Annotated in this window: 39 protein-coding genes, 1 rRNA gene and 1 other RNA gene; 6 read left to right on the top strand and 35 right to left on the bottom strand. The window is 40.6% G+C overall.

Annotated features, from left to right (window positions below):
• From O3626_RS09270 to O3626_RS09255, 4 genes are all read right to left on the bottom strand, one after another.
• Positions 1–230 (bottom strand): 16S ribosomal RNA (locus O3626_RS09270); the annotation flags it as partial.
• 310 nt (positions 231–540) lie between these two features.
• Positions 541–1,083: a ribosome hibernation-promoting factor, HPF/YfiA family gene (gene hpf, locus O3626_RS09265; protein WP_003010301.1), complete on the bottom strand. Its 543-nt coding sequence runs from the start codon at positions 1,081–1,083 to the stop codon at positions 541–543.
• Positions 1,084–1,164: 81 nt separating this feature from the next.
• Positions 1,165–1,830, bottom strand: a complete 666-nt coding sequence (locus O3626_RS09260) for a ComF family protein (RefSeq protein ID WP_371496531.1) — start codon at positions 1,828–1,830, stop codon at positions 1,165–1,167.
• On the bottom strand, positions 1,827–3,125 hold the full coding sequence (locus tag O3626_RS09255) for a DEAD/DEAH box helicase (protein ID WP_371496533.1): 1,299 nt from the start codon (positions 3,123–3,125) through the stop codon (positions 1,827–1,829). The genes O3626_RS09260 and O3626_RS09255 overlap by 4 nt, the downstream gene beginning before the upstream one ends.
• A gap of 55 nt (positions 3,126–3,180) precedes the next feature.
• Between O3626_RS09255 and O3626_RS09250 the strand changes: the two genes are divergently transcribed.
• Positions 3,181–3,822 carry a YigZ family protein gene (locus O3626_RS09250; RefSeq protein WP_371496529.1) on the top strand — a complete coding sequence of 214 codons (642 nt, stop codon included), beginning with the start codon at positions 3,181–3,183 and terminating at the stop codon, positions 3,820–3,822.
• 123 nt (positions 3,823–3,945) lie between these two features.
• Complete coding sequence (gene cysK, locus O3626_RS09245) at positions 3,946–4,869, top strand: cysteine synthase A (protein ID WP_223141298.1); 924 nt, start codon at positions 3,946–3,948, stop codon at positions 4,867–4,869.
• Between the two features lie 49 nt (positions 4,870–4,918).
• Here cysK and O3626_RS09240 read toward each other — a convergent pair whose 3' ends face one another.
• From O3626_RS09240 to O3626_RS09180, 13 genes are all read right to left on the bottom strand, one after another.
• On the bottom strand, positions 4,919–5,284 hold the full coding sequence (locus tag O3626_RS09240) for a S1 RNA-binding domain-containing protein (protein WP_049496180.1): 366 nt from the start codon (positions 5,282–5,284) through the stop codon (positions 4,919–4,921).
• Between the two features lies 1 nt (position 5,285).
• Positions 5,286–6,686 carry a bifunctional Cof-type HAD-IIB family hydrolase/peptidylprolyl isomerase gene (locus O3626_RS09235; protein WP_371496526.1) on the bottom strand — a complete coding sequence of 467 codons (1,401 nt, stop codon included), beginning with the start codon at positions 6,684–6,686 and terminating at the stop codon, positions 5,286–5,288.
• A gap of 44 nt (positions 6,687–6,730) precedes the next feature.
• Positions 6,731–7,363 (bottom strand): response regulator transcription factor, encoded by a 633-nt coding sequence (locus tag O3626_RS09230; protein ID WP_315376962.1) that lies wholly within the window; start codon positions 7,361–7,363, stop codon positions 6,731–6,733.
• Positions 7,360–8,376, bottom strand: coding sequence for a sensor histidine kinase (locus O3626_RS09225; RefSeq protein WP_371496525.1), 1,017 nt, complete (start codon positions 8,374–8,376; stop codon positions 7,360–7,362). The genes O3626_RS09230 and O3626_RS09225 overlap by 4 nt, the downstream gene beginning before the upstream one ends.
• Positions 8,373–9,068 carry a cell wall-active antibiotics response protein LiaF gene (gene liaF, locus O3626_RS09220; RefSeq protein ID WP_156671998.1) on the bottom strand — a complete coding sequence of 232 codons (696 nt, stop codon included), beginning with the start codon at positions 9,066–9,068 and terminating at the stop codon, positions 8,373–8,375. The genes O3626_RS09225 and liaF overlap by 4 nt, the downstream gene beginning before the upstream one ends.
• A gap of 119 nt (positions 9,069–9,187) precedes the next feature.
• Entirely contained in the window at positions 9,188–11,056 is a 1,869-nt protein-coding gene (pknB, locus tag O3626_RS09215; RefSeq protein WP_371496523.1) for a Stk1 family PASTA domain-containing Ser/Thr kinase, read from the bottom strand.
• Complete coding sequence (locus O3626_RS09210; RefSeq protein ID WP_371496521.1) at positions 11,053–11,793, bottom strand: Stp1/IreP family PP2C-type Ser/Thr phosphatase; 741 nt, start codon at positions 11,791–11,793, stop codon at positions 11,053–11,055. The genes pknB and O3626_RS09210 overlap by 4 nt, the downstream gene beginning before the upstream one ends.
• A 21-nt stretch (positions 11,794–11,814) precedes the next feature.
• On the bottom strand, positions 11,815–13,128 hold the full coding sequence (gene rsmB, locus O3626_RS09205; RefSeq protein WP_371496519.1) for a 16S rRNA (cytosine(967)-C(5))-methyltransferase RsmB: 1,314 nt from the start codon (positions 13,126–13,128) through the stop codon (positions 11,815–11,817).
• The gene (gene fmt / locus O3626_RS09200) at positions 13,118–14,053 is read right to left on the bottom strand and encodes a methionyl-tRNA formyltransferase (RefSeq protein WP_371496517.1); all 936 of its coding nucleotides are present in this window, start codon (positions 14,051–14,053) and stop codon (positions 13,118–13,120) included. Before fmt ends, rsmB begins: the two co-directional genes overlap by 11 nt.
• A gap of 9 nt (positions 14,054–14,062) precedes the next feature.
• Positions 14,063–16,471 (bottom strand): primosomal protein N', encoded by a 2,409-nt coding sequence (locus O3626_RS09195; protein WP_371496515.1) that lies wholly within the window; start codon positions 16,469–16,471, stop codon positions 14,063–14,065.
• Between the two features lie 64 nt (positions 16,472–16,535).
• A complete protein-coding gene (rpoZ, locus tag O3626_RS09190) occupies positions 16,536–16,850 on the bottom strand; it encodes a DNA-directed RNA polymerase subunit omega (protein WP_003010339.1) in 315 nt (104 codons plus the stop codon).
• Between the two features lie 25 nt (positions 16,851–16,875).
• Positions 16,876–17,508, bottom strand: a complete 633-nt coding sequence (gene gmk / locus O3626_RS09185; protein ID WP_003003905.1) for a guanylate kinase — start codon at positions 17,506–17,508, stop codon at positions 16,876–16,878.
• Between the two features lie 107 nt (positions 17,509–17,615).
• Positions 17,616–19,226 carry a ribonuclease Y gene (locus O3626_RS09180; protein ID WP_049496148.1) on the bottom strand — a complete coding sequence of 537 codons (1,611 nt, stop codon included), beginning with the start codon at positions 19,224–19,226 and terminating at the stop codon, positions 17,616–17,618.
• A gap of 233 nt (positions 19,227–19,459) precedes the next feature.
• On the opposite strand from O3626_RS09180, the gene O3626_RS09175 reads away from it, so the two are divergent.
• The gene (locus tag O3626_RS09175) at positions 19,460–19,942 is read left to right on the top strand and encodes an S-ribosylhomocysteine lyase (protein WP_021154551.1); all 483 of its coding nucleotides are present in this window, start codon (positions 19,460–19,462) and stop codon (positions 19,940–19,942) included.
• Positions 19,943–20,019: 77 nt separating this feature from the next.
• On the opposite strand, the gene O3626_RS09170 is transcribed toward O3626_RS09175, so the two are convergent.
• The 5 genes from O3626_RS09170 to O3626_RS09150 all read right to left on the bottom strand — a co-directional run bounded on the left by O3626_RS09170 (position 20,020) and on the right by O3626_RS09150 (position 24,000).
• On the bottom strand, positions 20,020–21,444 hold the full coding sequence (locus O3626_RS09170) for a cell division site-positioning protein MapZ family protein (protein ID WP_371496512.1): 1,425 nt from the start codon (positions 21,442–21,444) through the stop codon (positions 20,020–20,022).
• Between the two features lie 11 nt (positions 21,445–21,455).
• On the bottom strand, positions 21,456–22,613 hold the full coding sequence (locus O3626_RS09165; protein WP_371496510.1) for a class I SAM-dependent RNA methyltransferase: 1,158 nt from the start codon (positions 22,611–22,613) through the stop codon (positions 21,456–21,458).
• A gap of 66 nt (positions 22,614–22,679) precedes the next feature.
• An RNA gene (gene rnpB, locus O3626_RS09160) (RNase P RNA component class B) lies at positions 22,680–23,045 on the bottom strand.
• Between the two features lie 16 nt (positions 23,046–23,061).
• Positions 23,062–23,403 carry a cell division regulator GpsB gene (gpsB, locus tag O3626_RS09155; RefSeq protein WP_003010351.1) on the bottom strand — a complete coding sequence of 114 codons (342 nt, stop codon included), beginning with the start codon at positions 23,401–23,403 and terminating at the stop codon, positions 23,062–23,064.
• 69 nt (positions 23,404–23,472) lie between these two features.
• Positions 23,473–24,000 (bottom strand): DUF1273 domain-containing protein, encoded by a 528-nt coding sequence (locus O3626_RS09150; RefSeq protein WP_371496508.1) that lies wholly within the window; start codon positions 23,998–24,000, stop codon positions 23,473–23,475.
• A gap of 64 nt (positions 24,001–24,064) precedes the next feature.
• On the opposite strand from O3626_RS09150, the gene recU reads away from it, so the two are divergent.
• Both recU and pbp1a read left to right on the top strand, forming a co-directional pair.
• Positions 24,065–24,658, top strand: coding sequence for a Holliday junction resolvase RecU (gene recU / locus O3626_RS09145; RefSeq protein ID WP_195412123.1), 594 nt, complete (start codon positions 24,065–24,067; stop codon positions 24,656–24,658).
• Entirely contained in the window at positions 24,659–26,773 is a 2,115-nt protein-coding gene (gene pbp1a, locus O3626_RS09140) for a penicillin-binding protein PBP1A (protein ID WP_371496506.1), read from the top strand.
• Positions 26,774–26,947: 174 nt separating this feature from the next.
• Here pbp1a and pepC read toward each other — a convergent pair whose 3' ends face one another.
• From pepC to rsmH, 13 genes are all read right to left on the bottom strand, one after another.
• Positions 26,948–28,282 carry an aminopeptidase C gene (gene pepC / locus O3626_RS09135; protein ID WP_371496504.1) on the bottom strand — a complete coding sequence of 445 codons (1,335 nt, stop codon included), beginning with the start codon at positions 28,280–28,282 and terminating at the stop codon, positions 26,948–26,950.
• A gap of 67 nt (positions 28,283–28,349) precedes the next feature.
• Positions 28,350–28,901, bottom strand: a complete 552-nt coding sequence (locus O3626_RS09130; protein WP_371496502.1) for a GNAT family N-acetyltransferase — start codon at positions 28,899–28,901, stop codon at positions 28,350–28,352.
• 198 nt (positions 28,902–29,099) lie between these two features.
• Complete coding sequence (gene nadE / locus O3626_RS09125; protein ID WP_371496500.1) at positions 29,100–29,924, bottom strand: ammonia-dependent NAD(+) synthetase; 825 nt, start codon at positions 29,922–29,924, stop codon at positions 29,100–29,102.
• Positions 29,921–31,381, bottom strand: a complete 1,461-nt coding sequence (locus O3626_RS09120; protein WP_201087887.1) for a nicotinate phosphoribosyltransferase — start codon at positions 31,379–31,381, stop codon at positions 29,921–29,923. Before O3626_RS09120 ends, nadE begins: the two co-directional genes overlap by 4 nt.
• A 140-nt stretch (positions 31,382–31,521) precedes the next feature.
• Entirely contained in the window at positions 31,522–32,433 is a 912-nt protein-coding gene (trxB, locus tag O3626_RS09115) for a thioredoxin-disulfide reductase (protein WP_371496498.1), read from the bottom strand.
• Positions 32,434–32,491: 58 nt separating this feature from the next.
• Complete coding sequence (locus tag O3626_RS09110; RefSeq protein ID WP_003003995.1) at positions 32,492–32,719, bottom strand: DUF4059 family protein; 228 nt, start codon at positions 32,717–32,719, stop codon at positions 32,492–32,494.
• 81 nt (positions 32,720–32,800) lie between these two features.
• Positions 32,801–33,544, bottom strand: coding sequence for an amino acid ABC transporter ATP-binding protein (locus O3626_RS09105; protein ID WP_003003991.1), 744 nt, complete (start codon positions 33,542–33,544; stop codon positions 32,801–32,803).
• Positions 33,544–34,344, bottom strand: a complete 801-nt coding sequence (locus tag O3626_RS09100) for an amino acid ABC transporter permease (RefSeq protein WP_049498839.1) — start codon at positions 34,342–34,344, stop codon at positions 33,544–33,546. Before O3626_RS09100 ends, O3626_RS09105 begins: the two co-directional genes overlap by 1 nt.
• Before the next feature lie 196 nt (positions 34,345–34,540).
• A complete protein-coding gene (locus O3626_RS09095) occupies positions 34,541–35,884 on the bottom strand; it encodes a DEAD/DEAH box helicase (RefSeq protein WP_023920282.1) in 1,344 nt (447 codons plus the stop codon).
• 133 nt (positions 35,885–36,017) lie between these two features.
• The gene (gene mraY, locus O3626_RS09090) at positions 36,018–37,010 is read right to left on the bottom strand and encodes a phospho-N-acetylmuramoyl-pentapeptide-transferase (protein WP_070589973.1); all 993 of its coding nucleotides are present in this window, start codon (positions 37,008–37,010) and stop codon (positions 36,018–36,020) included.
• 1 nt (position 37,011) lies between these two features.
• Positions 37,012–39,294 carry a penicillin-binding protein PBP2X gene (pbp2X, locus tag O3626_RS09085; protein ID WP_371496495.1) on the bottom strand — a complete coding sequence of 761 codons (2,283 nt, stop codon included), beginning with the start codon at positions 39,292–39,294 and terminating at the stop codon, positions 37,012–37,014.
• Positions 39,287–39,622, bottom strand: coding sequence for a cell division protein FtsL (ftsL, locus tag O3626_RS09080; protein ID WP_003003929.1), 336 nt, complete (start codon positions 39,620–39,622; stop codon positions 39,287–39,289). Before ftsL ends, pbp2X begins: the two co-directional genes overlap by 8 nt.
• 11 nt (positions 39,623–39,633) lie before the next feature.
• Positions 39,634–40,584 carry a 16S rRNA (cytosine(1402)-N(4))-methyltransferase RsmH gene (gene rsmH, locus O3626_RS09075; RefSeq protein WP_024054758.1) on the bottom strand — a complete coding sequence of 317 codons (951 nt, stop codon included), beginning with the start codon at positions 40,582–40,584 and terminating at the stop codon, positions 39,634–39,636.
• 150 nt (positions 40,585–40,734) lie between these two features.
• On the opposite strand from rsmH, the gene O3626_RS09070 reads away from it, so the two are divergent.
• A complete protein-coding gene (locus O3626_RS09070; RefSeq protein ID WP_003014929.1) occupies positions 40,735–40,914 on the top strand; it encodes a hypothetical protein in 180 nt (59 codons plus the stop codon).
• Positions 40,915–40,987 lie beyond the last annotated feature (73 nt).

Below are 40,987 nucleotides of genomic sequence, written 5' to 3'. Positions count from 1 at the left end.
TTAGTGATGCAATTGCACCTTTCAAGTCAACATCATGCGATGTCGACTTTTATGCGGTATTAGCTATCGTTTCCAATAGTTATCCCCCGCTAAGAGGCAGGTTACCTACGCGTTACTCACCCGTTCGCAACTCATCCGCTCGGTGCAAGCACCAAGCTTCAGCGTTCTACTTGCATGTATTAGGCACGCCGCCAGCGTTCATCCTGAGCCAGGATCAAACTCTCATTAAAATAATTGTTTGTCTTAAACTCATTCTGTCACTGACAGATTTATTGTTTTTTTATTGTTCAGTTACTATAACTTCCGTTATAGCGCCCTGCACATTGGTTCGTCTTGTTCAGTTTTCAAAGGTCTTTGTCGCTCTCGCGCGACAACTATATTAGTATATCACGACCTCTCCTTACTGTCAACACTTTTTTCCAAAAAAATTTATTTTTTTGAAAGTTTTTTTACTTTTTTGGTTTATATAAAAAAATCAGGAGCATAAATGCTCCTGATTCCTCTATAATTTAATTGATGATTTTAATCTCTTTTTGATCTCTATTCTTTTACTTCCAATAGACCGATGTCTCCATCTTCTCTACGGTAGATCACATTTGTTGTGTTGTCTTCTGCATCACGATAAATGAAGAAGTCGTGTGCTAATAGATCCATTTGAAGGATCGCTTCATCTAAATCCATTGGCTCTAGATCAATTGTTTTTGAGCGAACAACTTTTTCTGTGGTTGCTGCTTCTTCTACAACTGCATCGGTAAACAATTTACCTGCACCAGATTTAATACGATTTTTCTTTTCGATTTTTGTTTTATTCTTACGAATTTGACGTTCAATTTTATCTACAACTAGATCAATTGAACCGTACATATCTTGAGAGACATCTTCTGCACGAAGTGTGATAGATCCAAGCGGAATGGTTACTTCTACTTTTGCGGTCTTTTCACGGTAAACTTTTAAGTTTACTCGAGCGTCTAGCTCTTGATCTGCCTGAAAATATTTTTCAATCTTTTCGAGTTTAGAAACGACATAGTCGCGAATGGCTTCTGTTACTTCTAGGTTTTCACCACGGATACTATATTTAATCATATTAGTACCTACTTTCTAAACATTATGTTTTTATTTATATGTATATTATAACGCTTTCATAAAGTTTTTGCAAATCTTTTTTTACCTTGCGATTGAAAATGTCTTTATTTCTTTCACACCTTTTTCAATTAGTAGGCGCTTCATTAATTCGATTGTTTTGCCTGTTGTGTAGATATCATCGAAGATAAGATATTTCTGCTTTTCTGAAACTTCTCCTTTTAATTGAAAGTGTTGAGAGGTTTTTAATCTTTCTTCTCTTGTTTTTTTTGATTGGGCTAAAGTGTCTTCTTTTTGGAAGAGACTGTTGTACTTTATCTCTGCAAAATCTAGTATAGTCGAGACTTGATTGAATCCTCTCTCCTGCTTTTTTTCATGGCTGATTGGAGTCGGTATTATCGTATAGCTTTTATACTTTTTCAAGGCTTTTTTGATGTCACATGCAAATACCATTCCTAATAAACGATCTCCTTCAAATTTATATCGCTTGAAATAGTCTTTCATTGCTCCATTATATCTATATAAAGCTTCATGTTGAACAGTATTTCCTTTGTCTTCCCAGAACTCACAATCTTTACATACTTTCTCCTCCTTATCTTTAAAGCATCTAGGACAATGGATTTCGCCAATTTGTTCGAAGTCTTCTTTGCATTCTTTACAAATCCATTCTTCTTGTTGATTCATAATTATAAGATCTATGAAATGTTCACCAGTTTTCAACTCTTTAGTACAAAGCAGACATTCTTTCAAAACCCAGCCTCCTGATTCATTTGTTTTATTTCCTTTATTGCTTTTTTCATTTCTTTTGTTATTCCATCTGATAGAAAGAGCAATTGGCCTGTTGGTCTTTCTTTGCTACGTCCAACTCTTCCTGAGATTTGTACAAGGGCACTTTTCGTAAACAAGCGATGGTTGCTTTCTAAAACAAAAACATCTACAAGCGGAAAGGTAACTCCTCTTTCAAGTATGGTAGTCGAGACTAGTATTGTTTTTTCTTTATTTCTAAATTCTTCTACAATTCTCAAGCGATCCTGTGTCTGAGAGGATACAAAACCTACTGTTTCTTTGGGAAAGTATTTTTTTAAGTTCTCAGTGAATTGTTGCCCTAACTCTATTTCCGATACGAAGAATAACAATGGGTAGTGAGTCTGTCTTTGTTTCTTGATCAGTTGCAATAGTTCGTAAGGGATTCTTCCTTTTTCTATTTTTTCTCTCATTTTCGATACCCATTTTATTTCAGGGACCACTAGTGGCTTCCCATGAAATCTTCTTGGAAGACTATAACGAATGATTTCTTTTTTCTTAACCTTTTTATCTAGCTCATCTGTAGAGGTTGCTGTCAAATATAGGGTATTCCCCTCTTTTTTTATTGCATTCTGAGCTGCTTTATATAAGATTGGATTATCCACATAGGGAAAAGCATCTACCTCATCTATAATAAGGAGATCAAAAGCCTGATAAAACTTTAGCAATTGGTGGGTTGTAGCGATCACTAAAGGCGTTCTAAAATAGGGCTCTGATTCTCCATGAAGCAAAGAGATGGGGCAGGAAAAATCTTTCTTCATCCTTCCGTACAATTCTATACAGACATCGATTCTTGGGGTGGCAATACAGACTGCTTTTCCTGCCTTGATCGCTGTTGCTACAACCTGGTACATCATTTCCGTTTTCCCAGCGCCTGTCACAGCATGTACCAAGGCATGTTTTCCTGCTTTAACTGCTTGGATGAGACCATCAGATACCTCTTGTTGATAGGAAGTCAAGGTTCCTTTCCAGTTTAGCAACTCTTGTCCTTCAAAGTTTTGCTGTGCAATAGCATAAAGTTTTTGATCACTCCGGATCCTTCCCAATTGGATACAGGCTCTACAATACAGTACCTCCTCACTCAATTTCCAAAGTTTTTGATCAATCAAACTGCCACATCGAAAGCATTGGTACCTTCCATTTTGTTTTTCTATAGCTGGAAGTTCTTGGGCAATTTCTTTCAGATCATTTGTCATCTGGCTCTCTGTTAAGAGTCTTCCATAAGTATCTTCTATCTTCATACTTATCAATTCGCAAAAATTGGAGAAAATCATTCTTTTTTTGTAAAATAAGAATATGGAATATATTACATTTAAAGAGAACGGCACTGTTCAAGAAGAAATCAAAAAATCGAAATTCATTTGTCATGTTAAACGCGTCTCTTCTGAAGAGGAAGCTAGAGATTTTATCAACGCGATCAAGAAGGAACACTACAAGGCCACACATAACTGTTCTGCTTTCATCATTGGAGAACATAGCGATATTAAACGGACTAGTGACGATGGTGAACCTAGTGGAACAGCGGGTGTACCGATGTTGGGAGTTTTAGAGAATCATCACATCACTAATAGTTGTGTTGTGGTTACCCGCTATTTTGGAGGCATTAAATTAGGCGCTGGCGGTCTGATTCGTGCATACGCTGGAAGTGTGGCTCAAGCAGTTCGAGAGATTGGACTCGTAGAAATCAAGGAGCAAGTGGTTCTTGGGATCACACTTTCTTATTCCCAATACCAAGAATTTGCTAATTTCTTAAAAGACAACAAATTGGTAGAACAAGATCCGATGTTTACAGATCAGGTGGCGACAACTATTTTTGTAGACAAAGAAGACACCAGTTCTATCACAGCAGCTTTAGTCGAATTTTATAATGGGAAAGTCCTTATAGAAGATCAAGGAATTCGCGAGATTGAAGTACCCCTACTTTCTGTAGAAAAATAATCAAAGAAGCTATCGGCAACGATAGTTTTTTTTTATCACACCCATAAAATTTCTATATTTTACATTCTCCCCACAAGGGACTATACTGGTTAGTATCAAGAAAACCTAGAACTGAGGTATATTATGGCTATTTATGAAAATATTACAGAATTGATTGGGAACACTCCGATTGTCAAATTGAACCGTCTTGTTCCTGAAGGAGCTGCAGATGTCTATGTAAAACTCGAAGCCTTCAACCCTGGATCATCGGTTAAAGACCGGATCGCTTTGAGCATGATTGAAAAAGCTGAAGCAGATGGCTTGATCAAACCAGGTGATACCATTGTCGAAGCAACTAGTGGAAATACTGGGATTGGTTTGTCATGGGTTGGTGCCGCTAAAGGCTATAAAGTTGTGATCGTCATGCCTGAAACCATGAGTGTGGAACGTCGTAAAATCATCCAAGCCTATGGAGCTGAACTCGTTTTGACTCCTGGAAGTGAAGGAATGAAAGGTGCTATCGCTAAAGCTGAAGCAATCGCTGCAGAAAGAAATGGCTTCCTTCCTCTTCAATTTGAAAACCCTGCTAACCCAGAGGTACACGAGAGAACAACAGGACAAGAAATCGTTGATGCCTTTGGAAAAGATGGTTTAGATGCTTTTGTCGCAGGTGTTGGTACTGGTGGTACTGTTTCTGGTATTTCTCATACTTTGAAAAAGAACAATCCTGCTGTCAAAGTCTATGCCGTTGAAGCCAATGAATCTGCGGTCCTTTCTGGCGAAAAACCTGGTCCACATAAAATCCAAGGTATTTCAGCAGGTTTTATTCCAAACACTTTAGACACTAATGCATATGATGGTGTTCGTCGTGTATCTTCAGAAGAAGCTTTCGAACTTGCACGCGCTATCGGTGGAACTGAAGGATTCTTAGTCGGTATCTCAAGCGCAGCTGCTATCTATGCTGCTATTGAAGTCGCAAAAGAATTAGGTAGCGGTAAAAAAGTTCTTGCCCTTGCACCAGATAATGGGGAACGTTACCTTTCCACTACTCTTTACGAATTTGAATAACTCACTATACCAAAAAACTTCGGTAGGTTTCATCAACCTATCGAAGTTTTTATTTTTTTTCTTGTTTGCTAAAGAATGCTTTTCCTTCTTTGACCCAGGTTGGCATCTGTTGAGCTAAGGGAGCAAAACCACTTTTGTTGCGGTCATTTGAAAAACGATGGTGTCGAATACTTCGTTGCGGTGTTTCTTCTAAGGTTCTCAAAGAGAGACTGGCTTTCTTAGAATATTCATCAACATCGATGACTTGGACAAAGACTTTCTCTCCAATCGAAAGAATATCATGAATATTACTTACATAGCCACTTCGAATCTCTGAGATATGAATCAAGCCTGTGACACCCGACTCTAGTTCAACAAAGGCTCCATAAGGTTGAATGCCTGTGATGGTTCCTTCTAACTTATCTCCAATTTTCATTTTAGTCCTCAATTTCGATGGTTTGAATCACGACATCTTCTACTGGCTTATCCATCATACCTGTCTCAACAGCCGCAATCTCATCCAATACCACAAATGAAGCTTCATCCATCAATTGTCCAAATACGGTATGGCGTTGATCTAGATGAGGAGTTCCTCCTTCTGTCGTATAGATTTCGGCAATTTTTTCAGGCCAGCCACCGCGGACCAATTCCTTTTTCGAATATGGGAGATGTTGATTTTGTACAATAAAGAATTGGCTGCCATTTGTGTTTGGTCCAGCATTTGCCATTGAAAGGGCTCCGCGAATATTGTACAATTCTTTTGAAAATTCGTCTTCAAAGCTCTCACCATAGATGGATTCACCACCCATACCTGTACCAGTAGGATCTCCCCCTTGGATCATGAAATCTTTAATAATCCGATGGAAAATGACACCATCATAATAGCCAGACTTAGCAAGAGCCACAAAATTTGCAACTGTTTTTGGCGCTTGATCTGGGAACAATTGAATTTTCATCTCACCGTGATTGGTTTTGATCATAGCTATAGGACCTTCAACCACACCAAGTTCCAACTGCGGTAACGTCAATTCTTTTTCAACCATATTTAACTCCTCTAAGGCATAGAATATGCCATCTTCTTCCAAATTCTTAGTGATATAATCAGCTTTTTCTTGTAACTCTGGGGCAGATATTCCCATTGCGATACTAATCCCAGCATAATCAAATAGTTCAAGATCATTTAAGCCATCCCCAAATACCAAAACATTTTCTGGCTTCAAGCCCAAATGATTTACAAGTTGAGAGACTCCAGAAGCCTTTGATCGATCAAAACGAACAACATCAGATGAATGTGGGTGCCATGGAACTAGACGTAACTCCTCTTGTAAGGAAGGTGATAATTCTAAATCACCATCATCTTCATCAAAGGTCCACATTTGGAAAATTGGTTCTTTCAAATGCAGATCTGGATCTACTGGTAAGTTGGGATAAATGATGTCAATAGCATCACTGATCAAAGGTGTACGATTGGACAGGGCAGCTTGATGACTAGCCACTAACCCATAATCAATCTGGGATTCTTTGGCCCAATCCACAAAAGAAGAAACGATTGCTTCATTGATTGGTGATTGGTAGATCACAGTTCCTTTGGTATCTTCAATATAGGCACCGTTTAAGGTGACTAGAAAATCAGGCTTTAAGTCCATAATTTCAGGAACAACTCCAAAAACCCCTCTACCGGTTGCAATCCCTGTTCGAATTCCCTTTTCTTTCAACTGACGAAAGACGTCTTTTACAGATTCTGGGATCAATCCAGTTTTTTTTGCACGTAATGTATCGTCAATATCAAAAAAGACGATTTTTACTTTTTTTGCTTTATAACGTAATTTTGCGTCCACTTGTCTCCCCCTATTTTCCTTGCTCTATTATAGCATGTTTCAACTTAAAAATCTTCCTGATTCACCAGATGGTGTCGGAAGGCATAGACGACTGCTTGTGTCCGATCACTAACTTCTAGTTTCGATAAAATATTGGAGACGTGGGTTTTCACCGTTTTTAAAGAAATAAAGAGTTCATCTGCTATGCGTTGATTTTCATATCCTTTGGTCAATAAAGCCAGAATATCTCGTTCTCTAGCCGTCAAATCATCATGCAATTCAGCATGGTTCTTTCGTGACTCAACTTTTTGACTAACTTCTGTCTCGATCGCAAATTCTCCCTTTGCAACCTTCCTTACAGCCTGTAAGATCTCAGTTGCTGACGAAGTCTTTAAGATATAACCTTTTGCACCTGCATCTAAAACCGGGTAGATCTTTTCGTTATCCAAATAAGACGTCAAAATGACAATTTTAGCTTCCGGCCACTCTTTTAGGATGGCTAGAGTTGCATCGATTCCATTTAGCTCTGGCATCACAATATCCATGATGATGACGTCTGGTCTTTCTTTCAGCGCCAACTCCACGCCTTCTTGCCCATTTTGTGCCTCTGAGACTTGCTCAATATCGGTTTGCATGGACAAAAAGCTTTTTAATCCCAACCGGACCATTTCATGGTCGTCTACTAATAATACTTTCATACAGTTTCCTTTTCATTTTTATCTTTTACAAGGAGGGGAACGCGAATATCTACAGCTACTCCCTTTTGAGGACTCGTTCTTATTTTAATGGTTCCCGCCATGTCTTCTACACGTTCTTGAATATTTTTCAATCCATAACTCAATCGTTCCAATTTTTCTTGCTCAAATCCGATTCCATCATCTACCATCCGTAAATGAAGTTGTTTCCCCTCCTGATGCAAAAAGACATCCATTTGTTGAGCTCTAGCGTGTTTTAAGGTATTGCTGACAATTTCTTGGACGATCCGAAACAGATGTTCTTCCATATCTTTTGGAATGCTTACTTCATTGTGATGGAAGACAACGGTTAGGTCACTCTTTTCCTTCAATTCTCTAAAAATCATCTCCATACCTTCTACCAAACTTTTTCCTTCCAATTCTGTAGGACGAAGATGTAGGAGCAAGACGCGTAAATCATTTTGGGCTGTACCTAGAATATCTGACACACCATTTAGTTGCTGCTGGATCTGACTTTTCTCTAACTCAAGGGCCTGTGCTGCCACTCCAGATAAAATCATATTGGCTGCAAACAATTCTTGACTAACCGTGTCATGTAGATCACGCGCAATTCTCTTACGCTCGATTTCCACAATTTCTTCTTCATTTCGCATCACACGATTTTCACTTTTTTGTAAATTTTCTTCTAGTCGAAGCAATTTGCTGTCCAATAAATCTAACTGTTGATTCAATTCTTTAGGGGCAATTTCTTTTCGCTGTGAAGCAGTCAAGATAGATTCTACCTTTTGTTGTACTGCATGGACCGTTACAAATTGCGTGATTTTGATAATTAAGATAACCAAAGCTGTTAATGCAAGCGTCAGACTAAAAACCAAAAATAGGAATGATTGAAGCAAGGAAAGATCTGAGAGAAGTTTGCCCCACTGAAAACCAACAAAATGGAAAATGGTATGACAAATGACCGCAATCACCATTAGGGAATAGAAATACAATAGGAGATAGTCTAATTTCTTCATGCGCGAATCACCTCAACATCCCCAACAATACCAACTAACACAATTTTTATAGAACGATGCGATCTCCGATAATGTGCCGTTTCAATATCTATGGTTTCATTCCTCATTTTACGGACAGGAAGATCCAAAAACTTCAGATCTCCATACAAGGTGTTAATTTGTAAATGCAATTCCAAATCAATCGGTAAGATAATTTTTGTATTTCCAAACCCTTTCCGAATGATCACTACATTGTCCCAATTGCAAATGGCTACCTCCTCTAAATGGAGGGTGTCATTCCCAAAAACTCGGATCACATTCAGATCTCGATACCCTCGACTTTGCTTTGAAAAATGTTGTAAATCACCAATCCATCGAGTTTTTTCCTGACGAATTTTCGTATCCTCTTCAACATCAAACACAACTGCTTCATTTTCCTTATACATATAAGGGTAAGCGATCAATAAACCATAAACCACAGCAAATAAAATGGCTGCAATCACAAAAGGATTCAGCATCACGATAAAAAATAGAAGCACACTCAGTGCGATTAATAGAAAATTCGCTTTTTGTTTGCCAAAATAGTAATACAGAAGGAGCAAAAAGAGGACCATCAAGACAACAAATCTGGAAAAATCGATTGATAAAATGGTGATTGCTGCTAATGTTAACAAAATGGCTTCAACGAAAATAAAAATTTGTATTTTCCACATAGTCTACCTCATCTTTTCCTATTTTATCAAATTTTTCCTCATTTGACTTCCGTCTGTGGTTGGATAATCGCATACAATCAAAAAGACCCAGAAATCCATCTGAGTCTTAGACTAATTTATTAATCTCCACCAGTTGCACTACTGCTGGAACTTTCTGTATCTGATCGTTCCGTAGAAGAAGAACTAGATGTTTCTGAACTGGATGAGGCTTTCGTACTTGAAGAAGCCGTCACTTTAGGCTCATATACCGTCAAGACAATTCGTGTTCGGTTAATGTCCACCGTACTCGAAACTTCTGGAGTTTGACTGACAATTTGACCTGCAGAAACAACTACCCCATCAGGGAGATGTTCCGTTTTTCTTAATTCGATATTGGCTTCTTTAATACCATAGATTTCAATTAAATTACTTCTAGCAAAATCATAGGTTGATCCAACATAGTTTGGCATTTCAATTGAAGTTGTTTCTTTTGCTACTTTTAAAACAATCTTGGTCTTTGAACTCAAAGAATATTGCTCTCCTGGAGCTGGGGTTTGTTCAAGAACTGTCCCTGCAGGATCATCAAAGGTCTCAACTTCTTCAATCGTGATCATTTTGCTCGATACTTTATAAGTGTTTTTCAGATCCTCTTCAGCTGCTGCCCGTGTTTCACCTACGTAATTTGGCATTTCAAAGCTGTTTGGTCCTTTTGAAACGATCAAATCAATTCGACTTTGTTCTTTCTTTTGAGCCCCTGCATTGGGATTGGTTCGAATGACATAACCTTCTGCAACCGAATCACTGTACTCTTCTTTCTCTTCACCAACTTGAAGGTCTTGTCCCTCAATAACGGCTCTAGCTTCGGCAATGGTTTTGCCGGAAACATCTGGAACGGTTTTATTGGCCGGGCTCATATACAACAAGAAGGTAAAGGCTGCAAGAACTAGGGCAATGGCAACAAACAAGACCTTGTAGCGCGCCCGTAAGCGTCTTCTTGGCTTTTTGCTTGGGGCCATTGTCTGTTGGTTAGATAATGGTCGATTAGGATCTACCGAACTGATTTCATTGCGTACCTCAGAGATTGGAACAGGAGCCGTCTTTGGAGTTGGACTCACTTTTGGAAGAGTTTTTGTATCAGCTTTCGCTTGGTCTTCAAAAATCAGTTTTTTCTCATTTCTTCTCTCATAGGACAAACAACTTGAAAGATCCACATACATCTCTGCCACTGACTTATAGCGATCCGTCAGTTTTTTAGCTGTCGCTTTGATCACTACATTTTCTAGAGCTTGTGGAACATTCTTATTTTCCTCACGAATAGATGGGAGAGGCTTTTGAAAATGCTGCAAAGCAATTGTGACTGCACTGTCCCCATCATAAGGAATGTGCCCGGTTAACATCTCATAGAAAATGATCCCCATAGCGTAGATGTCACTTTGAACCGTTGCTTTTGATCCACGCGCCTGCTCAGGGGACAAATAATGAACCGACCCCAACATCGAGTTGGTCTGGGTCAAGCTAGTCTCTGCAAAGGCCACTGCAATCCCAAAGTCTGAAACTTTCGCTGTTCCATCTGGTGTCAAGAGGACATTCTGTGGTTTTAAATCTCTATGGATAATGCCACGCGTATGGGCAAGACGCATAGCGAGAAGAATTTGCCCCATTAAACGAACAGCTTCTTCATTTGATAAAGGTGCATTTTCTTTGATATAGCGTTTTAAGTCTAAACCTGCAACATATTCCATTGCAAGGTATTGTTGCCCTTCTTCTTCGCCAATGTCTGTAATCCGAACGATATTTGGATGGTCCAGTTCTGCCATCGCTTTTGCTTCACGCTGAAAACGAGCAACTGCAATGGGATCCGTCTGGTAATTCGTACGCAGTACCTTAACTGCAACTTCTTCCCCATCTAAAATCAAATCACGCGCAAGATAAACATCTGCCATCCCGCCGCGCCCAATTTGTTGGATGATTTTATATCGCCCGGCAAAAATTTTGCCGATTTGAATCATGCTGCATCCTCCTCTGTAAAGTGGAGCAGTACAACGGTGATATTATCCAAGCCTCCAGCATTATTGGCAAAACGAATCAAGGCTTGAGCCTTCTCTTCAAGCGAAACATCACTCAAGACAATGTCTCTGATTTCATCTGGGCCAATCATATTCGTTAAACCATCACTATTGATCAAAATATAATCATCTGCTTCAACAGTCACCAAACCATAATCAGGCGCCAACTCATCTTTTTGACCAATGGACTGAGTGATGATGTTCCGCTGAGGATGATGGGCTGCTTCTTCTTCTGTAATTTGACCTGCTCGTAAAAGAGCATTTACAAGAGAATGATCACTGGTCAACTGCTGGTATTCACCGTGGCGAATGAGACCAATCCGCGAATCCCCAACATGGGCATAAATCACTTGTCCTTCTACAAAAGCCAAAGCTTCCAGTGTCGTTCCCATTCCTTTGTGCTCATCATCTTGCCCAGCTAAATGAATCCGACGGTTCACAGCTTCTAAATGTTCTGCAAACCATTCACGTACTTGATTAACCGTCTCGATCTCAGAAGAAACCCAGGCTGCACCTAGGTCTGTGACTGCCATTTCACTAGCAATATTTCCGGCACGGTGCCCCCCCATACCATCAGCAAGAAATACCATAGATTTTCCTGCCTTGTTTTTATATTGATTTGCATAGTCTTGGTTATTTGTCCGTCTTTGACCTACATCGGTTAAGATCGTAATATCCATACTGTCAGTTTCCTCCTGATATTATGACATTCTCTTAAAACGACTGATAAAGAAGCCGTCGCTTCCGTATAATTCGGGTGTAATAAGGATACAATCATTCTTGAGAATATCTTTTCTTTCGTGATCCAATGGAACTTGTTTGAAATTTGGATGGTGTTTCAAAAATTGGTCCACCACTTCAAAATTTTCTTTCCCCATAATTGTACACGTACTGTACACTATTATACCACCTTTACGCACACTTTGACAAACACTATCCAGAATCGCCAATTGAATAGCTTGTAAAGATATAAAATCTGCACCCTCTTTATTGTACTTGATATCAGGCTTTCTCCGTATCAGACCAATCCCCGAACAAGGTGCATCCACCAAAATTTTATCGAAAGCATCTGGTCCAAATGTTTCATAGACTTTTGTCGCATCTAACTTCTTTGTCAAAATTTTGTCCGCAACATGGAGCCGATTAGCATTTTCTTGAATCAATTTGAGTTTATGGTCATAGAGATCCAGGGCTGTGACCTTCCCAGTCGTGAGATAAGAAGCGATGTGAGTCGTCTTTCCACCTGGCGCTGCACAGGCATCTAAAACCCACTCATCCCCTTGCAAATCCAAAGCTGGCGCCACCAATTGACTGGACTCGTCTTGAATGGCAATGCGTCCTTCTTTAAACAAAGTGAGCGCTGCAAAATGTCCCTGATCTTTCACGAGGGCAGACGGGGCAAGTAGAGAAGATTTTGCTTCTAGTGTCTGAGCCAACTCTTCTTTTTCGTCAAGATCAATCACACGAATACTTGATTTATTACGCTGATAGAGACTCTTAAAAATAGCGCAAGAACGTCCTTCACCATATTCTTCGATCAATGCTTTGACCAACCATACAGGTAGAGAATACTCCACTGAATAACGTTTGTTCTTTCGCTTAATCGTATCAATAGCTGGTAGTCCCTCGCGAAGGAGCTTTCTAAGAATAGCATTGACAAACTTCTCACTGCCTTCTTTTCGACCTTTTGCTATCCGGACAGCTTCATTGACGATGGCATGGTCAGGAATGCGATCCAAGTAGACCAACTGATACAAACTCATCATCAAAAGATAATAGAGCCAAGGATCTAATTTCGTCCGGTCCTCAATCATGTGGGCGAGATACCACTCAAGTGTTATCTTCCGCGCTACGGTACCATATACAACTTCCGTAACAAAACTTCTATCTTTATCTGAAAGTTGAGAATTTTCTAGTGCTTGATTTAAGGCAATATTAGAATAGGCTCCATGTTCAAAAACCTCTTCTAAAACTCCAAGGATCTGTTCACGCGCATTCATTTGTTTACCTTCCAAAGCGATCTCCTACTTTCAATTGACGGCCCGCACCATTCAAAAAGTCTGTAATGGACATTTTTGGTTTTCCTGCAGGCTGCACAACTTTGAGAGATAGCGCGCCTTCACCTGCTGCTACTACCAACTCTTTTTTGCTCAAACCAATCACTTCTCCTGGATTTCCATTGCCTTCGCATAGCTCTGCTTCATAAACTTTAAAGCGTTGATCATTTAACAAGGTATGAGCGACAGGCCAAGGATTCATCCCTCGGATCTGGTTAAAGACTTGGCGGTTGGTTTTGGTCCACTCCAAAACTTCTTCTTCCGGCAAAATATTTGGTGAAAATGTGACCAAACTAGGATCTTGTGGCCTTGGCTGGATCTCCCCTGCTAGGTAATCCGGCAAAGTATCTAGGAGTAGATCCCGTCCAAGGACAGCCAATTTTTCAAACAAGGTTCCCACATTGTCCTCATCTAAAATTGGTAGAGAACGAGCTGCAATCATGTCTCCAGCATCCATTTCTTTGACCATTTCCATAATTGTAACCCCAGCTTCTTCATCGCCATTGATCAAAGCATAATGAATCGGCGCACCACCTCTATATTTAGGCAACAAAGAAGCGTGGACATTCACAGCGAACTGAAAGTTTTCTAGTAATTTTGTCGGTAAAAATTGGCCAAAAGCAGCAGTCACAATTCCATCCGCATTCAAGGATAGGAGAGTTTCCATTTCTGGACTACCTGATAATTTCTCAGGTTGCAGAACTGGTAATTGGTGCTCCAAAGCTACTTGCTTCACTGGAGTCATTCGAATTTCTTTTTTACGACCTACTTTGCGGTCTGGTTGGGTCACTACTGCCAGAATTTCATAACGAGAATCTGCTAACAATCCCTTTAAAACGGTCGCTGAAAAATCAGGCGTTCCCATAAAAATTAATTTTGTCATTTTTCTTCCTTACATAAAACTTTGAGGTTCATTATCAATACTAACTCGTAAATCTTGGTTGCCTTTTTCTTGCGTAAATTCCAAAATTTGATTCAATACCTGTGTAATTCCTTCTTCAAAACGATACTTCACAATGATTTGATAATGATACAAATTATGTGTACGCGCTATTGGTTTAGGAGTTGGTCCTAAAATTTGGACCTGATCGGATAAGCCAGAATGGAGAATTTCCATGACCTGATGTGACTTCTTCATCACAACTTCCTCACTCTTATGCGATAGGTTCAACCCAACTGTGAAGTAATAAGGCGTATAGCCCAGCTGCCGACGAATCTGCATTTCATAGGCAAAAAAACCTTCATAATCTTGGTCTTTGGCAAATCGAATCGCATAATGATTGGGGTTGTAGCTCTGGATGATAACCTCTCCTTCTTTCTCTGCTCGTCCAGCCCTTCCTGCCACCTGAGTCAAGAGTTGAAAGGTTCTCTCTGAGGATCGATAATCCGGTAAATTTAAAGAAGTATCCGCATTCAAGACACCCACTAACGTCACATTGGGAAAATCTAGACCTTTCGCAATCATTTGCGTTCCTAACAAAATATCCGCTTCACCATTCCCAAATGCATCTAATATCGCTGCGTGGCTCCCTTTTTTTCGGGTGGTATCCACATCCATGCGCAAAATTTTAGCCTCAGGAAAGACCTCTTGTAACTCATTATAAGCTTTTTGCGTTCCTGTCCCGTAATAACGAATGGAAGGACTTTGACAATTTGGACAGTGTCGAGGAATTGCCTTACTATAACCACAGTAATGGCAATTCATCGTTTTTGTGTCCATATGGAGGGTCAAAGAGATGTCACAATTTGGACACGTATCCACTGTCCCACACTCGCGACACATGACAAAGCTGGAATAGCCACGTCGGTTCAACATCAAGACAACCTGCTCTTTTTTCTGCAAGCGATCAGAAATAGCTTCCACTAAGACAGGAGTGAAGTTTCCAGCTTCATTTTGGCCAATATAATCACGGAAATCAACGACTTTAACTTCTGGAATTTTTGCTGCCGGATTGGCCCGCTGGGTTAGACGAATTAATTCATAAACCCCTTTTGTTGCACGAGCCCGTGATTCTAGACTTGGTGTGGCAGATCCAAGAAGCAAGACTGCTTGATTGTACTGAGTCCTTAAGACTGCGACTTCCCGCGCATGGTAGCGCGGGTTACTATCTTGTTTGTAAGAAGCCTCATGTTCCTCATCAATGATGATGGCACCTATATTCTTCAAAGGTGCAAAGATTGCTGAGCGCGCTCCAACCACTACCTTGGCCTCTCCACGTTCTACCTTCCGCCATTGATCGTACTTTTCACCATTTGATAAACCTGAGTGCAGAATGGCCACTTCCTGACCAAAACGGGAAATAAAACGGTCTGTCATCTGTGGTGTCAGAGAAATCTCAGGAACTAACATAATAGCTGTTTTTCCCTTATTTAGAACTTCTTGAATAATCTGCAGATAAACTTCCGTCTTCCCGCTTCCAGTCACTCCTTCTAATAAGAAGGGCTTTGATTCTTTCCCAAGTTTAGAAACAACTGTTTTTACAGCCTTTGATTGTTCTGGATTTAAGACTAAAGCTCGGGTTTGTTTTTTTCCTTCATAGTAAGATGCTGCCCGATTCACTTCTCGTTCGGTAATTTCTAATACATCCTGATCAATAAAATAGGCCACTACTTCTCGTGAAAAATCCTGATACAATCCTGCTAAAGGTTGCTCCTCTTGCTCTAGCAACAGGCGTTCTTTCAATGCTAGTCTTTTTTTAGCTCTCGCAGTCGGTTGCAGTTCTTTTAATCGTTCCTGGTTAACGCGATACCATTTTTCTGTTTTAATTTGTTTCTTATCCTTGGCCTTGTATTCAAGTACCAAATCACCTTTTTTGACCAACCGCATCACTTGGGCTTGATCGGCCGCATCTAGAGAAGAAAAAGAAACTTCATTTTTTTCACCAAAAAGTTTCTTTTTGAGAGTTGGATCCAAAGATGGTTGAGGATACAAAATCTTGTCATAACTGGAATTAAGAAGTGAGGGAAGCATGGCTTTTAAAATCGTTATTTTGTAGGAAAAGACACTTTTTCGCAATTGATCTGCCAACCAGAACTGCTCTTGATTTAAGACAGGAGTGTAGTCTAATACCTCTCCAATCGCCTTCAATTCCTCGCTTGTATCCGCCTCTTCTACAACGTCTACCACAATCCCTTGAATGAGGCGATTCCCTTTACCAAAGGGGACATGCACTCGCATTCCCGCCTCAACCATATCTTCAAATTCTGATGGAATCTGATAGGAATAGGGTTTATCCGTCTGCATCAATGGAACATCTACGATGACTTTTGCTATCACTTTTTCACCTCCAGCCTCTATCATATGAGCTTTACTTTATCACGGAACCCTTTAAATAGCAAAAAATAAGATTGAGAAGCCCCCAACCTTAAATTTTTTCACCATCTTCTTTTTCTTTGGCAATTTGTTCCTTAATTTTACGCTCTTCTTCTTCTTTGCGGATTCGCTCTGCTTCAATCCGACGACGAAGCGCTTCACGTTTTGCTTCTGGATCCGGGTGAACAACTACGTTTCCTGACTCGATTTCTTCAAGCGCTTGTAATGTTGATTTAACTGATTGGAATTCTTGAGTTGGCACTGCGCCACTTTCCAATTCGTGGGCCCGTTTTGCCTCAAGAATGACCAATGAATATTTTGATGGTACTTTGTCAAGCAATGTATCAATAGAAGGTTTTAACATCATATTCCTATACCTAATTTCTAATTATTTATCTCTTCACAATAGTTTGTGTTTTTGGTAACATATCCAGATAATGGCCAATGACACGGTCTACACGGAAATGTTCTGCTTCGATCACACGTTTGACACGTTCAGCAGCAAGAGGAACTTCATCATTCACAATTGCGTAATCATATTCACGCATCATGGCGATTTCTTCTTTTGCTTTTTCAATCCGTTGCGCAATGACTTCTGCGCTATCTGTTCCGCGTCCCACTAATCGATCTTGTAATTCATCCAAATCAGGCGGGGTTAAGAAGATAAAAACTGCATCTGGCACTTTTTTCTTTACTTGGAGCGCACCTTGAACTTCAATTTCAAGGAATACATCGATTCCTTTGTCCAAGGTTTCATTCACATAAGTTAAAGGAGTCCCATAGTAATTTCCAACGTACTCAGCATACTCTAACATTTGCCCTTGACGGATCAAATCTTCAAATTCTTCACGTGTACGGAAAAAATAATCGACACCATCCACTTCACCTGGACGTTGTGCACGCGTCGTCATCGATACAGAATACTGAAACTGATTGTCCGAGTTTTCAAAAATTTCTCGTCTGACCGTTCCTTTTCCAACCCCTGAAGGGCCAGAAAATACAATTAATAAGCCACGATCCGCCATGATTTCTCCTTCAATGTCTTTCTATCTAGTGTAACAAAAATCGGCCTAATTTTCAACTGATTTTTTTCATTCAAAAAGCTTGAGATGCTAGATCTCAAGCTTTTCGTTTATTTTGCGTAATCTACTGCACGCAATTCTCGAATAACGGTAACCTTAATGTTTCCAGGATATTCAAGATTAGATTCGATCTTCTCACGAATATCATGAGCTAAGATCGTCACTTTATCATCCTTGATTGCCTCAGGGCTAACCATAATACGGATTTCACGTCCTGCTTGAAGGGCGAAACTTGTCTTAACTCCTTCAAAGCTGTTTGCAATTTCTTCAAGATCTTGCAAACGTTTGATGTAACTTTCAAGTGACTCACTTCGTGCTCCAGGTCGAGCCGCACTCAAGGCATCAGCTGCAGCGACAATGACTGCGATAACACTTTCAGGTTCCACATCTCCATGGTGACTGGCAATAGTATTGACAACCACTGGGTGTTCTTTATACTTACGTGCCAATTCTGTCCCAATCTCAACGTGACTTCCTTCCACTTCACGGTCAATCGCTTTACCGATATCATGCAAGAACCCTGCACGTCGTGCCAAAGTAGCATTTTCACCCAACTCACTGGCAATAATACCAGAAAGTTTGGCAACTTCAATGGAGTGACGCAAAACGTTTTGACCATAAGATGTACGGAATTGCAACCGTCCCATGATTTTCATCAAATCTGGATGGAGGTTTGGCGCCCCGATTTCATAAGCAGCGGCCTCACCGTATTCACGAATACGATTGTCAATTTCCTGACGGTTCTTCTCAACCAGCTCTTCGATGCGGGCTGGATGGATGCGACCATCTTTGAGAAGGCTCTCCATTGTCATACGGGCAATTTCACGACGAATCGGATCAAACCCTGACAAGGTCACCACCTCTGGCGTATCATCGATAATCACATCGACACCTGTTAAGCTCTCAAAGGTACGAATATTGCGCCCTTCACGACCGATGATGCGCCCTTTCATACTATCATCTGGCAAATGAACCGTTGAGTTTGTTTGCTCAGCAACAAAATCACCAGCCATTCGCTGCATGGCTTGCACGAGAATGTCTTTTGCAATTTTATCAGAACGTTCTTTCACTTCCAGTTCTGCTTCACGAATTCGTGAAGCAATTTCTTTTGAAAGTTGATCTTCCGTCTGATTCAAAATAATGTCACGCGCTTCTCCTTGACTTAGAGCAGCGACACGTTCCAGTTCTTCTACTTTCTTGTGTTCAAGCTCTTCCAGCTGTTGTTCACGCGTATCAATGTGTTTAGTTCTATCTGTAAGACTTTGCTCTTTGTGTTCAAGAGACTGTTCTTTGCTTGTTAAAATGTCGTCTTTGCGATCAAGATTGCTAGCACGTTCTGCCAAACGGCTTTCTAATTGCTTCAATTCTTGTCGTTCTGACTTAAACTCAGCATCGACCTCTTCACGATATTTTCTGGCTTCTTCCTTTGCCTCCAAAAGTGCTTCTTTTTTAAGTGAACTTGACTCATGCTTCGCCTCTTTTAAAATCAAATCGGCTTCACGTTCTGCCTGTCCACGTAAATTCGTTGCTTCTTGTTCAGCATTTAAAAGGGTGAGTTCCGCAGCTTCTTTTGAAGCTTTCATTTTAAGAGCAGTTCCCACATATCCAATGACTAAACCAATGACCGCGGCAAAAACACCTGTTGTAATTACAAAATTCATGCTTTTACCCCAAATCTATTTAATTAGTTGAATTAAAAATTCTTTTACATTTTACCATAAATTACTAAAATTAACAATCTAAAAAAACAGGAAAAACCTTTTATATTTTTGCTTAACCCTTATTCTTTTATCCACGTTTCTTTCATGGAACACCTGCGAGAAATTCATCTATTTCCACTTTGTTGAATCTGCTTTTTATGCTATAATCAAGAAAAACAAAGAAGGATTTGAGTATGACAAAAGAAGTAATTGTTGAAAGTTTTGAATTGGACCACACAGCCGTGAAGGCTCCTTATGTACGCTTGATTGGTGAGGAAACTGGACCAAAAGGAGATATCATCTCTAACTTTGATATTCGCCTAGTGCAGCCGAATGAAAATGCGATTCCAACGGCAGGGCTCCACACAATCGAGCATCTTCTTGCGATGCTCATTCGCAAACGCATCGATGGTATGATTGACTGTTCCCCATTTGGATGTCGCACCGGTTTTCATATGATCATGTGGGGACAGCATTCAAGTACGGAAATTGCTAAAGTGATTAAAGAATCTTTAGAAGAAATTGCATCTGTCAGCACTTGGGAGGATGTCCCAGGCACAACCATTGAGTCTTGTGGAAATTACAAGGATCACAGTCTCTTCTCAGCCAAAGAATGGTGTCGCCTGATTCTAGATCAAGGAATTTCGGACGATCCATTTGAACGTCATGTTGTTTAAGACTCAAAAAAGGATGAACCTGTGGTTCATCCTTTTTTCTTGTCATTTTTCCCAGAAATGGTATGCTTGCTCAGGCATTAATAATCCAGAGCATCTGAATGACCTTTTCCGTTCCCTACGAAATAACCAGTCTTGGCATTGATACTAAAGAGATAGGTTCCATCTGGTTTAAAAAGGTTGTAATAGCCATTCCCATTAATGATATTAACACGCTCTAAAATGTATTGATTGCCAGTGATATGTCCACGTTTACGAGCAATGTTCAATACTTTTTCAAGGATACCATCCCCAAACACCCAGGCCGGGTTATTGACATCATTGATAGCCGCTTGGTTATACGGCACACGGCTCAGATTCCGCTGAAGTGGGACACCATCGCTTGGAAGACCGAAACCTGAATAACCTGGACTTGCCGTTACTGCACCACCTGTAGCAGCATTGACAGCTGGGGCCGTAGGCGTTGCTGCCTGAGCTGGGGCTGGGGCTGCGTTAGAGGTATCTGTACCACCTGTTCCTGTCACTGGTGCCGGTGTCGCAACTTGTTGTGAACGTCCTTGCACAACCGCCTCATTCAATAAGCTATCTAATTTTTCATTGCCTGTCTTTGTTTCTGCAAAGGTCGCATCACTTTTCGCTTTGGCAGTTGCATCAAGAACTCCATCTTTGATGACTGGAGAACTAAATTGAGAATTCACTTTTTGAATGGCAGAAACTTGCTTCACAAGGTCTTCATATTTTGTTTTAGCCGCATTATAATCACTGCTTCCTTCTAATTTGTCCAGCAGTTTCTTCAGATTTTCCAAGTCTCCGAATTTATCATTTTTAAGAGCACTTTTTGATTCATCTACAAAAAAGGCATCGTAGGCTTTGGTAAACTCTTCCAATTTTTGAGCTTGTGTTTCACTGCTACTTGATTTAGAAGTAGAAGATGACTTGCTAGATGAAGAAGATACAACAGTTGTACCACCAGATTTTCCACGACTGTGCATCCAGTTATAGGTCACAAAAATGGCCGAACCGACAATCGCAAGACCTAATGCAGAGTATAGAACCGCTTTGATTCGTTTACCCGCATTGCTTGGTGTTTCCTCAGGAAGGTCCTCTGCTTCTACAACTGGTTCAGTTGGTGTGGGTCCAAATTTAATCTTAGCAGGTAATTCTGTTGAGATAGCATCCATTTCAGGTCTTTGTTCCAAGACCGTTTCCGTTACTTCCGGTGCCTCCACTGCTTCAGCTACTTCAGCAACTGTTTCTGTAGCTACCAACTCTTCAGCTTTAGCCAATTCTTCTTTGGCCAAAATTTTTGTATCGTATTTTTCAGCTTCAATTTCAGCTCGGTGTTGTTTGATGTATTTGTCTAAGACATTATCACCTTCCGTTACACCTGCTTCGATTTCTTCTGCCTTTCGATTGGCTTGCCCAATCGTCATCTCTTTAGCATCTTCAAACTCTAAAATTGATTCTGTTTCTTGCTCTAATGGCTTATTATCCTTCTCTGTCATAAAAATCCTTTCTATGCCTTTATCTGCCGTTTTACTCGTTCCCCAAAATATTGGTAGAGATCAACTTTTAGGGTTCCGTTATAAAGTTTTCGTTTTTTATCTGCTTTACTACCGAATTTAGATTCAAAACCTTCATCACTGGTTAGGATAAATTTACTCCAGGTTTTGAGAGGTGCAAATACGTGCCCCATTTCAGTATACAATTTCGTCACACCTTCATCATCGGATAAGCGTTCTCCATATGGAGGATTGGAGATAATCACCCCGTTGATCTTATCTGAGTGAAGATCTTGGACTCGCATTTGTTTGAAAGTAATATCATTGCTAACGCCCGCTTTCTGGGCATTTTCTTTGGCAATCTCAACCATCCGTGCATCGATATCGGTTCCCATAATATCCAATTCGATCTCGCGATTGATTTTTCTGCTTGCTTCTTGACGGACTTCATGAATCAAACGATCATCCATCCAGTTCCATTCTTCAAAAGAAAAGGTCCGACGTAAACCAGGTGCCATATTTCTCGCAATCATTGCCGCCTCAATACAAAACGTTCCAGAACCACATGTCGGGTCAATCAAGGGTTTATCTGGATACCAGTTTGACAGCAGAAGAATTGCTGCTGCCATATTTTCCTTAATAGGGGCTCCCCCTTTTTCAGTCCGATAACCACGTTTGAAGAGGCTACTACCAGTGGTGTCAATCAAAACAGTGGCTTGATCTTTAAGGATCGATACTTCGATCTTGAACTCTGCCCCATTTTCCATGAGAGGAACACCTTCTGGGCGGGCATAATGTTTTTGTAACTTTTTAACCACTGCTTTTTTCGAAATGGCCTGAACGCTAGGTTCATTATGAAGTTTTGATTTGACACATTTAGCCTTAGAAATGGGAAAACGTGCTCCTAAAGGCAAATAATTTTCCCAATCCAAAGCAAAGACACCTTGAAAGAGTTCTTCGAAGGTTTTGGCTGGAAAAGTCCCAACCACAATTTTTACTCGATCAGCCGCGCGCAACCAGAGATTGGTCTCTATGATTGCTCGACGGTCTCCTTGAAATCGAATCCGTCCATTTTCAACCTGGCAATCGTAGCCGAGATCACGTAGTTCTCGACCAACAACAGCCTCTAAGCCAGCAGCGACCGTTGCAATCAATTCAAATTGTTTTTTCATCTTATTCCTATCACTTTAAAAAAGGAGGTTGAGATCTCTCTCCACCTCATCAACCTATATGCAATTTTCTATAAGCCATGTTTTGTTCCAGAAATGACTAGGTACCATTTCCTTCGATAATCATCTGTCTACTGTTTCCAGTCAGAATGCTATGTTCGTTTCCACGCATTCCATGCCCCGACCAAAGTTTGGGTTGCTAGCTTGAGGGGTTTACCGCGTTCCACTTTTTAGGTTTCCCTAAAAACTACGTCACTGTGGCACTTTCAGAGTTACTAGAGCTTATCCTTAGACTTAGCTCCTTCACTCGCCGTAACTTGAATACCAAGTCCCTAGGCTTATGGATTCACCTAGCACAAACACTACAGGCATCACAGCCTGTGCTAGCATGGACTTTCCTCATGAGAGGATTCTCTCACGCGATTATCCAAAAATTGCACAATCTATGGGATTAATAATCGCGATCTACGATCTGCTTCCCAAAAACTTCTTTTTCCAAACGATTGAGACGTTTGAGTATATCAAAGTTCGTCGCTGTTGTCACTTGCGGGAATTCTTGCGTAGCGGTGCTAGCAATCGGAGATGTTTGTGGTGTTTCCTGTGCTTTTTGGGCAAGTTCTTCACGAAGGCGGGCGTTTTCTTCACGCAACTCCTTTACCAAAGCAGCATAGGTTTCATAGTCTTTTATAACATCATCCAAAAATTCATTTACTTCATCTTTATTATAACCACGAACTTCTCGTTTGAAATCTTGATCAAAAATATCTTTCGCAGTAAAAATAATACTCGCCATTACTCTCTCCAATCTAGTTCATCATCTCAATTATATAAAAAAATGGTAAGAAAAATCAAGGTATAACACTTAGTTTTCGTAAAAATTTTCAGCAAGTTCATTTAAGTCATCAAAACTTAATTGTTTGACATAAAATGGTTCTTTTTCTACCATCATTTTGTAAAGATATTTTAAATTGGTTTCATTTTCTGGATCATAAAAAACATAAGCTCCATCCGCGTTATCTATCAAAAACTGATTGTATTCTTTTAGTTGACCCGGATTGCTATAGTGTGGATAGGCATATTTCACGAAATCCACCTGTTTGAAGCGTGCTAATAATTCCTGATTGCTTTCATTCCAATTTTCGCCAACATTCTCAAATAAGAAGATCGTCGCCATTTGAAAATCGTAATCTTTTTTTAATGCAAAGGCGACCTCTAGTACCCAAGCCTCAAATCCCAAATTACCAGAAAAGACTAGCCATTTCACTCCTTCTTCAAATAGACGACGAAGATCTCTTTCAATGGCTTTTTTGATAATGGTCAGTCGAGGGTCTTTATTGGAAAAGACGCCCAGATCAAAGCTCTTATAGCCTGCAACAAGTATGGTATTCATTTTTTCCTCATTATTCTAATTTATGATATAATAGAGTGATGTAATTGTACCAATAAGGAGAACTATGGTCAACTATCCACATAAAGTAGCCAAAAAAACCTTGGTCTCTACACAAAGGAAACATCCAGTCGACTTTGCGAATCGTGGGATGACATTTGAAAAAATGATCAATGAAAGCAATCAATACTATCTTTCTCGAGGTCTAGCTGTCATCCATAAAAAACCAACACCGATTCAAATCGTGAAAGTGGATTATCCACGTCGCAGTCGGGCAAAAATTGTTGAAGCCTATTTCAGGCAAGCCTCAACGACGGACTATTCTGGAGTATACAAGGGACACTATATCGATTTTGAAGCTAAGGAAACACAGCAAAAGCAATCCATGCCGATGAAAAATTTTCATCAACATCAGATCGATCATATGGAGGCGGTTGTCCAGCAAGGCGGTATCTGTTTCGTTCTCTTGCATTTTGCAAAGTTGAGTGAAACCTACTTACTTCCTGCTCCTGCATTAATTCACTATTACAACATCGATCATGGTAGTAAATCCATGCCCCTCTCCTATATTCAGGAGCACGGCTTTCTAGTAGATAAGAATCGTCTTCCAAGCGTTCCTTATCTTGATATTATCGAACAGAAACTTCTAGGCGGTATTTAAATGAATAAACAAACAGTCATTCAGTGGTTGAAATATGTTGCGATCGCAGCCATTTCATTTTTCTTACTTTTATTCGTCCTTGGCGGACTGATATTTGGTTATTATGCCATGAAAGCACCAACCTTATCTGAAAAAGATTTGGTTGCAACAACATCGAGTAAAATCTATGACAACCAAAATAACTTGATCGCAGATTTGGGAGCTGAAAAACGAATCAATGTCACAGCAAATGAAATCCCTACTGATTTGGTCAATGCTATCGTCGCGATTGAAGACCACCGTTTCTTCAATCACCGCGGGGTCGACATCATTCGGATCGGTGGTTCCTTCCTTCACAACTTGCGAGGAGGAAGTCAAGGTGGATCAACCTTGACGCAACAATTGATCAAATTAACCTATTTCTCTACTTCGGCCTCTGACCGTACCCTCTCTCGTAAGATCCAAGAAGCTTGGTTAGCAACCCAACTAGAAAAGAAAGCAACCAAACAAGAAATCTTGACCTATTACGTCAATAAAGTATTTATGGCGAATGGGAACTACGGAATGCAGACGGCTGCGAAAAGTTATTACGGAAAAGATCTAAAAGATCTTTCGCTCCCTCAATTGGCACTCCTTGCAGGGATGCCCCAAGCACCAAACCAATACGACCCATACTCCCACCCTGAAGCAGCACAACAACGCCGAAACTTAGTATTAAAAGAAATGCTCGATATGAAGACCATTTCTAATAAACAATACGAAGCAGCGGTCAACACACCTGTTACAGATGGTCTACAAAGTCTTAGTTCTTCAAGCAGTTATCCAGCCTATATGGATAATTACCTGAAAGAAGTGATCGAACAGGTCGAAGAAGAAACGGGCTACAATTTGTTGACAACCGGAATGGATGTCTATACAAACGTGGATACAGAAGCTCAAAAGAAACTATGGGATATCTACAATACAGATGAATATGTCAATTACCCGGATGATGAAATGCAAGTAGCTTCTACCGTTATTGATGTCAATACTGGTAAAGTCATTGCTCAGCTGGGTTCTCGTCACCAATCCAGCAATGTTTCCTTTGGTACAAACCAAGCGGTTGAAACGAACCGTGACTGGGGTTCAACAATGAAACCAATCACAGATTACGCACCAGCTCTTGAACATGAGGAATATACCTCTACAGCAGCTACTACAACAGATGCGCCATACAACTTCCCTCATTCATCAACGCCTGTCTACAACTGGGACCGTTCATACTATGGTAGCATGTCCATTACCTACGCAATTCAACAATCTCGTAACGTGCCTGCGGTGAAGGCCCTGGAAAAAGTTGGTCTTAAACAAGCTAAGAAATTCCTCAATGGATTAGGGATCGATTACCCAGAAATGGTTTACGCCAACGCTATCTCGAGTAACACTAGCGATTCTAGCAACAAATACGGAGCCAGCAGTGAGAAAATGGCAGCTGCCTATGCTGCTTTTGCCAATGGCGGTACCTATTACAAACCATCCTATGTTAGTCGGGTTGTCTTTAGTGATGGCACAACCAAGGAATTTGAGTCCGAAGGAACTCGTGCAATGAAAGCAACAACTGCCTACATGATGACAGATATGATGAAGACAGTTCTCTTGTCTGGTACCGGTACAAATGCTGCCATTTCGGGAATCTACCAAGCTGGTAAGACAGGTACATCAAACTATGCTGATAACGAAATCGGTAAATTGACAAAAAATGCTTATTCAAATATTGTAACACCGGATGAATTGTTTGTAGGCTACACTCCTGAATATGCCATGGCAGTATGGACAGGTTATTCCAATCGCTTTACACCAGTATTGGATAATGGAATACAGGTCGCAACGGATGTCTACCGTCAAATGATGCTCTATCTTGCTAATAATAATAACTCTGGTCATACGGATTGGACGCAACCAAGTGGACTGTATCGAAGTGGTTCTTATCTCTACTTAAACAATGGTAAGAACAACTACAATAACTACTACTATGAGCCAAGTTATTCCACTGATCAGTATTCGTATGAAGAACCATCGTCTAGCTCTTCGAACGAAGAAAATCAATCTAAACCATCTGAGCCTTCTTCGCAAGACTCTAACAATCATAACGAATAATAGAATGGAGAAGTCGGGCTTTTGCCCGGCTTTTTTTAAAACAATGATTGAAACATCAGAACCTTCTGCTTCTTGATTTAGATGCCAGCACGAATAAAGCTGGTTTATTTAAATTAACTTCCCAGCTATTTTGGAGCATACAAAAAAAGAGCCTTTCGGCTCTTTTCTATATCATTATTTTGCTAAAGCTCCCATTGGATCCCACGGTGCTAGGACAATTGGTTCTGCTTCATAGGCTGCTAATTCGTCTGCTGTTAGGAATTCTTTACGAACTACGATTTGGTAGGTATATTCATCCATCCAAGCATCAGAAGCCACAAAGTAACCATCTGTACCGACCTTGTCTCCCCATGAATTTTCAACCTTCCATTTACGAGACTGACCTGCTTCGTCTAAATCAACCCCTGTCAAGACCATAGCATGTGTCATGAGACTTTCTGCATAGTCCAAGCGACCCGCCTTGTCTTGTGTCAAACGAATGTCCATGCCTGCTTCAAAATCGTAGACATCTGTTGCCAGGATTCCGGCTTTACGGTTGCTGACTTGGCCTACATCTGAACCAAACCAGACAGTTTCCCCTGCTTTCATTTGAGCAATGGCTAATTCTTTCAATCGATCCATTGGAACATTTAGGTAGCGGACTGGACGGCTACCAACAACATTGCCCAGCATATCTACTGTGTAAGATTTTCCATATGGCTTATCTGTAGTTGGGGCATTGATAATGGAGACGTAATCATCTAATTGAAGATCTACATATTTTTTGTAGAAGCTTTGTGGAGTTAAGCCACTTTCGCTATGGAATTGGTTGTCCTTATCGCGGTATGAAAAGTCAAATTCACGTGGAGGCAATCCTAAAGCCATGGCTAAGAAGTTAAAAATTTCTTGCAACAACGCTTGTTTCTTGGTCGCAACCGCCTCATTATCTACGCCTGAGTGAATCAAGTCACGCAAGATTTGCGCATCTTGACGCAAGAGTTTATTGAGGTAGGTGTTCAATTCCCGGCTATTGCTTGAAGAAATCGATTCTGGATAAACTGATTTTGGAACCACTCCGTATTTCTCAAAGAGAGATACTACCATATCCCATTGACCGCCATCTTGTTGAGGGGTTTGTAGGAGAAAAGCCACCTTACGGCTGGTTAATTCTTGGTCTGCTGTAGCAATCACTTGCTCCAAAAACCAGTTTGCTTTTTCATACTTATCCCAAAAGAAAGTATGTGCTTGAGACAACTCAAAATCTTCCAATTGAAAGCTTGAGATCATCTTGTGACGGAAGGTATTTAAAGCCGCAAACATCCAACAACGCCCAGATGCTTTTTGGTTTGTAACCTTGTCCTTGGTCAAATCAAGTGAAAAGACTGGTGTATGTTCTACTGCACTCTTGCGCGTTTCAAGCGATGCATGAATCCCATTATGGGTAACAGCATTTTCAAGAGCCGCATATTTCACGTTTGCTTCATAATTGGCATAGAGCTGGTCTGTAAATTCTTTCGTTAATTCTGACATAGCAATCTCCTTTTTTCGTTATCTACTATTATAATCCTTTGAGCAGAATCTTCAAGTAAAAATCACCCTATAGAGAGGGGTTCTGTATGGAATAAATAATTTTATCCCCGCAGTATCCTTTGCGTTGAATGGCTTTAGGGATGATTTCTACATACTGCATTCCGGCCTTTTCCATGACTTTTCCAGAAGCAGGATTTAAACTGATATAAGTGGCTTTGATTTCTTTAAATCCAACTTCGTTCGATAAGAAATCCAAAACAGCTATGACAGCTTCTGTCATGAATCCCTTCCCCCAGAATTTCTTGCCAAGGATATAACCCAGCTCGCAAGATTGACTTTCCTGGTCTTGGGAAACCACACTAATATCTCCAATTACCTGATCCGGTGATGTTTTGAAACAGATCGCCCATTTATAAGTATCTGATTTTTGATACTGTTCGACCCATCTTTTGATCGATTCTCTGGTCCGCTCAGAAGATGTATGGGCATCCCAGGTAACATATTTCAGATTTTCAGGATCAGAAGCCCAATTTTCATACATCGCTGGTGCATCTTCCAAAACGAAAGGCCTCAAGTATAAATGCTCTGTCTCCATAACAAGACTACCAAGATGATTCATATGTTGTCTCCTTCGTTTTTTCATGCAACTTGAATTCTGCAATTTTTTTACTTTAATCTAGAAGAAAAGGACGGATAAAACCGCCCTTCTTTTTAATGCTATTCACAATATTGTATGTTGAGAAGACTACGAAATCGAACTCTGCGAGTTACTGATTTCTACCTCGTTCTCCTATGCTAAGTTACGGGCTAAAACTTTTTACTCCCAGAAATGATCAAATACTGTGATTGGCAAGTGGCGTTTGTGTTGGCCTTTGTACCACCATTTTTCAATAGTTGCTTGAGCCTCTGGGCTCACTTGTTTGCCTTCTAGGTAATCATCGATTTCATTATAGGTGACACCCAGCGCTACTTCATCAGCAACACCTGGTTTTTCTTCTTCCAAATCTGCAGTTGGGATTTTCTCATAGAGAGCAGGATCAGCTCCCAAGGCTTTAAGCAATTGTTTTCCTTGGCGCTTGTTCAAACGGAAAAGGGGTAAAATATCTGCACCACCATCTCCAAATTTTGTGAAGAAACCTGTAATGTTTTCCGCTGCATGGTCCGTCCCAATAACGGCTCCACTCCGCGCACCTGCTAAAGCATACTGAGCAATCATGCGGCTCCGTGCCTTGATATTGCCCTTGTTGAAGTCGGAGATATCCGTTCCTGTTACTTCGACAGCACGTTCCATAGCATCAACCGATTCCTTGATGTTAACGACTAGGCTAACATCCGGCTGGATAAAGGCCAAAGCTTTTTGTGCATCTGCTTCATCTGCCTGTACCCCATAAGGAAGACGAACGGCAATAAATTGATAGGAGGCATCTCCTGTTTCTGCTCGCATTTCTTCCATGGCCAATTGAGCTAATCGTCCAGCAAGAGTTGAATCTTGTCCTCCTGAGATCCCTAATACAAATGTTTTCAAGAAGGGATGCTTCTTTAGATATCTTTTTAAGAAATCAACCGAGTGGCGAATCTCTTCCTGAGGATCAATGCTAGGCTTGACACCCAATTGTTGGATAATCTCTTCTTGCAAACTCATTTGGCTTCTCCTTCTCCATTGGCCTTGTTACGCATTTCCTCGATCAGATCCATCTTATCCTGCCAAATATCTTTGGCCAAGTCAACTGGGTAATGCTGTGGATTGAGGACACGCTTGTATTCATCCCATAATTGATCGTAATTTTTACGAGCATATTCTTGAATTTCTGATAATGTTGGCAATTGATAAACCAATTGACCCTCTTTAAAAATATCCACTAAAAGAGGAATGGCCTCAAAGTTTCGAACTGTTTTATTAATGTAGGTATAAGTTGGATGGAACATTTTAAGTTCTGTCAGTTGTGAAACATCTACTCCATCATAAGTGATGTAGTCTCCTTCTGACTTACCTTTTTCACGGCTCGTAATCCGCCAGACTTGCTTTTTACCTGGAGTAGAAACTTTCTCGGCATTATTGGAAAGCTTGATGGTATTGATCATCTCTCCTTTATCATTTTCAACAGAAACAATTTTGTATACCGCTCCAAGCGCTGGTTGATCGTAAGCTGTAATTAACTTGGTTCCTACACCCCAAACATCAATTTTTGCTTTTTGCATTTTTAAGTTGAGGATGGTATTTTCATCCAAGTCATTAGAAGCGTAGATTTTAGCATTTGTAAACCCAGCCTCATCTAATTGCTGGCGGACCTTTTTAGAAATATAGGCAATATCTCCTGAGTCAATCCGGACGCCTAGGAAATTGATTTTATCTCCCATTTCACGCGCTACCTGAATAGCAGCAGGGACCCCAATACGCAGGGTATCATAAGTATCGACGAGGAAAACACAATCTTTATGGGTTTCCGCATAAGCCCTAAAGGCCTGGTAGTCATTTCCATAAACCTGTACAAGAGAATGGGCATGAGTTCCTAAAACTGGGATTCCAAAGAGCTTACCTGCACGTACATTACTAGTTCCATTGGCACCTCCGATGACTGCCGCACGAGTTCCCCAAATGGCAGCATCCATTTCTTGCGCACGACGGGTTCCAAATTCCATCAAAGGCTCATCTTCAATGACTGAACGAATACGAGCAGCTTTTGTGGCAATCAAGGTTTGAAAGTTGACGATATTCAAGAGAGCTGTTTCCACCAATTGACACTGGGCTAGAGGGCCCTCTACCTGAACAATTGGTTCGTTGGCAAAGACTAAGTCTCCTTCTTGAGCCGAGCGTACCGTCAGTTCCAGCTTGAGATCACGGAGATATTCCAAGAAGGCCCCATGATAACCAAGTGACTCTAAATAGGCAATATCGCTCTCAGAAAAGCACAAGTTTTCCAAGTATTTCACAATTCTCTCTAAGCCAGCAAATACTGCGTAGCCGTTTTTAAAAGGCTGTTGACGAAAATAGACTTCAAATACGGCATGTTTATTGTGGATACCTTGATCAAAATAGACTTGCATCATGTTGATTTGGTATAAATCAGTATGCAAAGTTAAACTGTCATCTGGATACATATGTATACCTCTTTTTTTATTGATTTGTTCTATGAATTCCTACCATAAAATTAGTACCATTATAGCACATTTCAGCCCTATTGAATACTGAAAGGAAAGCATGAAAAAAATCTGAGACAGGAAGCTCAGATTTTTTTGGATTAAAAGTTATCTGTGATATATTTATAAACTTCTTGGCCAGCAATCGCACCGTCTCCGACTGCTGTCGTCACTTGACGCAAATCTTTTTGACGAACATCGCCAACTGCAAAAATACCTGGGACTGTGGTTCTCATATGATCATCCGTGACCACCCAGCCATTTTCATCTAAAATACCAAGTTCTGTCGCAAAATCACTGACAGGATCTAAACCGACATAGATAAAGACACCACCGAAGGCTTGCTCTCTAACCTCTCCTGTCTTCACATCTTTTAAAAGGACAGACGTTACTTTTTGTTCACCCTTAATTTCTTCAACAACCGTATTCCAAGCAAAGTGAATTTTATCATTGGCAAAGGCACGATCTTGAAGAACTTTTTGGGCACGCAATTGATCACGACGATGGGCAATGGTCACTGTTTTTGCAAACTGCGTCAAAAAAACAGCTTCTTCTACCGCAGAATCACCTCCACCAACGACCAAGAGATCCTCGTCTCTAAAGAAAGCTCCATCACAAACAGCACAGTAGGAAACCCCTCTACTATTCAGCTCCTCTTCGCCAGGGACATTCAATGAACGATGGTTAGACCCTGTTGCAATCACCACGGTTTTAGCTTCAAATTCCCCATCATCTGTGACAATCTTTTTGGTTGCTCCAAGGTCTTCGATACGCTCTACCTGACCAAACAAATGTTCCACGCCAAGATTTTCTAAAGGCTCAAACATTTTTTCAGCCAAGTCTGGGCCACTAATATTCGCATAGCCAGGATAGTTTTCGATGTCAGACGTATTGTTCATTTGACCACCTGGAATTCCTCTCTCAATCAATGCGACTTTTAAATTGCTTCGTGCTGCATAAAGGGCAGCAGTCATCCCTGCAGGACCTGCTCCAATAATCACTGTATCAAACATACTCAACCTCTTTCTGTTTTGTTGTAACCATTATAATTCTAACACAGTCTTTTTGCAATTATCGTGCTTGAAAGATAAACAAAATCCCTATGACCGCAAAGGTTAAAATAGGAATCGTCATGATATCAATTAAGAGGATATCATACAAATGGGCTTGTCGTTGCTTGGCTGTTTTATCTTTCTTCTTAAGGGCACGGTAGCCAATCCAAATACAAGAAGCGATCCCAACTAAAATCGTTGTCGTCACTAAACTTTGTAAATATAAGGACAATAATTTATTTAACATCACGACTCCAAATATTTTTACATTTTCAGAAAACAAACCCAGCTAGCATCGCCAGCTGAGTCTTACCTCTCCTCTATTATATCAAACATAGGTCCGTTTGTAACTAGCAAAGAATTCTTTTGTCCGTTCTTCTTTTGGATGTTGCATGATTTCCTCTGGTGTTCCAGATTCAATAATCCGTCCTTTATCCAAAAATAGGACCTTATCTGCTACTTGCGCTACAAAAGACATATCATGGCTGACCAGTACCATGGTTTGTCCTGATTTTGCAGCATTGGCAATGGATTTTTCAACTTCTCCAACCAATTCTGGATCCAAGGCTGAAGTCGGTTCATCCAGCAAAAGAACTTCTGGTTTCATGGCCAAAGCACGGGCCAAAGCCACCCGTTGTTTTTGTCCACCTGAGAGGTGACGAGGATAGTGATTTTCACGATCCGATAAACCGACTTTTGCTAGTTCTTCTCGAGCAATTTTCGTTGCTTCTTGATCGGATAAGCCCTTCACAACAATGAGCCCTTCTTTCACATTTTCAAGAGCTGTTTTTCTACCAAACAAATTAAACTGTTGGAACACCATGGCCAATTTTCTTCTTAAGGTCAAGATTTGATCTTGGGTAATGTGCTCAAAATCAACTTCGAAATCATCAATCTTAATTCTACCGCTATCTGGTGCTTCCAAATAGTTTAAACTGCGTAAGAAGGTTGATTTACCAGCTCCCGAAGACCCGATTAGGGCCACGACTTCCCCTTTTTGAATTTCCAAACTGAGATTATTTAAAACCTTTTGACCTGAAAATGTCTTTGATAATTCTGAAATATAAATCATTAGATACGGACCTCCTGATCTGGTAAATCAATTGCTACGGGAGTCTCAATATCCAGTCGACGTTCAATGTGACGGCCTAGTATTTCAATGAGAATGTTCACAATCCAGTAAACAATCGATACCGTGATAAAGCGTTCAAAGTACTTCAAATCGCTCCCACCAATAATCCGTGCTTGGGCAAAAATTTCAACCACACTGGCACTAAAGGCTAGCGAAGTCCCCTTGGTCAATCCGATGAGAGAGTTGATTAAAGTAGGAGTTGCAACGACTGCTGCATTGGGAATAATAATCCGGCGATAAACTTGACGGTTGGTCATCCCAAGACTACGCGCTGCCTCAATTTCACCAGGATCCACTGATAAAATGGCTGCCCGGATGGTCTCACTCGCATAAGCCGCCTCATTAAAGGCAAGAGCAACAATTGCAAACAGCTCAGCCGGAATGGCATTAATATTAAAAGCTGTTCCATAAGACTGATTGATCGCTTTTAAAATAAGAGGAATCCCATAATAGGTCAACATCAACTGAACCAACAAAGGAGTCCCCCGTAAAAAACTGACAAAAACAGCTTGAATCGGGTAAAGAATTCGTACACGATTAATTTTGACCAGAGCAAAAATCATGGCAAAAATAATCCCAAAAAATGCGCCTCCTAGGGCTAATAAAATCGTCACAGGCAATTTTCCTATGACAGCCGGAAATGCATCCAATACAGCTCTCAAACTAAACAGCTTGCTATCTGGAACGTGTTTTAAAAAGTCAGCATACCAGTTGGCAGTTAAAAGATTAGTTGTAAACATTTTTGTTACTTCCTTTCTCGAACATAAACATTCTATCACATTCACTATCGGAATTCCAAAAATTGCTACAGAAATAGAAAAATGATAGACTACTCAAATTTAGTCTATCATAATTTTAGACAAGTTCCTAATAGTTTTTCTTTATGGAGTTCATAAAGAAAATCTATGTTTTCTTCTGAACATTTGAAAGAAGGGGTTAGAAAGTTTGACGTTTGGCCTTTCGTTCGGCCCGACCACGCGCACGGTTTTCAGCTCGCTTAGCTTTTCTCCGCTTTTCATCAACTGCCCATTTAATTTTTTTCTTGTAGCCTGGTTTGATTTTTTTCTTTTTCTTCTTCACCAGACCAATCATTTCGATGTCGAGTTTCTCTTGCTTTTTCTCACGATTGGCCCGTCTATCCCGATCATAAGTATCTTCAATAACCCCATTTTTCAACACTTTCGGTACGAAACGAATGCCCATTTTTTCTAGTTCACGGATATCTGAATCATCACTCGGTTGATAAAGAGTAATAGCGACACCTGGTAGACCATTGCGTCCTGTCCGGCCAACACGGTGAACAAAGAAGGAAAGATCTTGTGGAATGGCATCGTTGATGACATGACTCACCCCTTCGATATCAATTCCACGCGCCGCCAAATCGGTGGCCACAATATACTCAAAATCAAGATTTTTAACCTGATTCATGATCCGTTTCCGTTCACGTGGTGGGATATCTCCGTGAATCTTCGCCACTTTTAATCCTTGAGCCACTAAATAGGCATGGAGATCATCTGCTCTCGTTTTGGTATTAACGAAAATCATAGCCAAATAAGGTTGCAAGGTCTTGGTCAATTGGTAAATTTGCTCATTTTTATCCCGACCCTTGGTCGAAACCAGCCAATTATCGATGGTATCTGAAATCACCGTCTTGGTCTTAATCTGCTCCATGACTGGGTTTGAGAGATATTTTTTCAAGAAAGGTTGTAATTTCTGCGGAATGGTGGCTGAAAAAACTAAAAATTGCAGTTGTTGCGGAAGTCTTGAAGCAATCTTATCCACGGTTGACAAGAATCCCATGTCCAGTGTCATATCCGCCTCATCTACCACAAAAGTATGGGCCTTATGAATAGCCAGATCACCAGATGCAACTAGATCGTAGATCCGGCCTGGAGTTCCAATCACGATATGTGGTTGTTTGACCTGCAGTTTTTCAATCTGACGGCTTTTATCCGTTCCTCCAACATAATTCACAATCCGAATCTCTTTTTCAGAATGACTAGCGATTTGACGAGCAGCTTGGTAAATTTGCGTCGCCAACTCCCGACTAGGAGCCGTGATGACCGCTTCAACTTGTTGGCTGTCTTCGTTTAACGTTTGAAAAATCGGCAAGAGGAACGTATGGGTTTTCCCAGAACCAGTCTTTGACTCTCCTACCAAATCATTTCCAGCTAGGACAATCGGAATTAGTTTTTCCTGTACTTCGGTTGCTTCTCTAAAATTGATTTCTTTCAGTGCCTCTTGAATATAGGGCTTAAAATTAAACTCTGTAAATTTCATTTTCTCAGTTCCTTTCATGATCTCTATTATTATATCAGAAAAGCTGTCTTCTTGCTTCTCTTATGAGTCATTTTTCCTAACCAGCGAAGTCTCTCTCAGTCAGCAAAAAACGATGGGCAAGCCCACCGTCGTTTTATAGGTAGAGAAGGACTAGAGTCACGACACTTGTTACAAAGGCAATGGTCCACATAAAGGCATCCACTTTCCATTCTGACCAGTTTTGCCCATTACCAGAAAGGCCGCCCAGTTCTAAATGATGGTGGAAAGGAGTCATTCGGAAAATCCGACGTCCTTCCCCGTAACGTTTCTTGGTCCATTTGAAATAGGTCACTTGTAGCATCACTGAACCTGTTTCAATGACATAGACCAGACCAATCAAGAGCAGCGTCCACTCGACATGCAAAGCCATTGACAAGGCTGCAAGCATCCCTCCAAGAGCTAGACTACCGACATCTCCCATAAAGATTTTAGCCGGCTTGTGGTTGAAGACAAAGAATCCTAGCAAGGCCCCAATCATACTCAAGGTGACAAAGAGAATGTCCCATTTTCCTTGCATATAGGCAATAAAGGAATAGGCACTCAGGCTAATGGCAACGGAAATGCTGGCTAATCCATCAATCCCATCTGTCAAATTGACGGCATTTGAAAAACCAACCAACCAAAACAAAGCAAAGAGAATGTAGAAATGGCCCAAGTAAAGATCGTAACCAAAGACATTCAAAAGGCTTCCTGCACCGTGGCGTTCAGAAAAAATATAGAAGATGATTCCACCAACGAGTTGAAGAGCTAATTTTTGCTTTGGATTGAGCCCTTCATTAATCTTACGAAAAACCTTTAAAAAGTCATCCAAAAATCCAACAATTCCATATAGAATCAAGATAAATAGAGTAAGTTGAACAGGTCGCGTGAAATTTCCAGTCAATACGGTAACGACAAAACTGACTAGAACTGCTGTAATGAGAAACACCACTCCACCCATTGTTGGAGTGCCAGCTTTCGCTTTGTGTTGTTTCACATCTTCATGCATTTGTTGCCCAGAAATATGAGCACGATGGTAAAATCGAATAAAGGCTGGAATAGCAGCCACTGTTAATAGAAACGATACAAGGATCGTAGCAATATACATCTTAGTCTCCTAATGTTAACGTAATCTTTTTGGTTTTATTGAGTGAGGTGTTCATTTTGACACTTTGTTTGGTTACTTTCTTTCCACTACCTTTATAGGTAATTTCAATTCCAGTCCATTCTCCAAAGATGTCTGCATTTTTCTTAGTCCAACCATACATATCTGGAACCGCATCAAAGTCTTCTGTCAATAACAATACTTGTTGATTGGCTTTGACTTTAGAGCCTACATCCACAGACATTTTGCGGATATTTTTCCCGGTTCCTAGGACAATTGGTTGCACCAAATTGCGACGCAATTCCTCTGAATAAGCACCTGGGCTTAGATTTTGCTTCAGATTCAACTCTTTAGAGAGAGTTTCCACTGAAGGGATTTTGTAGGTCGTTTCTTTGGTCACATCATCCAAAGTTGGTGCCTCTGATGTTAAGTGCAATTCATCTTTTAAAGCAACTGCATCTTCCAAAATAGGATTGACCAGTTCTTCCCAGCTAGTGGCTGAGAATTTCACTTCTGGTTGTTGGACTGTTACATACATGATGAATTCAGGGTCTTCTGCAGGTGTCATCGCTACAACCGAGTTGATATAATCATTTTCTCCTTGCAAGTATCCTTGATCTGTCGCCATTTGGGCAGTCCCTGATTTCACTGCAACGTTTTGACCGGGTACCTGAATGATAGGTCCATCACTGTACAAGGTTCCATACTCTGGATCTGTTCCGACGGTGATCATATAATTTCGAGTCTGTTGCGCAGCTGATCCTGAAACTGGTTTTCCAACAACTTCTTTTTTTGATTTGCGGGCTGTGTCTGATTTTTTATCGTAAATGGCACTAATAAACTTCGGCTCCAACATTTGCCCATCATTGGCGATAGCACTAAAGGCCCGTAACATTTGAGTTTGACTGACGGAAATCCCTTGACCAAAGGCAGATTGTGCCTGACTGACGTAGTTATCGCCCGGAAGACCACCATAAGCTTCATTTCCCATTCCAAAACGAGTTGGAAGACCGAATTTAAAACGGGTTAGGTAGTCCATCCAGACAGCATTTCCCATCTTTTGCTCTAAGCGGGTCATCCCCACGTTACTTGAGTAAGCAAAGCCCTGCGCGATATTCATATAGCGACCTTCAGCCAGTCCCATATTGACATCCCAGTCACGGATGGTCGCATCTTTTACTTGTAGTTCGTTACTGTAGTATACCTCATTATAAGCTGGGAAGGTTCCATGATCAATCGCCGAAGCTAATAACATGACCTTCATCGTTGAACCCGGTTCATATTGATCTTGATAAAGGATGGTATTCCAGGTTTTCAAGTTTTTCAGATCCAGCCCTTGTTTGGTATCCGCATTATAGGAAGGACGTTGCGTTGTCGCAAGGATTTCTCCTGTTTTTGCACTCACAAGAGTCGCACTAACATACTTTCCTTTTACTTTTTCTTGGAAAACATCCATTCGCGTCTCAAGGTAGGTTTGTAATTCTGCTGAAATGGTCGTATAGACATCTTTTCCATCTTCTGTTTTGACAGAAACCTTATCTGAACCAGGAACGATATTGCCGTTTCGGTCTTTATCATAGGTGATAACCCCATTTTGTCCAGCGAGAATACGATCGAGGGATTTCTCCATCCCTGATTGTCCCTTCAGGGTTTTATTCCCCTCTTTATCTTCTTGAAGAGAGGCCTGACCTATAAATTGAGAAGCAAAAACTCCATTTTTATAGCTTCGATTTGGACTGGTTGTAAAGGCAACCCCTTCAATCTTCGCCGCTTCCATGGCCTCACGGATGGCTGTCATATTACTATAAGTTATGCCGTTTCCGTTCGAGCCAAAAGAAACCTGTTTCAATTTCTTTTGCGACAACTGTTGAATGACGTAATCCTCATCCATCCCTAAGTACTGCTTAAAGATTTCTGCTACTTTTTTAAATTGGCTCTCTTCTACATAGAGGATTTTCCCAGTTGCTGATTTGTACTTTTTATCAATAATAGCATAAACGTTATAGGTCGTCGCATCTTCAGCAATTACTGCTCCATTTCGGTCGTAGATCGTTCCACGTTTTGCAGGAACAATGACCGTCTGCTCATGGACTTTTTTGGCTTGATCCGATAAGGTCACACCAAATTTTTTGTCAGTCCCAATGATCATTGCAAAATTAATCAGAAAGAGAAAAAAGAGGAAAATCGCCAGTACACTGAGATTTTTCCCAACTTGTTTTCGATTCTGATCCGGCAAGCGACGTTTCTTTATCGAATACCCGATCAAAAATTTTTTGAATTTATTCATCACTACTTGCACTCACTGTTTTTCGATTTTCTTTTTGCAGCTTCATTCCTTGGGAGCTAGCCAACTGTGATAAGCGGTCATAACGTGTTAATTCATTGACCTCTTGACGAACATCTGCCAATTCCGTCTTCTTGGCTTCTAGTTCCGTATTCAAATCCGTCAATTCACTTTGAACTTGTAAAATCCGTGTCTGCATAAAGACGATACTAATGGCTAAAATCACAGCTGTTAAGACAATCGACCCATAAAAAGCCTTTTCTACTCTAGAGAAACGGCGAAAGCGGTCTTGCAGTACCTGTGTTCTTGTTCTCTCATCTCTTGCTGCCATATCAATTCCTCTTACTTGTGTATTTTTCGAGCAACCCGTAGTTTTGCTGAATGGGATCGATTATTATCCTCAAGCTCTTCATCACTTGGCAAAATAGGTTTCCGGTTGACCAACTCCATCTTTGGTTTCAAATCATCTGGAATAAAGGGAAGTCCCTTTGGAACCTCAACCGTCGAAGCTTCTTTAAACAATTGTTTGGTCAATCGATCCTCTAACGAATGAAAGGTAATCACAGAAATACGACCATCGAGGGCCAACAAATCCATGGCTTGCTGAATTGATTCATCTGCAGCTCCCAGTTCATCATTGACTTCGATACGAATGGCTTGGAAAATCTGTTTAGCAGGATGGCCCTTTTTCTTGAGCTCCTTAGCTGGTTTAGCAGATTTAATAATCTCTGCTAATTCAGTCGTCGTTTCAATCGGTTTAATTGCTCGTGCTTGCTCAATTTTCCGCGCAATTTGCTTGGAAAATTTGTCCTCTCCATATTTGAAAAAAATACGGACTAGATCATGGTAATCGTAGCTATTTACGACCTCATAAGCCGTTAAGGAAGCTTCTTGATTCATCCGCATGTCCAGAGGCGCATCTTTCTTGTAAGAAAATCCGCGTTCCCGTTCATCTAACTGAGGACTAGAGACACCTAGGTCATAACAGATTCCATCAATTTCAGTCACACCCAATTCGTTTAGACGTTCCTTCAAATGACGAAAGTTATCCTTAATGAAGGTCACCATGCCTTTCTCAATGAAAGGTGCCAATCGAATCTTAGCATTCTCAATCGCATGCTGATCTTGGTCAAAGGCATAAAGATGGCCCGATTCATTTAATTTTGTTAACAAATATTCGCTGTGGCCTGCCCCACCCAATGTGGCGTCTACATAGATCCCATCTGGCTTAACATCCAGCATATCGATCGTTTCATGAAGCAAAACCGTTACATGATGAAATTCTTTACTCATATCTTTACTATTTTACCACAAATAGGACCAAGATGCACTCCTGAAAGAAAATTCACTAACTAATCCTATCGGACCTTTTCGGATCCTACAAAATACCTAGAAAGGCTTTATTTCACTTGTTTCCTCTAGAATTTATGATACAATATTCTTATGAAAATAAGAAAACAGATTCTCATCCCACTTTTATTGGTCGATGCTATCGCTCTTTACTTTTTTCTAACCACTATTGAGGCTTGGATTTTTTGGCTTGCTGCCCTGATCCTAGTTGGCTCACTTTGGTGGCTTAAAAAAGCTATTCAAGGACAAAAAACAGAGATGGAAGAAAAGTAATTTCTTCCATCTCTGTTTTTCTTTTGTTCCCTCCAAGTAATTCCTTAAAAGAAGTAAACGAGCTCTGAAATAG

The organism is Streptococcus sp. 20925_1_77 (assembly GCF_041432125.1).
Taxonomy (GTDB): domain Bacteria; phylum Bacillota; class Bacilli; order Lactobacillales; family Streptococcaceae; genus Streptococcus.
Note: the sequence above shows the minus strand (reverse complement) of the source record. Positions and strands in the feature narration are given on the sequence as shown.

What these genes read in the sequence shown, in the direction of transcription:
- O3626_RS09180 (WP_049496148.1), bottom strand. Translation starts at nt 19,226, where the DNA reads ATGAATTTTGTAATTACAACAGGTGTTTTTGCCGCGGTCATTGGTTTA.
- rpoZ (WP_003010339.1), bottom strand. Translation starts at nt 16,850, where the DNA reads ATGATGTTAAAACCTTCTATTGATACATTGCTTGACAAAGTACCATCA.
- O3626_RS09130 (WP_371496502.1), bottom strand. Translation starts at nt 28,901, where the DNA reads ATGAATCATCTTGGTAGTCTTGTTATGGAGACAGAGCATTTATACTTG.
- O3626_RS09175 (WP_021154551.1), top strand. Translation starts at nt 19,460, where the DNA reads ATGACAAAAGAAGTAATTGTTGAAAGTTTTGAATTGGACCACACAGCC.
- hpf (WP_003010301.1), bottom strand. Translation starts at nt 1,083, where the DNA reads ATGATTAAATATAGTATCCGTGGTGAAAACCTAGAAGTAACAGAAGCC.
- cysK (WP_223141298.1), top strand. Translation starts at nt 3,946, where the DNA reads ATGGCTATTTATGAAAATATTACAGAATTGATTGGGAACACTCCGATT.
- O3626_RS09230 (WP_315376962.1), bottom strand. Translation starts at nt 7,363, where the DNA reads ATGAAAGTATTATTAGTAGACGACCATGAAATGGTCCGGTTGGGATTA.
- O3626_RS09095 (WP_023920282.1), bottom strand. Translation starts at nt 35,884, where the DNA reads ATGAAATTTACAGAGTTTAATTTTAAGCCCTATATTCAAGAGGCACTG.
- ftsL (WP_003003929.1), bottom strand. Translation starts at nt 39,622, where the DNA reads ATGGCAGCAAGAGATGAGAGAACAAGAACACAGGTACTGCAAGACCGC.
- pknB (WP_371496523.1), bottom strand. Translation starts at nt 11,056, where the DNA reads ATGATTCAAATCGGCAAAATTTTTGCCGGGCGATATAAAATCATCCAA.
- pepC (WP_371496504.1), bottom strand. Translation starts at nt 28,282, where the DNA reads ATGTCAGAATTAACGAAAGAATTTACAGACCAGCTCTATGCCAATTAT.
- O3626_RS09100 (WP_049498839.1), bottom strand. Translation starts at nt 34,344, where the DNA reads ATGTTTACAACTAATCTTTTAACTGCCAACTGGTATGCTGACTTTTTA.
- gmk (WP_003003905.1), bottom strand. Translation starts at nt 17,508, where the DNA reads ATGGCGGATCGTGGCTTATTAATTGTATTTTCTGGCCCTTCAGGGGTT.
- O3626_RS09070 (WP_003014929.1), top strand. Translation starts at nt 40,735, where the DNA reads ATGAAAATAAGAAAACAGATTCTCATCCCACTTTTATTGGTCGATGCT.
- pbp2X (WP_371496495.1), bottom strand. Translation starts at nt 39,294, where the DNA reads ATGAATAAATTCAAAAAATTTTTGATCGGGTATTCGATAAAGAAACGT.
- mraY (WP_070589973.1), bottom strand. Translation starts at nt 37,010, where the DNA reads ATGTATATTGCTACGATCCTTGTATCGTTTCTATTAACAGTGGCTGCT.
- O3626_RS09210 (WP_371496521.1), bottom strand. Translation starts at nt 11,793, where the DNA reads ATGGATATTACGATCTTAACCGATGTAGGTCAAAGACGGACAAATAAC.
- liaF (WP_156671998.1), bottom strand. Translation starts at nt 9,068, where the DNA reads ATGTGGAAAATACAAATTTTTATTTTCGTTGAAGCCATTTTGTTAACA.
- O3626_RS09110 (WP_003003995.1), bottom strand. Translation starts at nt 32,719, where the DNA reads ATGTTAAATAAATTATTGTCCTTATATTTACAAAGTTTAGTGACGACA.
- O3626_RS09170 (WP_371496512.1), bottom strand. Translation starts at nt 21,444, where the DNA reads ATGACAGAGAAGGATAATAAGCCATTAGAGCAAGAAACAGAATCAATT.
- fmt (WP_371496517.1), bottom strand. Translation starts at nt 14,053, where the DNA reads ATGACAAAATTAATTTTTATGGGAACGCCTGATTTTTCAGCGACCGTT.
- O3626_RS09240 (WP_049496180.1), bottom strand. Translation starts at nt 5,284, where the DNA reads ATGAAAATTGGAGATAAGTTAGAAGGAACCATCACAGGCATTCAACCT.
- O3626_RS09195 (WP_371496515.1), bottom strand. Translation starts at nt 16,471, where the DNA reads ATGATAGAGGCTGGAGGTGAAAAAGTGATAGCAAAAGTCATCGTAGAT.
- trxB (WP_371496498.1), bottom strand. Translation starts at nt 32,433, where the DNA reads ATGTTTGATACAGTGATTATTGGAGCAGGTCCTGCAGGGATGACTGCT.
- pbp1a (WP_371496506.1), top strand. Translation starts at nt 24,659, where the DNA reads ATGAATAAACAAACAGTCATTCAGTGGTTGAAATATGTTGCGATCGCA.
- O3626_RS09250 (WP_371496529.1), top strand. Translation starts at nt 3,181, where the DNA reads ATGGAATATATTACATTTAAAGAGAACGGCACTGTTCAAGAAGAAATC.
- gpsB (WP_003010351.1), bottom strand. Translation starts at nt 23,403, where the DNA reads ATGGCGAGTATTATTTTTACTGCGAAAGATATTTTTGATCAAGATTTC.
- recU (WP_195412123.1), top strand. Translation starts at nt 24,065, where the DNA reads ATGGTCAACTATCCACATAAAGTAGCCAAAAAAACCTTGGTCTCTACA.
- O3626_RS09105 (WP_003003991.1), bottom strand. Translation starts at nt 33,544, where the DNA reads ATGATTTATATTTCAGAATTATCAAAGACATTTTCAGGTCAAAAGGTT.
- nadE (WP_371496500.1), bottom strand. Translation starts at nt 29,924, where the DNA reads ATGAGTTTGCAAGAAGAGATTATCCAACAATTGGGTGTCAAGCCTAGC.
- rsmH (WP_024054758.1), bottom strand. Translation starts at nt 40,584, where the DNA reads ATGAGTAAAGAATTTCATCATGTAACGGTTTTGCTTCATGAAACGATC.
- O3626_RS09255 (WP_371496533.1), bottom strand. Translation starts at nt 3,125, where the DNA reads ATGAAGATAGAAGATACTTATGGAAGACTCTTAACAGAGAGCCAGATG.
- O3626_RS09225 (WP_371496525.1), bottom strand. Translation starts at nt 8,376, where the DNA reads ATGAAGAAATTAGACTATCTCCTATTGTATTTCTATTCCCTAATGGTG.
- O3626_RS09150 (WP_371496508.1), bottom strand. Translation starts at nt 24,000, where the DNA reads ATGAATACCATACTTGTTGCAGGCTATAAGAGCTTTGATCTGGGCGTC.
- O3626_RS09165 (WP_371496510.1), bottom strand. Translation starts at nt 22,613, where the DNA reads ATGAAAAAACAATTTGAATTGATTGCAACGGTCGCTGCTGGCTTAGAG.
- O3626_RS09120 (WP_201087887.1), bottom strand. Translation starts at nt 31,381, where the DNA reads ATGTATCCAGATGACAGTTTAACTTTGCATACTGATTTATACCAAATC.